The organism is Roseixanthobacter psychrophilus, assembly GCF_043195195.1.
Classification (GTDB): Bacteria; Pseudomonadota; Alphaproteobacteria; order Rhizobiales; family Xanthobacteraceae; genus NCEH01.
In genome coordinates, this window is sequence record NZ_JBAFWT010000016.1 from 1 (window position 1) to 55,593 (window position 55,593).

Consider the following 55,593-nt stretch of genomic DNA (forward strand, 5'->3'; position numbering starts at 1 on the left):
TATTGTCAAGCGCGTTCAAATGCGATTCCCCTGAGATCAGCCCGGATCGAGGGGGGCCGTTCCGTTGGGGCGGCCGTCGGAATCGCGGGTGATGGTCTCCACCCGCGCCTCGGCTTCCTTCAGCAGCGCATCGCAGCGCGCTTTGAGGGCTTCGCCGCGTTCATAGATGGCGATGCTCTCCTCCAGAGGCACGTCGCCGCGCTCCAGGCGCTGGACGATGCTCTCCAATTCGGCGAGCGCGGCCTCGAAGGACAAGGTGGCGACGGCAGGGCCGGCGCTGGCGCCTTTCGCCTGCGGGGCAGTCTTCGGGGCGTCGGCCATTAGCTTTCCTTTCGGGTGCGCAGTTGCGAACCGGCATGCGCCCGCACGCCGATTCCCGCATCATGGCGCACACCATAGCCGAGCCGGACGCCGGGCTTAAGCCTCTGCGAGGATACGCGGGGTGGCCTGTGGGCTTCGCCTTTGCTAGAAGCCGCGCGAACACTTCAGCCCTATCTGGACCGCGGCGGACGAATTCCATGCCCCCCAAGGCGCAAAGCCGATTTCCCGAGCGTGAGTCCCGCGCCCTGGACGATGCCCTTCTCGCCCGCTACGAGGCCGCCGGCTTCGTGCGCATCGACACGCCCATTCTGCAGCCGGCGGACGTGTTCCTTGATCTTTCGGGCGAATCCATCCGTCGCCAGCTGTATCTCACAACCGACGTGGACGGGCAGGAGCTTTGCCTGCGGCCGGACCTCACCATCCCGGTAGCCCGGCAGGTGCTGCTCTCCGGCGCGCCGCTCCCGACCTTCGTGAGTTATCTCGGCCCGGTGTTCCGGTTTCGCGGCGAAAGCAGCGGCGAGTTCCGCCATGCCGGAGTGGAGTCCTTCGGGCGGACCGATGTGGAGGCGGCGGACGCGGAAATTCTCGCTCTCGGCCTTGAGACCTGCGCGATCTACAACATGCCGGCCCCGGCGATCCGCCTTGGCGATGTCGCCCTGTTTGCGGCTTTGCTTGAAGCCCTGCCCCTGCCCCCGGCATGGCGGCGACGGCTGTTGAAGGATTTCGGCCAGAGCGGCCTGGATGCCGACCTCACCCGCCTCAATGCCGACCGCCCGGCCAATGGCGCGAGCCATGCCGGCGTCCTGAACGCGCTCACCGGCTCCGACCCGGAGGGCGCGCGCGCCCTCATCACCGACCTGCTCTCGATCGCCGGCATTACGACGGTGGGCGGGCGCAGCGTGTCGGAAATCGCCGAGCGGTTTCTCGAACAAGCCGCGCTCGATGCCGGCAACGGCCTTTCGGCCGAGACCGCGATCATCCTCGGCCGTTATCTCGACATCACCGGCGACCCGGACAGCGCCTCGGCCCGCCTGCGCGCGCTGGCGCGTGACGCCGGCATCGACCTGACCGCCGCGCTCGATGCCTTCGACCGGCGCGCCGGCTTCATCGCCGCCCACGGCATCGCGCTGACGGACATTCAATTCTCGGCGGCGTTCGGCCGGCCGCTGGATTATTACAGCGGCATGGTGTTCGAGTTGCACGATCCGCTCAAGCGCGTGGACGGCCCGCTGGTCGCCGGCGGGCGCTATGATCGCCTGCTGGAGCGCCTCGGTGGCGGGGCGGTGGTGCCTGCTGTCGGCCTTGCCGCGTGGGTGGAGCGCCTCGCCCATGTGGATCAGGCCGAAATGGCCAAAGCCGATGTGGAGGCGGGGCGATGAGCGACACGTTGATTCTCGCCGTTCCCTCCAAGGGACGCCTCCAGGAGAACGTGCAGGCTTTCTTCGCGCGCGCCGGCATGCCGCTGTTGCAGGCGCGCGGCGCCCGCGAGTATCGCGGCGCCATCGGCGGCGTCGAGAATGTGGAAGTGGCCTATCTCTCGGCCTCCGAGATCGCCGCCGCGCTTGCCTCCGGGACTGCCCATGTGGGCGTCACGGGCGAGGATCTGGTGCGCGAGAACATCTCCCACGCCGATACCCGCGTCGCGCTGCTGGAGAAGCTCGGCTTCGGCCATGCCAATGTAGTGGTCGCGGTACCGCAGGCCTGGATCGATGTGCGCACCATGGAAGACCTGGACGATGTGGCCAGCCATTTCCACAGCCGCACCGGACGGCGCATCCGCGTCGCGACCAAATATGTGAACCTCACCCGGGGGTTCTTCGCCAAACACGGCATCGTCGATTACCGCATCGTCGAAAGCGCGGGCGCGACCGAAGGGACCCCTGCAGCGGGAAGCGCGGAGCTGATCGTCGACATCACCACCACCGGCGCCACCTTGTCGGCCAATGCGCTGAAGGTGGTGGACGACGGCGTGATGCTGCGCTCGGAGGCCAATCTGGTGGCCTCGCTCACGGCCCCCTGGACCGCCGGGACACGCGCCGTCGCCCGCGCCATCTTCGACCGCATGGCAGCGGAAAAGCGCGCGCGCACCATGCGCGAGGTACGCACCCGCTTCAGTTCGTGCGATGCGGACCTGGTGGCGCAGGCGGTGGAGAAATTTCGGTGCGTTGCGCCGTTCGGCGGTCCCACCTCGTCTGGCATGCTCACGCTGCACTGCCCGCCCGACACCCTGCACGGCCTTGCCACTTTCCTGCGGGAACAAGGGGCCAGTATGGTGACGGTGGGGGCGATGGAATATGTCTTCGCCTCCGACAATCCACTCTACGAGGCATTGGAGGCGCGGCTCGCCGCAAGCTGAGACGCCACCATTGCACTTTTGCGCAGATGGCTGCTGAAACGTCGTGAAAGCCGCCCTATAAGCCGAGCTGGGCGCATCCGCGTCCCGATCCTGTTCTGGAGCTCAGCCTCATGACACGTCCCGCCAAGCGCATCGCGGTGACCGGCGCCGCCGGCCAGATCTGCTATTCCCTGCTATTCCGCCTGGCCCATGGCGATGTGTTCGGCGCCGACCAGCCGGTGGTGCTGCAGTTGCTCGACCTGCCGCAGGCCCAGGCGGCCGTGGGCGGCGTGGTGATGGAACTGGAAGACTGCGCCTTCCCGCTACTCGCCGGCGTTACCATCACCGATGATCCCAAGGTCGCCTTCCGCGACGTGGATGCCGCCATTCTGGTGGGCTCGCGCCCGCGCTCGAAGGGCATGGAGCGGCGCGACCTGCTGCTGGCCAATGGCGAAATCTTCAAGGTGCAGGGCCGCGCCCTGAACGAAGCGGCCAGCCGCGACGCCCGCGTGCTGGTGGTCGGCAACCCCGCCAATACCAATGCCGCGATCCTCGCCCAGAACGCGCCGGACTTCCCGCGCGAGAACATCAACGCGATGCTCCGCCTGGATCACAACCGCGCCCTCTCCCAGCTAGCCGCCAAGGCCGGCGTCGAAGTGGCCAGCATCCAGAAGATGGCCGTGTGGGGCAATCATTCCCCCACCATGTTCGCCGATTGGCGCTTCGCCACCTCCGGCGGCAAGAGCCTGCCCGAGCTGATCAACGACGAAGCCTGGTATCGCGACACGTTCATCCCCACCGTCGCCAAGCGCGGCACGGCGATCATCGAAGCGCGCGGCGCTTCCTCCGCCGCGTCCGCCGCGAATGCCGCCATCGACCACATGCACGACTGGTTCCAGGGCTCGAACGGCGATTGGGTGTCCATGGGCCTGCCGTCCGACGGCAGCTACGGCATTCCCGAAGGCGTCTATGCGGGCGTTCCGGCGATCTGCGCCAACGGCGGTTATGAGCGCGTCACCGGCCTGCCGATCGACGATTTCGCCCGCACCATGATCGACCGCACGGTCGCCGAGCTGACCGAGGAACTGGACGCACTGAAGTCCTGAACCCACTGAAAGCCTGAACGCAAAAAATGGCGCGGCCGGCGGGGAGCCCCCGCCGGCCGCGCCAGCTTCAATCAGCTCATGTCCACCGACGTCATGTTGGAAATCCGCCGCGCCCGCACCTGGGCGAACGCGCGGCGCACCGCTTCCCCGCGCTCCATGCGCTTGGCCATGGCATTGAAGGCGAGCCGCGCTGGCTCCTCGATGCGGGAATAGGTCAGCGCCGAGAGCGCCAGCACCACCGCCAGCACGCCCGCCAGCGCCGCGTGGCTCTGCCACACGCCGCCGAGGTCGTAGAGCGTCTTGGCGTGCCCCTCAACCATGACCTCGCGCTCCAGGGCGACGCCGGCCGCGCCCGCGAGGCTCCAGGCCAGGAACGCCGCCGCCATCAGCACCAATTGGTGGCTCATGTAGATGGAATAGGACCAGCGCCCGAGCGCCGCGAACGGCCGGGCGCGCAGCAAGCGCGAGATCGCCCCCTGTTCGCGCGCGAACACCAGCACCGCCGCGGCGAAGGCAAGCGGCGCCGCGAGGCTGAGCGCGCGCACCGCATCCGGCCCGTGGCTGGAGCGAATCACGAACGCCGCCACGATCGCGACGATGCCCGCTTCGCATAGGGTCGCCAGCGGCAGGCGCCGGTGGCCCCACATCTCGTGCAGGCGATAGGCGATGACGCCGGTGAAGAAGCCGGCCACGCAGCGGAACAGGCCGAAATCGGCGGTCGAATTCATGTAGCTCGGGGCGACGATGGCCAGGAGTGCGATGCTCGCGAGCACCAAAGCGGCGGCGGCGAGGCTGAGGCGCCGCAGCGCCAGCACGCAGACCGCGCCGAACAGCAGATAGGTGTAGAATTCCGCGCCGATGCTCCAGCTCGGGGCGTTCCAGGCCATGCCGTGCAGATCCACCGCGTTCAGCAGCAGCACATAGATGGGAATGGCGATGGCGGAATATTCGCTCGGCCCGAGCGTGAAGGCGAAGCGCTCGGGGTGGGGCAGCAGGTTCACCAGGGCGATGAAGGCGATGAACAGCGCGAGCATGGCCGCATGCAGCGGCCACAGCCGGCCGAACCTGCGCACCACGAAGGCGCGCCAGGATGGCGCATCCCCCAGGCGGTCACGATAGGCATGGCACACCACAAAGCCGCTGAGGACAAAGAAAAAGTCCACGAATAAAAATGCGTTGGTGACTATCGGCGCTCCCATGAGCGGCGAACGAAACACAAAACAGAAATGAAACAGAACCACCAGCAGCGCGCAGATCCCACGCCAAGCATCCAGGGCTTTGAAGCGAACCATGAAACATACCTCCGCTGCAGAAAAGCCGGAGGCAGGCTTAAGGTTCCCATTGGGAGAAGCCTTGTCTGAAATGCGGATACTTCATGATCATGTGTTCTTGAATATTTCTACCTTGGCCGTTGCAAAGGACGGAACCCTCGCTGTTTCGGCCATGCGCGCCCGCCCCTTCCCCCGCTCATTGCGACGGCCTAGTCTTCCCGCGCGCCCCAGGCGCTCAGACTTGCTTGTCCCGGAGTGATCGATGCGTGAAGCCGAGCCCCAACCCGTGCGCCTGGCCGATTACCGCCCGCCCGAATGGCTGGTGGATACCGTCGATCTCGATATTTCGCTTCATCCGACCGCGACGCGCGTGGTCTCCCGCCTCGCCCTGCGTCGAAATCCCATGGGCACAGCGGGCGCGCCGATCACCTTGGACGGCGATGGGCTCACGCTGGTACGGGTCGCACTCAACGGCATACCTCTGGCAGGCGGCGGCTATGAGGCGACGCCCGAAGCGCTGGTGATTCCCGCCCCGACCGAGGATCGCCTGACCCTGGAAGTCGAGACCCTGGTGGACCCGACCGCGAACACTCAGCTCATGGGGCTGTTCCGTACTAGCGCCAATTACTGCACCCAGTGCGAGCCCGAGGGCTTCCGCCGCATCACCTATTTCCCGGACCGTTCGGATGTTCTCGCGGTTTATACCACCCGCGTCGAGGCCGATCGGAACGAGGCTCCGATCCTGCTCGGCAACGGCAATCTGGAGAAGAGCGGCCCGATCGCCGGCACCAACCGCCATTATGCCGTCTGGCACGATCCCTGGCCCAAGCCGAGCTATCTGTTTGCCCTGGTGGGGGGGAAGCTCGACAAGGTGCCGAGCCACTTCGTCACCGCCTCCGGCCGCCCGGTGGAACTCGGCATTTATGTGGAGCCCGGCAAGGCCGACCGTGCCGCCTATGCCATGGACGCTCTGAAGCGCTCCATGCGCTGGGATGAGACCGCCTTCGGCCGCGAATACGATCTCGACGTGTTCAACATCGTCGCGGTGTCCGATTTCAACATGGGCGCAATGGAGAACAAGGGGCTCAACGTCTTCAACGACAAATACGTGCTGGCAACGCCGGAAACCGCGACCGACGCCGACTATGCGAATATCGAGGCGATTATTGCCCACGAATATTTCCACAATTGGAGCGGCAACCGCATCACCTGCCGCGATTGGTTCCAGCTTTGTCTGAAAGAGGGCCTCACCGTCTTCCGCGACCAGGAATTCTCCTCCGACCAGCGCTCGCGCCCGGTGAAGCGCATCGCCGACGTGCGCCTCCTCAAGGCCCAGCAATTCACCGAGGACGCCGGTCCCCTCTCCCACCCGGTGCGGCCGCAGGTCTATCGCGAGATCAACAATTTCTACACGGCGACCGTCTATGAAAAGGGCGCCGAAGTGGTGCGGATGCTGAAAACCCTGCTGGGCGAGGAGGGATTCCGCACCGGCATGGACCTCTATTTCTCACGGCACGACGGCCATGCCGCGACCATTGAGGATTTCCTGAAATGCTTCGCGGACGCGACCGGCCGCGACCTCGATCATTTCGCTCTCTGGTATTCCCAGGCCGGTACGCCCAAATTGGACGTTGCAGCGACTTATGATGCGCAGGCCGGCACGTTCCGCCTGGATGTCACGCAGTCCACGCCCGCAACGCCCGGCCAGGCGGAGAAGCAGCCGCTGGTCATTCCCCTCGCGCTCGGTCTGGTGGGGCCGAACGGCAGCGACATGCCGCTGGTTCTGGACGACGGCACCTGCGTCGACGATGGCGTGCTGGAAGTGACGGCGCCGAAGCAGAGCTTCGTCTTCACCGGGATCGGGGCGCGTCCGGTGGCGTCGCTCAACCGGGGCTTCTCGGCGCCGGTGAACCTGTCATCCGACCTTACAAGCGACGACCTGGTGTTTCTCGCCGCGCACGACAGCGACCCGTTCAACCGCTTCGACGCCATTCAGGGCTTGGCTTTCTCGCTGCTGAAGGAAGGCGCCCGCACCGGCATCTTGCCGGACCCCACGGCCCTGGTGGAAGCCGCACGCCTGCTGCTGAGCGATGCCGCGCTCGATCCGGCCTTCAAGGCGCAGGCCCTGGCTTTGCCGGGTGAGGGGGAAGTGGCCCGCGAGTTGGCGCGGAACGTCAATCCCGATGCGGTCTTCGCCGCCCGCAAGACGCTGCGCAAAGCGTTCGCGGGGGGGCTCGCAGACCTGTTCGCCGAAGCCTATGCCACCCTCGCGACGCCAGGCCCCTATTCGCCCGATGCCGCCTCCGCCGGTCGGCGCGCGCTGCGCAACCTCAGCCTCGATTACCTCACCCTTCCCGGTACGCCGGAGGCGCTCGCGCGCGCCGTCACCCAGTTCAAGCGGGCCGACAATATGACCGACCGGTTCGCCGCGCTCGCCGTGCTCTCCCAGCACGACACACCGGACCGGACGACGGCGCTGGATGATTTCTTCCGCCGATTCGAGAACGACCCGCTGGTGATCGACAAATGGCTGAGCCTCCAGGCGATGATCCCCGAGCCCGGCACGCTGGAGCGGGTGAAGCGCCTGTCGCTTCTGCCGCTGTTCTCCATGAGCAACCCGAACCGCGTGCGCGCGCTCATCGGCGCCTTCGTCACCGGCAATGCCACCCAGTTCAACCGCGCCGATGGGGCAGGCTACGACTTCCTGGTGGAGGTGGTCCTCGGCCTCGATCAGACCAATCCGCAGGTGGCCTCGCGCATGCTCTCGGCGTTCAAGACATGGCGGCAACTGGAAGAGGGCCGCGCGGCCCTCGCCGAGCGGGCGCTGCGGCGGGTGGCCGAGATGCCCGGCTTGTCGGAAGACGTGGCTGACATCGCCACGCGCTCCCTATCCTGAGGCGCATTACAGGCAAATCGGGATAATAAGCTTCGCGAATAGCATATTATCCCGATCGGCGCAGGAGCCGGCGGGACGAGCCGGAGCCCGTCCGCCTCTCGGAGATCGGGCAACAGTCTCTCCCGGTCGGAGGTAAGCGCCGCCATCAGACTCAAGCTTGGCCGATAGGGCGGCGACTGCAGGCGATGAAGGCCTGTGGAATCGCGAATAAATGCGCTCTTGACTCTTCCTGACTCTAGACAACACCCCCTCGATTCGAGTCCAATCGACCCCGATTCGGAGAGATGCGGCACGTCCCTCCAAGTCTTGTGAGGACGATAGGTCGAAGGGCGTGGCCGCCCTAAGACCGGACACCGGAGGAGGGGCCGGCGATGGCACGCGCCAACGCTGAGAGCGTCGGTGTGCGCGGTCATGCCATAGGTGGATTGGCAAAATCCGTTGCACGACCTGCCTACCAACGGCTTCTCGAAGCCGAGCCTTTTCTGCGCCGGATCGTTCCGGCACTGATCATCACCTTCCTGATCGTCATCGGCATCGGCGCCGTTGTGCAAGTGCACAGCCACCGTCAAGCCGTGATCGACAATGCCAAGGATGATCTCAGTCTACTCGCGCTCGCAACCGCCGAAGGGCTGAGCCAGCGCCTGGGGGGCAATCTATCGCGGGTTGGCCAGGCGCTGCAGGAGGCTTTGCCGCCCCGCGCAACGCTTGGCGGGCGCCGCATCTACGTGACCGATCCCCAGGGCCGCATTCTGGCCTCGGCGCCGCAGGGCCTTCCCCCCGCGACCATGCTCGCCGACGTGATCGACCCCTCCCAGCCGCTGACGGTCTTCGCCGAACGCGCTGGGGTTCTGGAAATCCCGCTCGGCAGTGACACCGCGCTCGCTACCGTGCGCAACCTCAATCCGCCACTCGGGCAGATCATCTTCATGCAGCCCATGGCGCGCGTGCTGACGAGTTGGTCGGACAGCACCACGCTGACGGTCACGCTGTTCACCACCACCGGCGCGGTCCTGCTGATCCTCGGCTTTTCGTTCCACTGGCAGGCCAGCCGGGCACGCGAGGCGGACCACATCTACGACACCGTGCGCATGCGCATCGACACCGCGCTCAATCGCGGCCGGTGCGGCATGTGGGATTGGGACATGGCGCGCGGCCGCATGTACTGGTCGGACACCATGTTCGAGATCCTCGGCCTGGAACGCCGGGACGAATTGCTTTCGTTCGGCGACATCTCCAAGCTGGTGCATCCCGACGACGTGAACCTCTACGAACTGGCACAGGACCTCGCCGACCGCCCCGGGGCATCGGTGGACCGGGTATTCCGCATGCGCACCGCGCGCGGCGATTTCGTATGGCTGCGCATGCGCGCCGAAGTGGTTCAGCAGGTCGGCGAGGACGGACCTCACCTGATCGGCATCGCCATGGATGTCACCGAGGCGCAGCGCATGGCGGAACGCACCGTCACCGCCGACACCCGTCTGCGCGACGCCATCGAGAGCATCTCGGAAGCCTTCGTGCTCTGGGATCGCGACAATCGTCTCGTGCTCTGCAATTCCAAGTTCCAGACCTTGCACGAACTGCCCGACGAGGCGGTCGCGTCCGGCACTTCGTTCGACACCATCGCCACGGTCGGGCGCCATCCCGTCACCCGCACGCCGCTGAAGCCCGAAGACAAGCCGGAGGAAGGCTCCCGCGCCTTCGAGGCGCAGCTTTCCAACGGACGCTGGCTCAAGATCGCCGAGCGCCGCACCAAGGACGGCGGCTACGTTTCGGTGGGCACCGACATCACCCCGCTCAAGCGCCATGAGGAACGCCTCATGGACAATGAGAAGCGCCTGATGGCCCTGGTGGCGGACCTGCGCAAATCCCAGCAGACCCTGGAGCATCAGGCTCAACAACTGGCCGAACTGGCGGAAAAATATTCGGAAGAGAAGAACCGCGCCGAGGATGCCAACCGCGCCAAGAGCGAGTTCATGGCCAATATGAGTCACGAACTGCGCACGCCGCTCAACGCGATCATCGGCTTTTCCGAGATTATGGAAAGCGGCATGTTCGGCCCGCTCGGCTCGGAGAAGTACGCGGAATATTGCGGCGACATCAAAGGATCGGGCACCTATCTGCTGGACGTCATCAACGACATCCTCGACATGTCGAAGATCGAGGCCGGCCGCATGCAGCTTGAACTGGAGGATGTGCGTCTCGACGAAATCGTCACCGACGCCCTGCGCGTCATGGCGCTCAAGGGCGAGGAGAAGCATATCTCCGTCACCGCCGAGGCCGGCGAGGGCCTTGCGGTGCGCGCGGACAAGCGGGCTCTGAAGCAGATCCTGCTGAACCTGCTCTCCAATGCGGTGAAGTTCACGCCGGACGGCGGACGCATCGCCATCAAGGCGCGGGTGAACGGCGGGGCTGCCGTGATCGCCATCGAGGACAGCGGCATCGGCATCGCCAAGCATGCGCTGGCCAAGCTTGGGCGGCCGTTCGAGCAGGTGGAAAGCCAGTTCACGAAGACCCACAAGGGCTCGGGGCTGGGCCTCGCCATCGCCAAGTCGCTGACCGAGTTGCACGGCGGCGGCATGCGCATCCGCTCCCAGGAAGGCGTTGGAACCACCGTGATCATCCGCCTGCCGCTGGATGGCGGCGCGGCCAATTCCAACGAAACCCCGCGTCTGACCTCGGTGATCTGAGGCATAGAGCGTTTGCGAGCGAAGTGGAAACCGGTTCGCGTGAAGAAAACGCGCCGACACAATGAGAGAGAGTGCTTCCCCGATTCCATGAATCGCGGAAGCGCTCTATCGGGCGCTAACCCACCGCCTGTTCGAGCACCCGCGTGAAGATTTCCCGCACGCGATCCTGGGTTTCCCGCAAATGCGCATCGAGGGTGGCGAAGTCGGGCATCTCGCCCGCCCGCGCCAGAAGCGCCTTGAGAGCCGGGCTCGCGGCGGCCGGGAGGAAATGGGTGTCCAGCGCGAGCCGCAGCACCTGCGTCAGGTCCTGATACAGCCGGCACGCATTGGCGAGAAGCTGGATCTCCTCCGCCGGAAGAAGGTGCAGATCGCCCGCCACCGCGATGATGCGCGCGGTCGCCGTATCGACGATCTGCGGATGCCGGGCGGCATGAACCAGCACCAGATATTGCGCCAGGAATTCCAGATCCACCTGTCCGCCGAGCGCGTGCTTGAGGTTCCAGCGATCCTCTTCGCCCTTCTCGGCGGCGATGGCGTGACGCATATCCAGGATGTCGCCAGCGATCCGGCGGGGGTCACGCGGGCGCGCCAGCACGTCGCGGATCACCTGCTCCACGTTCGCCTGAAACGCGGGGCTGGCCGAGATGACGCGGGCGCGCGTGAGCGCCATGTGTTCCCAGGTCCAGGCTTCCTCGCGCTGGTAGTTCTCGAACGAGCGCAGCCGCGTCGCCACCGGCCCCGAGCGGCCCGAGGGGCGCAGCCGTAGGTCCACGTCGTAGAGCTTTCCGGCATTGGTGAGGCTGGTGAGCGCGGTAATGAGCCGTTGGGTGAAGCGCGCAAAATATTGCGCGCCGTGCAGCGGCCGCGCACCGTCCGAGGACGGGTTCGCCTCAGGGTCGAAATCATAGAGCACGATGAGGTCGAGGTCGGAGCCGGCGGTCATTTCCCGGCCGCCCAGCTTGCCCATGGAGAGCACGGCGGTCTCGGCTCCTGCGATGGTGCCGTGCGCCTCCTGAAAGCGCCGCCACACCCGTCGATGCAGGGCGCGGATGATCACCTCCGCCAGCCGCGCATAGGCCTCGCCCGCGCGCGCCGCCGGCAGCGTCCCCGAGGCGATGCGCACGCCGATCAGAACGTGCTGCTCCTGGCGGAACCGCCGGGCGCGGTCGAGCTGCTCCTCGTCGCTCTCTGCCGTATCGAGCAGATTTTCCAGATGCTGTTCCAGGTTCGCCTGGTCCGGCAGCTTGTTGAAGAAGGCAGGGTCCAGAAGCGCATCGAGCAATGAGGGCCGGCGCGCCAGCGTCTCGCCAAGCCGCGGGGCGACGGTGAGGATGGTCGCCAGCAGGCGCACCAGATCGGCATGGCGCTGCAGGGCATGCAGCAGATGGCCGCCGGAGAGTTCGGCGAAGAAATTGTCTGCGGCGATCAGCGCCCCGTCGGGATCGCCCCCGCGCGAGAGCTGCTCCAGTAGCAAGGGCGTAATGCCGGCGAGTTGCCCCCGCGCGGCATCGGTGCGCAGCACGCGATGGCTGCCATTCATCCAGCCGCGCACCACCGCGCTTGCCGCAACCGGGTCGTGAAAACCGAGGCGGGAGAGCACCGCCAGGGTCTGGCGGTCGTCATGGTCGACCGGAAACAGCAATTGCCCGTCGAGCACGGCCGGCGGCGGGGCGTCCTCGAACAATTGGGCATAATGGTGCTGCACCTTGGTCAGCCGCTCCACCAGCGCGGCGGCGAACGCGTCGCGGTCGTCGTAGCCCATGAAGCGGGCAAAGCGCGCCAGTTCGTCGGTGTGCTCGGGCAAGGTGTGGGTCTGCGCGTCCGCGACCATCTGGATGCGGTGCTCGACCCGGCGCAGGAAGACATAGGCTTCCGCCAGATCGTCGCGGACCGGGCCGGCAATCCAGAAATCGCGCACCAGCGCATCGAGCGCGTCCAGCGTGCGGGAGGATCGCAGGTTTGGATCGCGCCCGCCGGCGATGAGCTGCTGGGTCTGGACGAAGAACTCGACCTCGCGGATGCCGCCGCGGCCGAGCTTCACATTGTGGCCTTCCACGGCCACCACATCGTGTCCCCGGAAGGCATGGATTTCACGCTTCATGGCGTGCACGTCGGCAATCGCCCGATAGTCGAGCACGCGGCGCCAGACGAACGGCGAAAGCTCTGCCAGGAACTCTGTGCCGACCGCGAGGTCTCCGGCGACGGGACGAGCCTTGATATAGGCCGCCCGCTCCCAGGTCGCGCCCTCGCGCTCGTAATAGGCAAGCGCCGCCGCTGTGGAGAGCGCGACCTGCGTCGAGCCGGGATCGGGCCGCAGCCGCAGGTCGACGCGCAGCACATAGCCGTCGCCGGTGCGCTCCTGCATCATGCGGACCAGAGCGCGGGTGATCTTCACGAAGAAGGGGGAGGGTTCGACGCCTTCCGCCAGCGGCGCGACATCGCGGTCATAGACCACGACCAGATCCACATCGGAGGAATAATTCAGCTCGCGCGCGCCGTGCTTGCCCATGGCGATCACGGCGAGGCCGCAGCCGGCGGCCGGGTTGGTGGGATCGGGCGGCAGCAGCTTGCCGGCGCGGGCCGCCTCGGCCAATTGGAAATCCAGCGCGGCGCCGAGCGCGGTGTCGGCGATTTCGGTCAGGGCGCGCGTCACCTGCGCGAGATTCAATGCGCCGCCGATGTCGGCGAGAGCGATGGTGAGGGCCCCCTCGGCCCGCATGCGCCGCAGCGCGGTCATGGCCTGCGCCTCGTCGGCGGCCGTGGCGACGGCCCGCCGGCAAGCCTGCGTGAGGGCGGCGATATGAGCGGCGGGGTCGGCCTCCAGCGCCCGCAGCAGGCGCTGCGGCTCGGCCCGGATCAGGTCGTGCAGGAAGGGCGAAGCCTCGGCGACGCCAAGCAGGACCGGGAGCGTCCGAGGATACGTCTCCAAGAGCGCATCAAGCCGCGTGCGCTGCGCCGCATTCAGGCCCTCCAGGGCGAACCCGAGCTTGACCTTTGCCGTCTTAGCATCGGAAAGGACAGGACCTTCCCACATCAAGGCGGCAAGCGAGGCGGCAGCAATCGGGGGCGAAGTGATGGGAGCGGACATTTGCCTCACTTAAAGGCATGAGGCCGTGCCTAAGCGCAAGCCCCTAAGGCGCTTTCGCAGGCAGACGCAAGGTCGCGCGCAGTCCAGGTGCGTTGTCGGAAAAGGTGAGGCTGCCGCCGTGCAGGCGCGCCACCGCGGCAACCAGGGACAGGCCGAGCCCGGACCCCGGCCGCGACCGGCTGGCGTCCAACCGCACGAACCGCTCCACCACGCGGTCGCGATCCTGCGCTGGAATGCCCGGGCCACGGTCCCCGACCTCCAGGACCGCGTCATCGTTCTCCCGGCGCAGGGACACTCGAATTTCGCCGCGCGAACCGTCGGTCGACGCGCCGTACTTGATGGCGTTATCCACCAGATTGGCCAGCGCTTGCGCGAGCAATTCCCGCATGCCGTGCACCGTCACCGGCACCGCCTCGACCGTCAGGTCCATGCCCTGCTCGTCGGCGAGCGGCTCATAGAGTTCGGCGACGTTTTCGGCGATGGCGGCAAGGTCGAGGTCGACCATATTATCCCGCGCCTGCCCCGCCTCCGCACGCGTGATCATCAGCAGCGCATCGAAGGTGCGCATGAGCGCGTCGCTCTCCTCGATGGTGGTTTCCAGGGCCGCGCGCCATTCCTCTTCCGAATGGGCCCCTCGCAGGGCCTCCTCGGCGCGGTTGCGCAGCCGCGTGAGGGGCGTCTTGAGGTCGTGCGCGATATTGTCCGAAACCTCCTTGAGGCCCACCATGAGCGCTTCGATACGGTCCAGCATGGTGTTGAGGCTCTGGGCGAGGCGATCAAATTCATCGCCGGTCCCGTCCACCATCAGGCGACCCGAGAGGTCCCCGGCCATGATGGTCTCGGAGGTGGCGCTCATGGATTCGATGCGCTTGAGCACGCGCCGCGTCACGAAGATGCCCCCAGCAACGCCGAGCACCAGAATCAGCACCAGGGCGCCCTGGGCCGGCCGCACCACCAATTGACGCAGCGTATCGCGTTCCTCGATGTCGCGGCCGACCAGGAGGCGATAGCCGCCGGGCAGTTGGAACACCTGGACGAAGGCCAGGAACTCCTTCGCCCCCGGCTCGTCGGACCGCCGGTAGGGGGTGATGCGCGTCCCGGCCTTGTCGAGCAGCCCGATGGGCAGGTCCGACACGTTGGAGGCCATCACTTCGCCGGCGAAATTGGTCAGCAGATAGATCGACGAACCGGGCCGGCGAGTGCGCCGGTCGATGGCGATGACCAGGCGCTGAATACCGCCAAGGCGATATTGCTCGGCGAGGAAGCGCACCTCGCCTTCCACATTCTCGGCCACCTGGCTCTCGATGAGCGCGCGTGTGTGCCAGGCCACATAGGTGATCATGAAAACGGCGAAAAGCGCGAACACCACGAGATACACGGCCAGCAGCTTGAACGCCGTGGTGCGCACGAGCTGGAGCAGGTCGCGGTGCATTTTCATCGCTTCAGGCCAGACGAATTGGGCGGCGACGGCGCTGCGCCATCAGCGCAGGCCGACGCGGATCATGTAGCCGGCGCCGCGCACCGTGTGCAGCAGCGGGACGTCGAAGCCCTTGTCGATTTTCGAGCGCAGCCGCGAGACATGGACGTCGATCACGTTGGTCTGCGGATCGAAATGGTAGTCCCACACGTTTTCCAGCAGCATGGTGCGGGTCACAACCTGGCCGGCATGGCGCATGAGATATTCCAGCAGGCGGAATTCGCGCGGCTGGAGCGGAATATCCTTGCCGCCCCGACTGACGCGGTGGGCGAGGCGGTCCAGCTCCAGATCACCGACCCGGTAGATGGTTTCCGCCGCCTGCGGGGCGCCGCGCCGCGAGAGCGCCTCGACCCGGGCGAGCAATTCCGTGAAGGCATAGGGTTTGGGGAGATAATCGTCGCCGCCCGCTCGCAGGCCCGCCACCCGGTCGTCCACCTGCCCGAGCGCCGAGAGGATCAGCGCCGGGGTGGTATCGCCGCGCCGGCGCAGGTCGGCGACGATGGAGAGGCCGTCCTTGAGCGGCAGCATGCGGTCCACCACCAGCACGTCGTATTTGCCGTCGAGGGCAAGGGCGAGGCCCCCCTCCCCGTCGCCGGCATGGTCCACCACATGGCCCGCCTCGCGGAAGGCCTTGCGCAGATAATCCGCCGCGTCGCGGTCGTCCTCGATGAGGAGCAGGCGCATGGAGAAGGTCGGGCCTTGTTCGAGATTCGTGTCCATCTCATCCTAGCGCCGAAAACGAGCCGGGGAACGGCCTGAAAGAGCCGCACGGAATACAGGCGGGAAAAGCGTGATGCGGGAAGCCCTTCAGCTTCCCGCATCTGGTGGACCGGCAACGGGACACGCCCGCCACCCTTGTCCCTTTCAAGCATGGCACTGGCCGGGCTGGCGGGCGCCGGCCGTGGGGATCAGCCCTTGGCCTTGGCGTCGATGGCGATGGCGACGAAGCGCACGCCCTGCTCGCCCTTCACCCGCATCAGCACCGCCTTGCGGTTTTCCGCCTTGGCAGCGGCGAGCCCGTCGCGCACATCCTTGGGGTTGGAGACGGTCTTGCCGCCCACATCCAGGATCACGTCGCCGGAGCGGATGCCGCGCTGGGCGGCCGGGCCATTCGGCTCCACGTCGGTGACCACCACGCCCTCGCCGCCCGCGCCCTTGACGGACTTGGCCGGAGCAAGCTGGAGGCCGAGGCGCGGCACACCGGCGCCGGGGGCCTCGTCGCTCTCGCCCGGACCCTGGAGGCTCGCCTGCTGCTCGTTGGGAAGCTGCTCCAGCGTCACGGCGACATTCATCGGCTTGTTGTCGCGGATCACCGTCAGATCGACGTTGGCGCCCGGCTTCATCATGCCGATCTTGCGGGTGAGGTCGCGGGCATCCTTGACGGTGTCGCCATTGACCTTGGCCACGACGTCACCGCTCTTCAGGCCGGCCTTGGCGCCGGGGGTGCCGGGCTGGACCTGGGCCACAAGGGCGCCTTCGGCCGTGCTCAGGCCAAGGCCGGAGGCGAGGTCGTCGGTCACCGGCTGGATCTGCACGCCGATATAGCCGCGCGCCACCTTGCCGCTGTCGCGCAGCTGGTTCACCACCGCCTTCACGGTTTCGGACGGGATGGCGAAGGCGATGCCGACATTGCCGCCCGACGGCGACACGATGGCGGTGTTCATGCCGATGACTTCGCCGTTGAGGCTGAAGGTCGGGCCGCCGGAATTGCCGCGATTGATCGGCGCGTCGATCTGGATGAAATCGTCATAGGGACCCGAGCCGATATCGCGGCCGCGGGCCGAGACGATGCCGGCGGTTACCGTGCCGCCGAGGCCGAACGGATTGCCGACCGCGATCACCCAATCGCCGACGCGGGGCGCGCCATCGGCGAGCTTCACCCACGGCAGGTCGTTCTTGCCATCGATCTTGAGCAGCGCGACGTCGGTGCGCGGATCGGCACCGATCACCTTGGCTGTGTATTCCTTGCCGTCCGTGGTGGTGACGTCGACTTCGCTCGCGCCGTCCACCACATGGTTGTTGGTCACCACATAGCCGTCGGCGGAAATGATGAAGCCGGAACCCTGGCCGACCACGCGCCGCTCACCCTTATCGCCGCGATCCGCGCGGGGGCGCTGGGGCATCTGGCCCTGGGGACCGCCCTCAAGGCCAAACCGCTTGAGGAAGCGCTCGATCTGCGGCGGCACGTCGTTGCCGAACGGGCCTTCGTCGCCCATGGCCATTTCCTGGGCGGTGACGTCCTTCTTGACCTTCACGGAAACCACCGCGGGCGAAACCTTCTCGACCGTGTCGGCGAAGGAGAACGTGCCGGCGGGCTGGCTGGTGGTGATCTGCGCACTCGCCGGCATGGAATAGGGCGGGACGAACTGGCTGACGACAATGCCGGTCACGGCCAGGCCGAACACCCCGCCGAGCAGGGCGGTGCGGCGGCGACGGATCAGGGTGGACTTGCGGGGGAAGCCGGTCATGGGGCGTTCGTCTCTCTTCTGTCTGCCCCCCGTGGGGCAAGGTCGAGATCGAACATAGGGGGCCGAAACTTACAGCCGGCTGGCGGCTGGGTTACCGATCCGTAAGGCGCGTCACGCCTGCGTGAGGTTCGTTAAGACGGATCAGGCGAAGCCGGCGCCCCCCACGCCTCGACATCGGCGGGCGCGCGCGCCCTGCTTGTCCTGCACAAGGCCGTGGAGCAGCTCAGCTTTCCGCCGCGGGGGATGTCGGCCGCTGCGCGAGAATCTTGCGCACCCGCTCTTCCTCGTCCGGGCTCAACGGCACGAGCTCCGGCGCCGCGCGGCGGCGGCGCTGGACGGCCAGATAGGCGGCAAGCCCCCCCGCCCCGAGGACCAGGAACGGCGCGCCCCAGAGCAGGGCGTTGCGCCAGGAGAAGACCGGCCGCATCAGCACGAACTCGCCGTAGCGCGCTACCAGGAAATCAAGCACCTGGCGGTCGCTGTCGCCGGCCTTCAGCCGGTCGCGCACCAGGATCCGCAGATCCTTGGCGAGCGGGGCGTCGCTGTCGTCGATGGACTGGTTCTGGCAGACCATGCAGCGCAATTCCTTGGAGAGATCGCGCGCCCGCGCCTCCAGGACCGGATCGCTGAGCACCTCGTCCGGCTGCACGGCGAACGCCGGAGCCGAGGCGAAAGCCAGCAGGAGACATGCGAAGAGCGCGCGCAGCATGCCGTTACTCCGCCGCAGCCGGCAACGCGCCGCGCCGGGCGCGCGCGGGCTTGGGCGCACCCACCCGCAGCCGCCGGTCGGCGAGCGAGAGCAGACCGCCGAACGCCATCACGATCGCGCCGAGCCAGATCAGCGTCACGAACGGCTTCCAGGTGGCCCGCATGGACAGGGCGCCGTCCGGGTGCTCCTCACCAATGGAGACATAGAGCTGGCTGAAGCCAAAGGTACGGATGCCCGATTCCGTGGTGGCCATCTGCCGGGCCGCGAACTGGCGCTTGCCGGCTTCCACCGTGCCCTGGGAGATGCCGCCGTCGCGGATTTCGAACACCGCGACACGGGAGGTGAAATTGGGTCCGGCGCGATTTTCGACGCGCGCGAGGGTGAGGTCGCGGGTGCCGATGGTCACCGTTTCGCCGACCCGGACCGAGGCGATCTTCTCCAGGCTCCAGGCGCTCTCGCAGACGATGCCCAACAGGCAGATGCCCACCCCGAGATGGGCGACGGCTGTGCCGAAGGTGGAGCGCGGCAGGCCGGCCAGGCGCCGCACCGCCAGCCGGGCGGAGACGCGACCGAGGCCCGCGCGTTCGGCGATGTCGGTCAAGGCCCCGGCGATGATGAACACCGCAAGGCCGATGGCGACAGGCGCGAGGATCGGCCCGCGCTCCTCGCTGATAGCCGCCGTTGCCGCCGCCGTTACCACGGCCGCCACCACGGCGAAGCCCGCCGCCAGCATGAGCCGTTGGGCGACGCCCAGCAGGTCGCCGCGTTTCCAGGCCAGCAGCGGACCGAATGGCATGGCGAACACCAAGGGCAGCATCAGCCCACCGAAGGTGAGGTTGAAGAAAGGAGGCCCCACGGTGATCTTCGCCCCCGTCAGCGCCTCCAGCGCCAAGGGGTAGAGCGTACCGACGAACACCGAGGCGGTGGCGGCGGTGAGGAACAGATTGTTGAACACCAGCGCGCCCTCGCGCGAGACCGGCGCGAACAGGCCGCCCTGGCGCAGTTCCCCGGCCCGCAGCGCGAATAAGGCAAGGCTGCCGCCGATGAAGATCACCAATATGGCGAGGATGAACACGCCGCGCAGCGGATCGGTGGCGAAGGCATGCACCGAGGTCAGCACGCCCGAACGCACCAGGAAGGTGCCGATCAGCGACAGCGAAAAGGCAAGGATGGCCAGCAGGATGGTCCATACCTTCAAGGCATCGCGCTTTTCCATCACCACGGCGGAATGCAGCAAAGCGGTGGCGGCGAGCCAGGGCATGAGGGAGGCGTTCTCGACCGGATCCCAGAACCACCAGCCGCCCCAGCCCAGCTCGTAATAAGCCCAGTAGGAGCCCATGGCGATGCCGAGCGTGAGGAAGATCCAGGCCGCCAGCGTCCAGGGCCGCACCCAGCGCGCCCAGGCGGCGTCGATCCGCCCCTCGATCAGCGCGGCGATGGCGAAGGCGAAGGCGATGGAGAGCCCGACATAGCCGAGATAGAGCAGCGGCGGATGGATCGCGAGGCCGGGGTCCTGCAGCACCGGGTTCAGATCGCGCCCTTCGCCCGGCGGCGAGAGGATGCGCAGGAACGGGTTGGAAGCGAGCAGGATGAACAGCAGGAAAGCGGTGGCGATGGACGCCTGAACGGCGAGTACGTTTGCCTTCAGCCGATCCGGAAGGTTGCCGCCGAATAGCGCCACCAGCGCCCCGAACACCGCCAGCACCAGCGCCCAGAGCAGCATGGAGCCCTCATGATTGCCCCAGGTGCTGGTGATTTTATAGACCAGCGGCATCTGCGAATGGGAATTCTCGACCACGTTGGCGACCGAGAAATCGGACGTCACATAGAGCGCCACGAGGCAGGCGAAGGCGCCGCCCACGAACACCAGCATCACCAGCGCCACCGGCACCGCCACGCCCATGAGCACCGGATCGCCCTTGGCGGCGCCCCAGGCGGGCACCACCATCTGCACCAGCGCCAGGGCGAGGGCGAGAATGAGCGCGTATTGGCCGACTTCCGCGATCATTGCACGGTGCTCCGCACGGGGGCCGGCGCGGGCGGGCCACCGGGCTCGCCCTCCTTCCAATGCCCCTGCTTCTTCAAGGCGTCCGCGACTTCGCGCGGCATATAGCGTTCGTCGTGCTTGGCGAGCACCGTATCGGCCTTGAAGGAGCCATCGCTCTGAACGATGCCTTCGGCGACCACGCCCTGCCCCTCGCGGAACAGGTCCGGCAGGATGCCGCTGTAGTTCACCAGAACCTGGGCGTTGCCGTCGGTGACGGTAAAGCGCACAGCCGTGCCCTGCTTGTCGACGCTGCCGGCTTCCACAAGGCCGCCCAGGCGCAGGCGCGCGCCCGGCGCCACCTTGTGCTCGGCGATTTCGCTTGGCGAGCGGAAAAACACGATGGTGTCGTTGAGCGCGGTGAGGATCAGCCCGGCGGCAAGCGCCAGCACGCCCAAGGCGGACCCAATCAGAACGAGGCGGCGGCCTTTACGCGTCACGGCGATGTGCTCCCGGAGCCGGCGGCCTGCCGCCGCTCTCGCATGTGTCGGCTAGCATGGGCAGGAACGCGCACATTCTCAATCGCGCGCCTCCGGCCCGATCTTCAATTCCTTGGCAGCGGCGGCAATCCGCGCCTGTGCGGCATCATCGCCGGCAAACGCCGTGCGCGCCGCCGCAAGTGCGGCCTGCGCCTTCTCGCGCTCGCCCAGCACCATACGCGCCCGGGCAAGCCGCAGCCAGCCGTCCAGATCCTTGGGATCGGCGTCGAGGCGCTGCTGCAGGCGATCGACCATGCCCTCAATCATCTGCGCGCGGCCCGCGGCATCGAGCTGCGCTGCGGCCTCGACATCCTGCGCGTTCGGGCCGGGGGGCACGGCTGCGGCACCGGACGCCGGATCCCGGCGCAGCACGGAGACCGGCGGCACGGCGGATGGAGGCGGGGGAACCGGCGCGCCGATCCGCTCCAGGGCGGTCCGCAGCAGGCCGATCCAGGGCGCGTTGGGCGGCGATTCCTGCAACAGCTTGGTCCAGATGGACGCGGCCTCGTCCTTCCGCCCGTCCTGCTCGGCGGCCAAGCCCAGAAAATAGAGGGCGCGGGGCGAGGACGGATCGAGCGCGAGCGCGGCCTGAAAGGCGGCGGCGGCATCTTTCGTGACGACGCCGTTGGCCTGCATCACAAGCGCCTCGCCCAGCGATGCGCGCCGCTCGGAGGTGTCGCCGAGATATTGGATCGCGTGGGCATAGGCGCGCACCGCATCGTCCACCCGGCCGAGCCGCAGATAGACCGGCGCAAGAATTTCATAGCCCTGCCCGTCCCTTGGATTGGCGGCGAGGTGGTCCTCCACCTTGCGAACCAATATGGCGACGTCGGTGCGGTCGGGCGGGGCCGCAAGACGTGCGGCGAGCGGCGCGCCGGGAAGCTCGGGGGTGCCGAGCGTGGCATAGAGCACGATCGCCGCAAGCGGAACGCCGACCAGCGCGATGCAGGCGGCAACGCGTCGACGGATGCGGGCGCGCGGCAATGCCCGATCCTCGGCCGCCCCCGGCTCCGCGCCCTCGATCGCGCCCGGCGCTGAATCCGCAACCGCCAGCATGCGCCGCGACAGTTCGATGCGCGCCGCTTCCGCCTGGTCGAGCGGCAGCCGGCCGGCTGCCTGATCGCGCTCCAGCTCGGCGAGCTGATCACGGTAAACTGCAAGGTCGGCGGCGTTTTCATCCCTGAGCGCCCGACGCCGGCCGAGCGGCCACAGTACGGCCATCACCGCCAGGGCGGTCATGAGGGCAAATGCGACGAACAAAGACGCGGGCATCATCGTGCCGCGTTAGCTGAGTACGGCGCCAATGCAAAGGCTGCTTTCCGTCGCGGCGTCGCCGCGCCGCAGGCCACAACATCCCCATATTCAGCCGGCAGACGTCGCCGCACAGGCCCGCTTCTGGTAAGGGAAGGGCGTTGCTTATTCCTGCCCGCAGGGGCCGCATGGAGGGAAACACCATGGGACTGTTCGATTCGCTCGGCGCGCTCGGCCAAGGGGGTGGCGGCTTGTTCGGCGGCCTGCTGAATTCCGTCCTCAGCGGCGGCCTCGGCCAGAATCTGCCGGCGATGCTCAATTCGGCACTGGCCGGCACGCCCTACGGCAATCTCGACGGATTGCTGGAGCAGCTTAAGTCGGCCGGCCTTGGCGAGCAGGTCACCTCCTGGCTCTCCAACGGCGAGAATTTGCCGATCAGCGCCGCCGACCTGACCAATGCGCTCGACATGCCGATCCTTGCGGAAATGGCCGGTCGCCTCGGCCTGCCGGCGGACATGCTGCCCAACCTCATGGCGCAATATCTGCCCAGCCTGATCGACAAGCTGAGCCCGAATGGCGCGCTGGAGACGCCGCCGCCGGTCTGAGACGCTACGAGGCAACGGACGCCCACGCGCCGCCTTCGCGGGAGATGCAGGCGATGCCCCGCGCCGCCTGCGGCTTGCCCTGAACATAAATGGTATGGGAATAGTCGCGGCACTTGAGATAGCCGGGCCGTGAATAGGCCGGGCCGGCGATGACCGTGCCATAGGCGCCGCTGTCGCCGCGCCAGCCCACCGGCGAGCCCGGCCCACCATTGTCGAGGGCATTCATCTCGGCGGCATGGGCGCGCTGCCGGTCCTGCTCGTCCAACCCGCGCCCCAGCGGCCCGGCGACCAGCCCGCCCGCTCCGCTGGCATCGCCTGAGCTTCCATCCAGCGACGGCAGCGCGAGCGCGGTCGCCGCCGGACCGCCCGTTCCGCCGCTGCTGGCACAAGCAGACAGAAACAGAGCTGCACCCAGGACGGCACTCAGCTTGGCGACCGCCATCCTCATTCGCACGCCCATGAAATCCTCGCCTCCGCGCAACCCGACGCCGCGACCGCGGCAGGCAGGACAGCCCATGCCAACGATTTAGGCAAAAGGGAGATTTTGGCAAGCGAGGCGGTGCCGCACCCCGGCGCTGCACCGCCGAGGGCCCGGTCGGTTTTCGGCGCCCGAAGCGCGGAGGTCGATGTCCACCGCGCCGACATTACAGCGCCGGCAGGATCAGTTCCACCCGCAGCCCGCCGATCGGCGCGGTGCCAAGCTCCAGCCGCCCGCCGTAGAGCGCCGCCAATTCCTGCACGATGGACAGCCCGAGGCCCGAGCCCGGCTTGGATTCGTCGAGCCGTCGGCCGCGCCGGCCGACCTCCGCGCGTTTTGCCGGCGTCAGGCCGGGACCATCGTCGTCGATCGCGAAATGCACATAGGCGCGGTCGCCGGGCACGGACGGCGGCACCAGGAACATCTCCACCTCCACCCGGCTCATGGCCCATTTGCAGGCATTGTCCACGAGATTTCCGAGCATCTCCTCCACATCCTGCCGTTCGCCCCTGAACCGCGCATCGTCCGCGAGCCGCAGGTCGATGGACAGGTCCTTCGCGCGGTGGGTCTTTTCCATGGTGCGGGCGAGCGAGACCAGGATCGGCCGCAGATCGCAGGTGGTGGTCGGCAGGGAGACCCGGGCCGCCATGCGGGCGCGCTGGAGATGATGGGAAATCTGGTCGTTCATCATGCCGGCCTGGTCGCGCACCCGGGCGGCCAGCGGATCGTCGCGGTTGCTGGCCTCGTTCATCAGCACCGACAGCGGCGTCTTCAGGGCGTGGGCAAGGTTGCCCACGTGGGTGCGCGCACGCTCCACCACTTCCTTGTTCGCGTCGATCAGCGCATTCACCTCCCGCACCAGGGGGGCAACCTCCTCGGGGTAGCTGCCCTCCAGGCGCTCGGTGGCGCCCGAGCGCACCGCCGCCAGCGCCCTGGACAGGCGCGCGAGGGGCCGCAGGCCGAAGCGCACCTGGAAGGCCACGATCAGCAGGAAGGCAAGGCCGAGAATGCCGAACGTCCCGAACAGCGCCATGTTGAAGCGCGCGCTCTCCTCGTCGATCTCGGCCGCGTCGCCGGCCACGGAAACGATAAAGCGCCCCTCTTCTCCAAGGTCAAACACCCGCTCGACCACCCGCAGGCGCTGCCCCTCGGGACCCGGCAGATAGCCCTCCTGGAGGCCCTCGCGCGTGACCGCTGGGTCGGTCCCGTGGAGCGAGGGGAGCACGGCCTCCACCAAGGAACGCGATGTGAGCAGGCGCTGCCCGCCCCGGTCCACCCGCGCCACCTGCCAGTACCAGCCCGAAAGCGGGAACAGGAACAGCGGATCGCCCAGCACCTGGGGCGCTGGAGTGCCGTCCTTTGCGGAGGTGGGGCCGCTGGCGATCTCCGCCACGATGGTCTTGAGATAGATGTCCAGCCGCCGGTCGAACGCCCGCTCCGTGCTGCCGCGATAGAGCGAGGACAGCACGAAGCCGACGATCAGCAGCACCGCCGCCGTCACCACCACGGCCGACAGGAACAGGCGGAAGGCGAGCGATCCGCCCGTGCGCCCCAGGATCATGGTTCCGGATGGATTATCCACCGCGTGCCGCGCCCCGCCTCATTGCGGTGCGTCGGGCGCCGCGAGCAAATAGCCGAGCCCGCGCACGGTCTGGATGAGATCGCAGTCGATCTTTTTGCGCAGGCGCCCGACGAACACCTCGATGGTATTGGAATCGCGGTCAAAATCCTGGTCGTAAAGATGCTCGACCAGCTCCGCGCGGGAGACCACGCGTCCTGCGTGATGCATCAGATAGGACAGCAACCGGTATTCATGGCTGGTCAGCTTGACCGCATGGCCCGAAACCGTCACCCGGCCCGAGCGGGTATCGAGGCGGACAGGCCCGCACACCAGCTCGCTGCTGGCGTGTCCCGTGGAGCGCCGCAGCAGGGCGCGGATGCGGGCCAGCACCTCCTCCATGTGGAACGGCTTGGCCACATAATCGTCGGCGCCGGCATCGAAGCCCTGCACCTTGTCACTCCATCGGTCGCGCGCCGTGAGAATCAGCACCGGCATGGTGCGCTGGCCGCGCCGCCAGGCTTCCAGCACCGAGATTCCATCGAGCTTGGGCAGGCCGATGTCCAGCACCACCGCATCATAGGGCTGGGTCTCACCGAGATGCAGGCCTTCCTCGCCGTCGAAGGCGGTATCCACCGCATAGCCGGCTCCGCCCAGGGCCGTCGCCAACTGGCGATTGAGGTCGAGATCGTCTTCGATAACCAGCAGCCGCACGCCACAACCCTTCTTCCACCCCCGCTGCACCATGCCAGAGCCCGCAGGCATTGTCAGTCATACGGTCACAAAACGTCAGTGCCAGCCGCACAGCGCCTTGCCGGCGGCATTATGGGCCTTTGCCTGCCGGATCGTCGCGTCCGTGTCGGCCTGCGACCAAGTGATCGGCGCGGCGGCGGCGCAGAACACCCTAGTCTCGCCGCCACCCGTCGTCGTCGCGCAGCCGCTCAGCAACGCCGTCGCGCCGCAAAGCAGCAGCCCGCGCGTCGCGCGCCCGCTCGATTGCCGTCTGTGCATCGCGTTCTCCCTTGGCTTCACGAGCCGCCCAGCCCTGTTGGGCGCCGCGGCGCCCGATGAGGATGGCGGCGGCGGCGAGCCCCACCGTCACCGCCGCCCGCAGCCCCGCGAGGCGCGCCACCGCCAGCACCGCCACGAGGGCGGGAATGGCCAGCACCCACCAGGGTAATTGGTAGGCGATCCAATCCAATAGCCCGCTCATGGCCGCCCGCCCGGCCCGCTCGCCGCACTGAGATCGAGCGCTACCGCCTGGCGGGAGCGCGCGCGCTCCGCCCACCATACGGCGCCGATGCCGGCGCAGGTGAGCACCAGACCGGCAAGGGTGAGGACGGTGAACACGAAGGAGAGGGTCGCCGAGCCGCTCGCCAACGGCGCCACCTGGCGCGCCGCCTCGGCCACCGCCGAAGCCATGAGCCCGCCCGCCGCCGCGCCGGCGCCGGCCTGCGCCCCGGGCAGCGCCGCCGCGCTCGATGCCGGGGCCTTGGCGCCGGCCGGTGCCGCATGGGCGGGAAGCACCGGCATTTGCGCCAGGGGATCGGCTTGCGTGCCGTGCGCCCAGGCCCGTCCGGCCCGGCGCACGTCGGCGACCCGGCGCGTCCAGCCGGTGCCGAACACCTTGAACGTTCCAAGGCTGCGCAACATGGCAAGCCGGCGGTCGCAGATGCGATCCACCAGGGCGGCGCGATCCGCGCATGCCGCGGCTGCCGTCAGGGTCACCGCGCCGACGGCGCCGTCCGCCGGCACACCAAGCGCCCGTTGCAGCCATTTCAGCGATTGGGCCGGCCCGGAATTCACCGCGCCGTCGAACACCACATAATCGATGCCGGCGGGCAGTTCGTCGGCGCGCACCGCGTCCCAATACTGGCGCCGGTAGATCGTGATCAGTTCATGCTGTTCGATCAGGCGCACCGGACGCGGCGACGCGCCGCCGGACGCGCGATAGGCGTCGTACACGCGCTGGATGATGCCCTTCATGGTGGGGCCGCCGGGATCGGCGGGATGGTCGCTATAGCCGCCCTCATGGACGAGCACGCGCGCCAAGGCGGCATCGAAGCTTGAGGCTACCATGCAAATTTCCTCGTGTGTCTGAGCGTTGGGTTCTGCCGTCCGGCCTTGCGGGCAGGCGGCGGCACGAAAAATCGGCGCCGATCTCACAGCTTCCCCACCTCTCCCTCACGGGGAGAGGTGGGCCGCGCAGCGGGCGAGTGAGGGGGTGCCGGCATCGGGAAATCGCTCTCGGCCCCCTCACCCCAACCCTCTCCCCCACGGGGAGAGGTCGACCGCGCAGCGGGCGGGTGAGGGGGGCGTCGAGAATCCGTTTCTTGCCCCTCTCCCCGGCGGAAGCGGGGAACGTGTGGGGACACGTGGCGGCAGTTTTAGTCGGGCGGCGAAGAGGCAAGCGGCGACCATTCCGCTTCCAGCACGATGCGCGTCGCGCACGCCGCCAGGAGCGTCCGGTGCATGACGTGCGCCGGATCCTCAAGCACGTTCGTCGGCAGGGCGAAGGTGACACCATCGGCCAGGGCGATCGGAACCAGTGCGGCCCCTGGCGCCGTGGGACCGCGCACCTGATCGGCGATGTCGCGGGGGAAGACGATATGCAGGGCGCTCATGTCGAGGCTCCAACGCCGATGAGATACGTCCGCAGGGCGCCATGGAGCGCGATATGCTCCGCCGCCGTGAGAGAGGCCCCAGCGAACGCGGCACTGATCTGGCCGGGGTAATAGGACAATGCGCGGAGCAACCAGAGCGCCGTCGACATGCTGCTTGAGGGGAATGCGTCGGAGGCGGCGACATTGCCGTTGCGATACATCTGCCGTGCGGTCGCGCCGGACCTGTTGCCCGCCGTCAATCCGATCGAGGACGGGGCCGCGCCAACCAAGGTGCCGCCATCATGCACCCGGATGTTGGCCTGATCGGCAGGCGAGCGCGGAGAGACAACGGTCGTGGAGTCCCCTTGCCCCAGGGCGCGGGCGCTGGATGGAGTCTCGCTCGAAACCCACACACCGTAGGCCGCCGAATTGAGGCTCGTCCGAGCAAAATCCAGGCTGGGATCGGCATTGGTGTCGAGATAACTTGTCGTGCCGTTGCCGGTGAAGCCACGGTCCATGGTGAAAGCCGGCGAATTCACCGCCGTCAGGTCGAAGCGATACAGCGTCTGCACCTGCGCGGCGGCCGCGCCCGACGTCGGGATGAAATTTCCCGGCACATCCATCCGCACGAGTTGGGGCGCGGCGACCCGCAAGGTGAAATCCACCGCCGTTCCACTTGCGCCGAACGTCATGCGTAGGCGCGGGGCGATCTGGGCGGCGGTGGCGCTCGCAACCATGGTGAGCTGTTGCCGTGCCAGGGTCACGGTGAGCCCGCCGAAAATGTTGGGGCCGCTGGCATTGTCCACCGTCGTGGTACCGTCTGCGGCAACCGTCAGCAGGTTGACCGCGCCTTGCGTGGTGCCGAAACTCCCCGCCGTGAGGGCAAAAGAGACGCCGTGCGTATAGCGGCCGCCACCGACCGCTGGCGTTGCCGATGTCGGAGCCCATGAAAACGCGATCACCACCCCTGACTGTGCGAGCGTGCCGGCAAGCCGCATATCCACATAGGGCAGGCCGCCCATGGTCCCGACACCGACGATGGAGCGGGTGAGGCCGGAGGAACCCATGGAGGTGTTCCAGCCGGTCGGGGCCGTGTTCGCCGCCACATCCGCCCCCTGCATGGTGCTGTTTGGGATGAGGTTGGTGACCGTCCCCGTCCACGGGACGAGATTGAGCCGCGCCGCCTGGGCGTCATGGGCGGCGAGGATATAGAAAGCATCGAGCTTGGTCCAAATGCCTGCTGCCAGCAGGGTCTGGACCAACCCATCCAGTTGCGCCTTTCGGGCAGCGGCCGGCGGAACGCTCATGCGCGCCAGCAGCGCGGCGGTCTCCACGGCGAGCGGGCGGCCGCGCTGGCGATACAGCGCGGCACTGGGGAGGGAGGAGCCGATGCGCATCAGCGGTCCGCCAGCCCATAGACCACGACGCCGGCCGTGGTGCCGGTGCTCCACACGCGGCGGATCTGAACCGGCGGCAGCGGCTGGAGGCCGCTCAGGGCGCGCAACTCCACGGTGTCGGCATCGCTCGCCGCGCCCACCGCCGTGACGCGCACCGTGGCGAGGCCGCCCGCGACATCTGGCGGCACATAGAGCCACAGGCTCTTGGCATAGGGATCGAGATCGGCGGTGTCGGAAGGCGCCAGCACCCGCAGCACGCGGGCCGGCGAGGAGGCGGAGGCGGCAAGGCCGCGCACGGGATCGCGGGCGGAATCATAGGGCATGGTCGCTTGCTTTCGTTGGGAGGAAGGATCAGGCCGAAGGGCCGGGACACGTCAGCAGGTGCAGGGCCAAGCGCACGCTGCCGCCGGTGAAGGCGCCGCCATTGGCGCTGATGCGCAGGGCGGTCGGGGCATAGAAGGCGGTCGGCCCGATCACCCCGCCATTGGTGGAACCGGCGGCGATGCCGAGGGAGCCGCCGAATTTCGCCCGCTCGGCGGCAAGGCCCACGTCGTAGGATGTGGCGCCGGTGATGGCGGCCAGCGTGCGGCTGGTGACGCCGAGCACGATGGCACGGTCGGGAATGACCATGTTCGTATCGACGCTCGCCCCGAGGAGGCTGCACTCTTCTTCCAGCACCCGCGCCTGGATCGCCGCGCCGTGCGGGCTGACCGCGAGCACGCTGCCGGCGCCAGCCAGGGGCGCGTGCCACAGGCTGCCGCCGAACATCAAAAGCGCGCCCTGATCGGCCACATAGGCCAGGAACCCGGCGCGGCAGGGCAGATAATCCCAGGCGCTGGCATCATAGCTGGCGATGGTGCCGGGCTTGTCGCTCCAGATGCCGGTGGCGCCCGCCGGCACGAACCAGCATTGCCCGTCGGAGGGGGCACCCGGCGGGGCGGTTTCGCTGACGCTCTGGAGCACCAATTGAACCAGCGCATCGAGCGCCCGCAGGGCGGCATTATGGGTGACATGCTTCTGCGCCTGCGCCGCCGCGATATAAGGCAGCGCAAGGCGCACGGACAGGTCGGAGGACATGGGATCTCCTTGGGGTGGGAAAGGGCGAAGGGGAGCGGCGACACCCGTGGCGAGACCGGGGACAAGGCGAAAGCCCCCTCCCCGCCCCTCCCCCGCACACGGAGAGGTCGCCACGTCCGCGCCACCAGATCCCCTCTCCCCGACGGGGAGAGGGTTGCGGTGAGGGGCTGGGCCCGGCGCCAAGCGTCCGGACGCGGGACGTCAACGGCTCACACGGCAAGCGTCGCCTGGGCGAACGCCCCGGCGCCGAGGACCGCCGAAAGCTGGGCGACGCGGAAGGTCAGCGCGGTTTGCGGCGCGCCGAAATCCGCAAGTTCTTCACTGGCGCCATAGGTGAAGGCAGGGGCGCCGACCTCCACCGCGCGGACGACAGCCGCACCCGAGAGGATCTCCAGCCGATAGGCCTCCACCGCCTCGCCGAGCGGCACGTCCACGGCCTCCCAGCCGTCGCCGTCGCTGCGCGTGCGGCGGACCCAGGCGAGCGCGATATGATCCCCGACCCGCCGCGCCGACAGATGCACCGGCGCATAAGGCTTCAGCGCCGCCCCGCCCACCTGCCCCGTCACCTCGGTCACGAAGGCGTCGCCATGGTCCCGGTCGGCCCGCCCGACGCGATAGACATAGGTTCGGCCATAGGCGGAAACCCCGCTGGCCACCGTCGCAACATTGCCATCCAACAGCACGAAACGGGTGCCGGAGGGCCAAGGCGCGGCGCCCGAGGCCTCGGTGCCCGCCTGCCCGCGCAACAGGCCGGAGAGGGCGAACAGGCTGCTTTCCAGCAGTTCCGCCTGGGTGAATTGCAAGATCTCCGGCGCCCGCCCCTCGGCCAGCAGGGCCAGGGCGTTGGCCCCCTCCAGCACCTGCCCTTCGCTTGCGCCGAGCAGCAGCCCGCCATCGAGCCGCACCCGCAGTACGGTCGAGCGATCGAAGCGCCAGCACGGACCGGGGGGGAGATCGTCCAGCGTCTCGCCCGCCGTGCAGGGCGCGCTGAAGGCAGCAATCGCCTCGAAGCTCGCCCCGTCGGTGGAGCGCCACACCGCAAGCGTCCCCGGCCAGGGCGCGGCGGATGCGGCGAGCCATTGCAGCGACACCGGATCGGCCGCCGTCACCCATGGCAGATCGAGCACCTGCACGGCCGGCGGCCCATAGGCCTGCGGCAGGCTCACGCTGCCGCTGGCCGCGCTTTGCAGGGGCGTGTCGAACACCTCCGGCTCGATCGAGCGGGCGGTGACGGTGCGCGCTTCCGCATCCTCGATGCGGGTGATTTCCAGAAGCCAGGTGCGCGCGCCGCCGACGATCTCCACCACATCGCCGGGCGCGAGCGCGATGCGCGACGGCGGCAAGGTGAAGGTGGCGCTCTCGCGCCCGGCCCACAGATCCTGCAGCCAGATGTCGGCGGCGCGCACCATCACGGCGTCGGAGGCGACGACGGCAATCTCGGTCTGCGCCACATGGCGGCTGGCGCCCACCAGCCGGCGCGAGCTGACGCTGGCGGTGCGATAATCGGACCCCGCATCGATGAAGCTGAGACCCACCTCAAGGGGCAGTTCGCTTTCCTGGGCGCGCACCAGGGAGAGGGTCGCGCCCTCCTCCCCCGGCACCAGATCGCCGACATCGATGCGCGCCGCCACCGCCCCGCCGCGCGGGCGAAAGGCAAGCGTGCCGCCCTCTTCGCGCGCCTCGAAGCCGAAAGCCCGCGCCAGCGGCTCCAAGGCGCTGCGCGCCGACATGGGCCGGTCGACGATGAAGCCGCTCACCACGCCGAGCACGCCCGTTGCGGAGACCGCCTCCACCCCATGGTCGGCGCAGACTTCCGCGATGACGGAGGCGAGCGGCGCGGCGCCGAGGCGGCCGGTGAGCCAGTGGCCGGTCTCCCAATTGACGCCATCCGCCCACACGTCGCGGGCCAGCGGGAATTGCGGATAGGGCCGCGCATCCCAGGTCCACAGGAACAGGCCGCCCTCCTCCACCATGCGCCCGCCATAGGCCGGGGCGGGGGGATTGTCGGCCGCGCTTGCGCCGGCGGCAGGATCGAAGGCGCCGAGCACGGCTTCCAGCGTGCGGCGCTGCATGAGGTCGTCGCGCGCGCCGTTGGAGAAGGGCGGCAAGCCGCCCTCCACCGACTTCGCATCGGGAAAGCTGCTCGGGCGATTGGCGCCCTTGTCCACGGCGGGACAGCCGATTTCGGTCAGGCGGAACGGCTTCGAGCCCGGCACCCATTCGGTCGATGCCGCGGCGCGAACGCCGCCGGGGCGTTCATGATGGGCATTGGCCCAGAACGACCAGAGGTCCTTCTGGCGATAGATCCAGGGCTCGCCATAGGCGCCGTCGGTGATGGGCGTGCGCGCCTGCGCGGCGCGGGCGGCGGCATCGGCATAATACCAGTCGAACGCTTCGCCGCGCCTGACATTGGCGGCGAGATAGGCCAGATCATAGGGCCCGTCGGCCAGCGCCGCGTCGAGATGGGCGCGGCCGTCGCGCCAGTCCGCCAGCGGGGGATAATAATCGATGCCCACGAAGTCCACGTCGGGCGAGGCCCACAGCGTATCCAGGGGAAAGCGCACCTCGCCGCCCTCGAAGGTCTGCGCGCCGTATTCGGTCCAGTCGGCGCCGTAGGAGACCTTGGTGTCGGCCCCGAGCATGGCCTTCACGTCCTGCGCCAGGGTGCGCAGCGCGCGCGCCGCCGGAGAGCCCCCCGCCGCCCCGCGCACGCGGGTCAGCGCGGCCAATTCCGAGCCGATGAGAAAGCTCTCCACGCCCCCCGCCATCTGCGCCAGAAAGGCATAATGCAGCACCATGCGGCGCAGGCTCCATTCGGCCGGGCCGCCATAGAGCACGCCGCCGAAATAATTGGAGAAATGGGACGGCTGCGCCTGCCCGAACAGGGCCGTGACCTGCGCCCCCGCGTCCGAGGTGCCATCGGGCGAGCCGGGCCGCCCGGGCGCGGGATCGCAGGTGATGCGCCCGCGCCAGGGATAGGCCGGCTGGGACGCATCCCCGGTCCATGGATCGGGCCGCCCGTTGCCGGGCGCGATGTCCATCATGACGAACGGGTTCAGCGTCACCTTCAGCCCGCGCGCGGTCAGCGCCTGGATCGCCGCGATCACGCTGGCGTCGGCGGGTGTGCCGCCATAGGCCGGGCGGCCGTCATGGCCGCTGACGATGGGGGCGAGCAGGCGCGGCATCCAGCCCACCGTCCAGGCGTAGGGAATGGTGTCCTTCACCGCGCGCTCCACCTTGGGACGCACGGTACAGACGCCGGCCCGCAGATCGTCGCCGAACCAGGTGACGACGAGGGACACCCGTTCAAGGTTCGGGCACGCCGCCTGGAGCTGGTCCAGCGACGCCTCGAAATCGCTCTCGGCGCCGGTCACGTGGCGGTTCTCCGCGCCATAGGCGCCGCGCCCGAGCACCCGCTGCACCTGCTGCGGCGCATAGCCGAATTCGGTGGCGCCGGGGATCAGGGTAATCGCCTTCACCAGCGGTTCGAGACGCCCCACGGCGCGCTCCACCTCCACCGTGATCTGCGGCACCCGATTGCCGAATTTCGCCAGCGGCAGGCGCTCGAACACGAGATAGGCGAGGCCGCGATAGGCCGGCGTGTTGCCGGCGCCTTGCTTGGCCTCGATCCAGGGATCGGGCGGCTGATCGGCTGAGCCGCGATAGGTGCGCAGCGTCAGGCCGGAGGTGTCGAGCGGCTTGCCGTCGGCCCAGATTCGGCCGATGCGGGTCACCTCCCCCTCGCACAGGCCGAGGGCGAAATTGGCGAAGTAGGAATAGGAAATGGTGGTGGTGGTCACCTTCTGGCTGCGGCTGGATTTGCCGCCGCTCGACTGCGCCTGCGAGGAGACGACCTCCTCCAGGCTGGTCGCCCAGATCACCTGTCCGGCGAGCCGCACGCGGCCATAGATGCGCGGCACCGGCGCGCCGGCGCTGGAGGTCATCACATCGAGGTCGGAGAGGCGCGCGCCCTGCACCACATTGGAGCGGCTGCCGCCCAGCAGCGCGCCGTCCACCATCGATCCGCCGAGGGCGCCCAGCGCCCGCCCGGCGACCGCGCCGAGCGGCCCGAAAAACGCCCCGCCCACAAGCGAGCCGGCCGCGCCGAGAAGCAGCGTCGCCATTGAAGATCTCCGATTGCTAAAGGGGTGGTGAGAAGGGGCGCGGAAAGGGGGATGCTCCGACCCCATCGCATGCCTCACCTCTCCCCCACGGGGAGAGGTCGACCCCTCTGCGGGCGGGTGAGGGGGGCGGGCTTCCGAATGCTTTTGCCCCCTCACCCCAACCCTCTCCCCGTCGGGGAGAGGGGGCAGGCCGGTGCTTACGGCGAAGATGTCTCCTCCGTCATCCCATAGTCCCCCTCTCCCCGACGGGGAGAGGGTTGGGGTGAGGGGGAAAAGCTGCACCTCCTGCAAACGCATCGCGCCCGCAGAAAGAGCTTGCCCAGCAATGGCAAAATCGGAGCGCAGAGCCGGGATCGGGCACAAAACCTGATACGTCAGAATTGCTTTTGCCGGCCCCCTCACCTCAGCCCTCTCCCCGGCGGGGAGAGGGGGCGGGCCGGCGCGGGCGGCGAAGATGTCCCTTCCCGCGATCCCAATAAGCCCCCTCTCCCGCGTGCTGGACAGGAGGCACAGTAAACAGCCGCGAGAACCAGCCTTCGCTCGTCAATCCACCTCTGGAAACGCGAACGCATCGGCCAGATGCCGGCGCCACCAAAGCGTGAGATGCCCTTCGCAGACGGCGACGCCGTCATAGGCGTGGATCATGAATCCCGGGGCGGAAAGAATGGCCGCGTGCTTTGCCGGAAGATGCGCCCGGAAGCGAAACAGGAGCACATCGCCCGGCCGCGCTTCGGCGAGCGGAACGCGCTGCAGATGGCGCGCGGCGGTGAGCGCCAAAGTCTCGCGGCGGGACGCCTCCGCCCAGTCCGGCGCATAGGGCGCGAGCGGCTCCGGCTCTGCACCGTAGAGCGCGCGCCACACGCCGCGCACGAGGCCGAGGCAATCGGCCCCCGCGCCCCGCACCGAGGCGCGGTGGAGATAGGGCGTGCCGAGCCAAGTTCGCGCCTCTTCCACTACCCGCGCGCGCAGTTCCGTGGGCGCGCTCACGCGAGGGCTCCGCCGTCATATCCGCCCTCGCCTGGCACCGCGATGGTGACGACGAAATCATTGCCCGGCATGTGCGGGCAGCCGCGGAAATTCACCGCATTGGCGAAGCGGTCGCGGCAGGTGGAGAGACGCTTGTCGCAACCCGCCGTGAGGCGCACGCCATCGCCCGGCGCGACCGCTTCCGGCGGCCGCTGCCAGAGCTGGAACAGCGGGCGCTCGCCCTGCGCCTCATGCAGCTTCACCTCGGTGGAGAAGCCGGCATTCGCACCCGAAATGAAGCTGAGCCGCCCGCCCAGGAACGCCTGCGAGGCGATGCCGCCAAGGCCGGCAAGGCGCACCCGGAGCGTGCCCTCCACGGCGGCCACATTGGCCGTGCGGACATGCGGCGCCAAGGTCAGGTCCACGCCGCATCTGGCATCGCCAAGATCGGCGTCGCACAGGGCCGAAAACAGCCGCCCGCGCGTCTGGTTGAGGGCATCCGAAAGGGCCCGGATTTCGGCGGTGAAGGAGGCCCCTTCGCGGCGCACTTCGCCGAGCGTTCCGCGCCGGAGCAGAAGGTGGTTTTCCGGCGCGCTCCAGTCGATCAGCAGATGGTCGATGCGCGCCCCGTCGAACCGGCCGGCGGCGAGATCCGCCTCGCTCAGCGTGTCGGCGGACAGCGCCCCGGAGACCTCCGCGCCCGTGACGCCGAGACCTTGTGCTGCAACGCTTTCGCTTCCCGCGACGGCGGACGCCGCGAGAAAGGTGAGACCGTCCACGACAAGATCGCGATCATGGTCCGAAAAGCCCTGGACGATGCCGTCGCGGCGGGTGATGCGCCAGCCGTGGCACAGCGTAGTGGCGCCCGTATCGAGGGCCGCCTGAAGGGGATCTGGCACCTGGCGCATGGCGGCTCCTGTCAGCGGATTTCGATCACCGGAATGCGTGGGATTTCCCCGGCCGCGAAAGCGGTGAGATTGATTTCGAGAAAGTCGGTGTCGAAGCGCACCGGCACGTCGAACAAGAAGCCGGCGCTGACCCGCGCGCCAACCGGGGGAACATGCCCCGGCAGGAAGGTCACGAGGCCAGTTGCGGGATCGCAGCCGAAGGCGATGCCCTCGGCCTGTTCGACGCCGCCGACGGCCACGCGCACGGTGCCGGAAACCGGCTTGGCGATGGCGCGCGCATAAGGCGCGTGGAGCACGCCATAGGTCTTGGTCAGCGCAAAGGCGAAGCGGGTGCCGTCGCCCGTGCCGAGCGTCTGATCGAGAGGCGAGATGGCGCTGCCCGGAGCGGCGGAAAAATGGTCCAGGCGATCGCGCCAGCGAAACCCGTAAAGACGTCCGCGCCGCTCCTCGAAGAAGGCCAGGACATCGTGCAGGACGGCGAGGGTTTTCACCCCGTATCCGGCATCGAATCGACGCCGCGAATCAGCACGCCGGGCATTGCGTTCCTCGCGTCCGGAGGCGGTGGTGACCACCTCCGTGAGCCGCTCGGGACCGCCCGAAGCGCCCAATGCGACGTCCAGCGGAAACAAAACCTCATGAAAGGATGCCATATTGTTTCAAAACCTCCCAATTCTCAGGTGTTTTCAGTATCCAGCGGCTTGACATAGATTAGTGAGAAGCTTTGACTTCCACCTCCTCATTGAGGATGGAGCCGAAGCATGGCCACGAAGACCGCAAAGAAGCCCGCCGCCGCCCCGGCGAAAGCGCCGGAACCCGCCGCAGCGAAGCCAGCGGCAGCACCCAAGACCGCTGCCGCAAAACCGGCCGCGAAGAAGACCGCCGCGGCTCCCAAGCCGGAGGTGAAGGCCCCCGCCGCGAAGGCGCCCGCAGCAAAGGCACCTGCGGCGAAGAAGCCGGCGGCCAAGGCCCCCGCCGCGAAGGCCGCAGCCCCCGCGCCCGTCGAGACCAAATCGGCGCCCGCAAAGGCTCCCGCGAAGACGGCTTCGGCAAAGTCTGCGCCGGCAAAGACGGCACCGGCCAAACCTGCCGTCGCGAAGGCGACCGCTGCAAAGCCTGCTGCCGCCAAGGCTTCGGCCACAAAGGCACCCGCCACGAAGGCGCCCGCTGCAAAGGCGCCGGCAAAGGCGAAAGCCGCTCCGGCCGCGAAGGTCGAGGCACCTGCTGCCAAGGCGTCCGCTGCAAAGCCCGCCGCCGCCAAGAAGGCCGCCGCACCGAAAGCCGCCGCACCGAAGGCGGCTGCAAAGCCAGCGACAAAGGCCGCCGCCCCGAAAGCCGTCGCGCCCAAGCCGGCCGCCGTGAAGGCGGAAGCCGCACCGGCCCCCGCACCGAAGGCCGCCGCCGCCAAGAGCGTGGCGAGCAAGGTCGCCGCCATCAAGGCTGCCGCGGACAAGTCCGCCGCCGCGAAGAAGGCCGCCGAGCCCAAGGCGGCTGCAAAGCCGGCCGCAAAGCCGGCGACCAAGGCCAAGGCCGCGCCGAAGAAGTCCTGAGCCGCCGGCGCCGCCGCTCCGGCAGCGCCCTGCGCATCTCGGACCGAAGCGCGTTCCACGAATGAGGTGTCCGGCCATCCTGTCCGGGCGCTGCAGCCCACTCCCCGGCGCGCCGCGCATCGGCGCGGCGCCAGCCGACATCCCAGCCCGGCTTACTGACGCAGTGTCTGCTTCACGCGGTGTCTGCTTCATGCGGCACCGGGCGAAGGATGTTCGCGGGGCATCTCATCGAGCGCGACCTTGCCATGACGGCACAGCCGGGCGAGGGGTGGTCGTGCCCGCATGAGCCTGCACCGGTATCAAGCCCGGCGCATTCGATCCGCGCGCCACACGCTCGACGCCCCCGGGCAATCGCATCCCGCGAGCGCCTGCGGCTTCATGCGTCACCGGGCCTTCGGGCGAAGCTACGCCCGCCGTCTCCGCGCCCGCCGTCTCGGCGGCCCTCCGCCATGGCCCCCCGCCCTCCCCGCGATGTTCGGCGCCGCTGCATCCCATGCCATGGACGCGCCACGATCTGCCGCTCTAAACAGGGCACAGGAACGTCGTCGCGACGGGGATCGAAGGGGGACGCCATGAAATCTGGTCGAGCTTTTGCCGCCCGGCGCGGCGCGGGGCTGCAGACCGCACTCTGGCTCGCCGTGCTGCTCGGGTCCGCGAGCGCGGCCGCGGCCGCGGAAGCAACGCCGGGCAAAACCGGCGGCAATCCCTGCGCCCAGTTCGGCGCCGGGTTCCAGCGCGCGCCGGGGTCCGACACCTGCATCAAGGTGGGCGGCGCCGTGCGCGTGGACGGAGGCACCGGCACGACGGCGGGCAATGCGCCCAATGCCGGCAGCAGCAGCACGTCCACCACCGGCAATCCGGGACCGGCCATCGATCCCTGGAAGCCGGCCAATTAGCACCCGCCCGGCCTCTCACGCACCGCGCTGGCCGCGCGTCACCGCGCGCGCCACGAGGCCGGAGAGATAGGCATCCGAGCGGCGAAAGCTGCTCATGTCTGGCGTGCTGACATTCACCGTCACGGAGGCGCGCCCGCCGCCGTCCTGCGTGCGCACGCCGAGCGCGCCATCGGCGCCGCGCGCCAAAGGCAGGATCGCCTCGGCGCCGCGCTCGCCCATCAGGCCTGCCCCCGCGCCGAGCGGAAAATAGGTCGGCGCGGCCACAACGCCACCCTTGGCGAAGGGCTGCACGGCGCCGTTCGCGATCACCCCGCCATCGGCGAAGGCCTTGCCCTCCAGAATGCTGGAGAACAGGCTCGCCACGCCCTGCTCCGCGGGTTTCAGCGCGAGGTTCAGCGCCAGGCTGGAGAGCCGCGTGCCGATGCTCTCCACCACGTCGCCCACGTCCTTGCCCTTCACGGCAATGCCGGTGAAGGCATCGCCAAGGGTGGAGGCAAAGCCGCGCGCGAGACGCTCGCTGTCGGCGAGGGCGTCGCGGAACGGGCGGGTGTCGGCATCGACCTTGACCGAAATGCCATCGACCGGGGTCATGAAAGCTCCTGCTCAAAGGGTATCGGGAAAGCGCTGCATCAGCGCCGCCAGCGCCGCCCGGTCGAGCCCGTCGCGCGGCGGCGGCGCGAAGGCCGAGAGGGCGGCGGCAAGCTCGCGCGGGGTCATGCGCCAGAAGTGTTCGGGGGGCAGCCGCAGCAGCCCGAGGCCGACCCGCATGGCCTCTTCCCAGGGGAAGGGCCGCGCCGGTCCCCTCAGGGCGTCTGCGGCGGCTGAGGGCGGGCCGCGTCGGCGCCCGCGAAGGTGGCCGCCAGCAGCCGCGCGACGATGCGGGCATAGCCGAGCGCGCCGTCTTCCGCCCGCATGGCGGCAACTTCGGCGTCGCTCACTTTTTCGCCCGCGCCGCGCAGGCCGGCGGCGATGATCCGCACCGCATCGCGCGCGGTCAGGCGGCCAGTCTCGAACCGCTCGGCCAGCGCCACGAGGTCGCCCGCGCCGAACGCCTGCTCCAGCTCCGCGAGCGCGCCGAGCGTCAGCACCAAAGTGCGCGGCCGGCCATCAAGATCGGCGGATATTTCGCCGCGATGGGCGTTGGTCATGGGGACCTCCTGAAGGGATTTTCGTTCGCAACGGGAGCACCGCTTCCCCCTCCCCCACCCCGGTTCCCCTCTCCCGCGTGCGGGGGAGGATTAGGGAGGGGAAGAGCTGCGGGAGAGTTGGGGAAGGTGGAAGGAGAAGACAAAGCTCCTCACAGCGCGGCGAAGCTGATCTCCCCCGCGCTCTCCAAAGTCAGGTCGAAGGTCACTTCCCGGTCATGCTCGGCGCCCACCTCCAGCGCGGTCACCTGGAACGGCCCGGAGACGGTGCCGAAATCCGGGATCAACACCTGGCAATCGCGCAGCGCTCCATCGAAGAAGGCGGTGCGCACCAGGGCATCGGAGGCGGCATCCTTGAACACGCCGCTGCCGGCGACGCTGGCCCGCTTCACCCCCGCCCCGGCGAGCAATTCGCGCCAGCGGCCGGCGGAGTCCGAATGGGTGACATCGACGCTCTGGGCGTTGAAGGCGAGCGTGCGGGAGCGCAGGCCCGCGACGGTCACATAGCCGGTGCCGTCATGCATCTTCAGCAGCAGGTCCTTGCCCTTCTGCGCGGCCATTTTGATCTCCTCAAGCAGGTTCGGTGACGGCGCGAAAGCGCACCAGAGCGTGGAAGGTTCGCCCATCCTCGTCGCGCCGCACCTCGGCGGTGGTGGCGCGCAAATTGGCGAGGCGATGGCCGGCAAGGGCGAGCGGGGCGTCGTGCAGGGCGGTCTGCACGGCGGCGGCGAGCGCGAAGGCTTCCGCCCGTCCGCTCTGGCGCGACCAGGCGTGCAAGGTCAGGCTCTGCTCGGTGCCGTCCTCGGTGGCGGTGGACCAATCCGCCACCACTGCCTCGCCGAGGGTGAGGAAGGGAAAGGCGGCATCGGCGGGCGGCACATCATAGATCCGCGCCGCGCCCAGGAGCGCCAGCACGGGCCCATCGGCGGCAAGCCGCGCGCGGATCGCGATCCGCAGGGCCAGCGCCGGGCTGGTGAGGGGAATATCACTCATGAGCGGCCCCGCCGCAGCTCGGCCAGAACCGGCGCGAGCCAGGGTTCGGCGGGCTTCGCCAGCGTGCCGGTCTCGCGCGCCACGGCGGCGGGATCATCCGTGCCGACGAGCCGCGAGGCCCCCTGCGCGCGGATATCGGCGGGCCGGCCGAGGGCGGGGGCAAGGCGGGCGGCAAGATCGCGCGCGGCGTCCTCCACCGCCTGTTCGGCGAGGCGCGGCGCGAAGCTGGATTCCAGCCGGCGCGCGAGCCCGTCGAGGCCGGAAACGGGATTGCTCATGTCTGCTCCTCCCGGCACAGGCAGCGTGTGAAGCGGCGGCGCCCGTCGGGATCGCTCAGCGCCTCCACGGCGAAGATGCGGGCGCCGAGCGTCAGCCGGTCGCCGCGCGAAATGGTGTTGGGCGCGCGCACCGTGATGCGGTGAACGAGCAGCGCCATGCGCCGCTCGGCGCTCAGGGCCGGATCGCCGGCCGGGGTCTCGATGCGGCCCCAGATCTGGTCAACGGCGAGATAGGTGATGCTCTCCCCGCCCGCGCCATCGGGCAAGTTCACCGCCGTCTCGTGCACCAGGCGGTGGCGCAGGTCGCCCGCCCCGCTCACAGCCGCACCGCGCGATAGGGCCGCAGCAGCGCGAACAGGCTTTCCGGCAGGCGCGATTGATCGCCCGGCGCATCGCGATTTTCATGGAGAAAAGCGGTGAGCTGGCGCACCGCCTGCAGCAGGTCCGCCGGCACCTGCGCGGCGCTGGCGCCATAGCCCATCTCCAGCTCCAGCAGGATGCCGCCGACCCGCCGCAGCGGCGCCGGCGCGCGCGCGGGGTCCATCGCAATCAGCGGCGGCAGGCGCGCGCCGCCGAGGGTGAACAGGTCAAGCGGGACATCCTGCGTGCTGCCGTCCGGCGCCACCAGATGGGCGGCCCGCACGGCGCGCACCGGCGCCAGCGGCACGGGAATGAGGCCGCTCGGCGGCCAGGCGTCGCGCGTCAGCCGCCAGGTCTGGAGCATCAGGATGCGGCGGGTCTCGCTCTCCACCCATTGCCGCGCGGCGGTGATGAGCGCGGCCACCACCGCGTCCTCGGCATCGCCGTCGATGCGCAGGAAGGCCTTGGCCTCGCTCAGGGTCAGGGGCTCGGCCGATGGGCCGTCGATGCGTTCGAGCATGAAGATCTCCGCTGGAAGAAAGGCGACGCCGCGCGCGCCGCATTGACGAACGGCCCGTGGGGCCTGCAAAACCGTGCGATGATCTCGCCCGCCGCCGATGCCCCCGCGCCACGCCCCGCCCTTCGCCCCTTCCCCCGGCCGCCCGGCCGGGCGCTCCGGTTCGCGGGGCTGTTGCTGGCGGGGCTGACGGGCCTTGCGGTCGGGCCGGCGCGGGCGATCGTCGGCGGCGAGGCGGCGGCGCCCGACATCGCCGCCCATGTGGTGCTGATCGTCTCGACGCGGGGCGCCTCATGCACCGGCAGCGTGGTGGCGCGCGATCTCGTGCTCACCGCCGCCCATTGCGTGCATCCGGCCGGCGATTATGCGGTGGCGCTGGTGAGCGAGAGCCAGCCACGGCTGGTGCCGGCGCTGCGCATCGTGGTTCATCCCGCCTTCAACGCCGAGCAGTTCCGCACCCGCCGGCCGACGCCGGACCTCGCGCTGATGAAGCTCGCCGAGCCACTGCCCGCGCGCTTCACCCCGGTGCGCATCGCCACCGGCGGATTGCCGGCCCGCGGATCGTTTTTTCTGCTCGCCGGGTTCGGAGTCAGCGCGGAGGGGACGGAAAAGACCGCCGGCAAGCTGCGCACGGTCCTGCTCGCCTCCATCGGCACCACGGGTGGCATCATGGCGCGGCTGTCGCCGCAGAGCGGGCTTGCGGGCGGCTGTGTCGGCGACAGTGGCGGCCCCGCGTTCCAGAACGGCGAGGTGGCCGGCGTCATCGGCTGGGCCACCGGGCCCAACGGCGCGCGCGGCTGCGGCGGCGTCACGGGCGTGACCCTGGTGGGCCTGCACCGCGACTGGATCCTCTCCACCGCCCGCGCCCTCGGCAGTCCGGTCGGGGATTGAGATGGGCCGCGCCCGCACATGGCTCCTGGAGCGGTTGCGAGCAGCGCGGAAACCGGTTCGCGTGAAAAAAGTTCGACGACACAATGAGGTCGAGCGTTTTTCCGATTCCGTGAAACGGGGAAGCGCTCTGGCGGCAAGGACGGTATTATTCGCCTGTCTCCTGGCCGGCCCGCTCGCGGATCGCGCAGCGGCGGCAGGCGAGACGGTGGACCAGGCGCTCTGCCGCCTGATCGAGGACGCGGCGCGCGCGGAGGCGCTGCCGGCGCCGTTCCTCACCCGCCTGATCTGGCGCGAAAGTTCGTTCCGCAGCCATGTGGTGAGTTCCAAGGGCGCGCAGGGCATCGCCCAGTTCATGCCCGGCACCGCCGCCGAGCGCGGCCTGAAGAATCCGTTCGATCCCGAGGCCGCGCTGCCGGCGGCGGCGCGGTTGCTGGCCGACCTGCACCGCCGGTTCGGCAATCTCGGCCTCGCCGCCGCGGCCTATAATGCGGGTCCCGCCCGCGTCGATGCCTTCCTCGCCGGCCGCTCCGGGCTGCCGTCGGAAACGCGGCTGTACGTGCGCCTCATCACCGGCCGCACCGCCGAGGACTGGGCCGCGCAGAAGCCGGGGGAGGCTCCGGCGGCGCAGGGCTTTCCCGAGGAGGGCACGACCTGCCTTGCGGTGGTCGCATCCCTGCGGGCGGGGGCGCCCGCTTTGGCATCGGTGAACGAGAGCCCGGATTTCGCGCCGTGGGGCGTCCAGGTGGCGGGCGCCTTTTCCAAGAGCGTCGCGCTCGCCGCCTATGGCCGCGCCGCGACGCGTTTTGCCGGCGTGATTGCCGACAAGGCGCCCATGGTCATCGGCACCCGCGTGCCGGGACGCGGGCGCGGCGCCTTCTACCGCGTGCGCCTTCCGGCCCAGACGCGGGCCGATGCCAACGCGCTCTGCGCCAGCCTGCGCAAGGCGGGCGGCGCCTGCATCGTGCTGGCGAACTGACGGCAGAGCCCTGGGCGCCGCGCCACCTCCGAGCTTCGCGTCCCGGACCAGCGACGGCAAAGCCGGAGCGCAGAGCCGGGACCCAGCGCAAAAACTCCTGCGCAGCAGTCGAATGCGCCGGTCTCCCCCCTCACCCCGACCCTCTCCCCGGCGGGGAGAGGGGGAACATTGGCGCTGGCGGCGGAGGGCGGTTCTCAGATGGTTTTCCCCACCAGAATCTGCCGGCCCCCTCTCCCCTCCAGAACCGGCCGGCCCCCTCTCCCCGACGGGGAGAGGGTTGGGTGAGGGGGCGGCAAAGAAACCGCAAGCCGCCCTCTCCCCGCCCCCTCAGCTCACACCGAATTTCAGCAGCTTCGCCGCGTCGAAATCCTGGATGCCGCCGCCCACCCGCTTGGTGGTGTAGAACAGCACGTAGGGCTTGGCGGAATAAGGATCGCGCAGCACCCGCACGCCGGCCCGGTCGACCACCAGATAGAAGCGGCGGAAATCGCCGTAGGCGATGGCGAAGGCATCGGCGGCGATGTCCGGCATGTCCTCGCTCTCCGTCACCGGGAAGCCCAGGAGGCTCGCGCTCTGCCCCGCCACGGCGGGCGGGGCCCAGAGATAAGCGCCGCCCTCGTCCTTCAGCTTGCGCACCGCCGCCTGGGTGCGCCGGTTCAGGACGAAGCCGGCATTCTGCCGATAGCCGCCCTTCAGCGCATAGACCAGGTCCACCAACGGATCGGACGGGTTGGTGGCCGGAAACGCGCCGGAAACGCCGGTCGCCACATAGCCCACCTTGTCCCAGCTCCAGGCGCTCTCGGCGACCTTGGCATAGGCGAGGAAACCCTTCGGCTTGGCGATGCCGTCGCCGTTGACGAAGGCCGCCCCCTCCTGGTCGGCGAAGGCGCTGTCCACCTCGGCGGCGATCCACTCCTCCAGATTCATCTGGGCATCGTCCAGCAGCGCCTGGGTGGCCGCCGGCATGGCGTAAAGCTCCATGGCGGGAAAGGCGAGTTCCGCCAGCACCGGGCTGTCGGTCTGCGGACGGGCGGCGGTCTCGGCGGCCCAGCCGCTGGCCGGCCCGGTCTTCATGAACGGCTTCTTATAGGTGCCCGCACCGATGGTGCGCACGCTGGCGAGCGCGCGGATCGGCGAGAGCTGGGCGAGGCGACGGCCGATCTCGGTCTCGGTTTCCGCCGGCACCAGATAGCCGCCGTCGGCGCCGCTGCCGACCGAGAGCGCCTTGCCCTCCAGCGCCTTCAGGCCACCGCTTTCGCCGGTGCGGACATAGCTCGAAAAGGCATCGCCATGCTCCCGCGCCGCGCCCGAGCGCTGCTCCGGGGCGCCGCCGAGGGCGGGACGGCGGCTCTTGGTGACATGGGCGTCGAGGCGCGCCTTCTGGCTGTCGAGGGCGGCGTCGATCCGCGCCAGCTTCTCCTGCGTCAGCGGATCGGCGGCGCGCCGCTCGATCTCGCCGAGGCGCTGCTCGTTGGCGGCCTTATAGGTCTCGAAGGCCACCATCAGGTCGTAATGGGAGTCGGTGGCCTCGGGGGTGGTCACCTTGGTCTCGGGAGCGCTCAGGGAATGGGTCATGGCGTGTCCTATGGGGAGAGGGAAAGTCAGGCGGGCAGCCGTCCGGCGATCGGGCGGGCGCGCATGGCGTCGGGGCCGGGCGCCGCGATCACGCGGGCGTCGGGCTGCATGGGGAAGGTGACGATGGAAATCTCCCACAAATCGATGCGGGAGATGCGGCGCACGCGGGTGCGCGGATCGGTGCGGGCGGCGGCGGCCTTGAAGCCGATGGACAGGCCGTCGAGCGCGCCGAGGCGGATCAGGCTCGCCACCTCGCGCGCCCGCTCCACATCGCCGGCGAGGCGGCCGCGCACATAGAGCCCGCGCGCATCCTCGACGATGTGGGTCCACACGCCGATGGGCGCAGCGGGGTCGTGCTGGTAGAGCATGCGTACCGCCCCCGGCCCGCGCAGGGCGAGACCGGCGGCGAAGGCGCCGCGCTCGATGATGTCGCGGCCGAGGTCGATCACCTCGAAGCGACAGGCATAGCCGGCGATGTCGGTTCCCGCTTGCGCGGTGCCGGGTGGGGAAAGCGCGAGGCACGCCATTCCTAGGCGCCCTTCGGATCGGCGCCGCGCGGCTTGCGGCGCTTGGTGCGCTCCAGCTTCTCCAGCGTCGCGACGAAATCGCGGAACACCCCGCCGGGCGCGGGGATGGGGGCTGCGGGGGCGGGACTTGAGCGATGAAAGGCGGGGCCGAACGCGCGGATGCGCGGCGCCGCCGCCTTGCGGGCGGGAGCACGCATGGAAGATCTCCGGTTGGGGATGAAGGGAAGGCGCGGTGCGGTGATCGAACGCCCGCGTCCCAGCCAAGCGGAACGCCGCAGGCGGGGAGCGCGAGCCGGGACCCAGCGCAAAAAGCCGCCGCAGGCGCTTCAATCCAAATGCGCGCGGCGCGTTCGGCTGCTGCGCAGGAATATTGCGCTGGGTCCCGGCTCGGCGCTCCGGCGATGCCGTCGCTGGGCCGGGACACGAGGCGAGGGGCAACGGGACAACCGCATCGCCGGCGGCTTCGGCGTGGCGCACGCGTCGCTCGAACGCTCCGGCATCCCGGCCAAGTGCAACGCCACAGGCGTGGAGCGCGAGCCGGGACCCAGCGCAAAAAGCCGCCGCAGGCGCTTCGATCCTAAATGCGCGCGGCGCGTTCGGCTGCTGCGCAGGAATTTAGCGCTGGGTCCCGGCTCGCGCTCCGGCCATGCCGTCGCTGGGCCGGGACACGGAGCGCTCTCATTCGCCCCCGTGCCGGGCGTTGAAGCGGGCGAGTTCGCGCACGAAGGCGTCGAGCCGCTCGGTTGCCTTGGCGTGGGCGGCCAGCGCGCGGAACGCCACCGCCGAGGCGCTCGCCGCCCAGGCCAGCAAGGCGAGATGGGCAAGATCGCCCCGCTCGGCGAAAATGCGGATCAGCGCATCCATCGCTAAGCCTCGGCCCCGGGCGCGCGGATGCCGTAGCCCACGGCGGCGCGCTTCTCGGCATCGGTGAGGAAATCCGCCGCCCCCACCCGCGCCCACAGGTCCGAGCGTTCGGAGGAGAGCGCCTCCACCTGGTCGAGATCGGGCGTGAGGACAAGGCCCGCGCCATGGGCCGGCGCCAGCCAGGCGGAGAGCGCGGCGGCCAGGCGCTTGACCAGCGGCAGCACGGTCAGCCGCCACAAGGCGCGATGGGCCTCGGCATAATTGGCATAGGTATTGTCGCCGGGAATGCCCAGCAGCATGGGCGGCACGCCGAGCGCCAAGGCGATGTCGCGCGCGGCGCCGTTGCGGGCGGCCTCGAAATCCATGTCCTTGGGGCTCATGGCGAGCGGCTTCCAATCGAGCCCGCCTTCCAGCAGCAGCGGACGCCCGGCATTGGCCGCGCCCTGGAAGCTCGCCTCCAATTCGCCCTTCAGCCGCTCGAACTGCTCGTCGGTGAGCGATCCCGCCCCGCCATAGATCAGCGCGCCGGAGGGGCGCGCGGCATTGTCCAACAGCGCCTTGTTCCAGGCGCCCGAGGCGTTGTGCAGATCGACCGCCTGCGCCGCCGCCTCCAGCGGGGCGAACCCATAATGATCGTCCAGCGGATTGAAGAAGGTCAGATGCAGGATCGGCGGCACGCCGGTTTCCCCACCGTCCTGGGGAATGCGCAGCGTGCGCCCGTCGAGCGTGTAGTCGTAGGCCTCGGGCCAGCCTTCCGGGCCGGGCACCACGCGCATGCGATCCGGGCGCAGCACGTGCAGCTCGCGCACCGCCCCGTCCACCGCCACGGCTTCCAGATAGGCATTGCCCGCCACCAGCAGATGGCCGCACAGCGCCTCCATCAGGTCGGTTCCCTGAAGGCGCGGATTGGGGCGGGCGATGAGATCCAGCAGGGGATGGCGATCGAGTTCGCGCGCGCCGTCCATCAGCAGCAGCGGCACGCTGGCGGCGGCCTCGCTCACCATGCGCACGGCACGATAGGCGATGGCATTGCGCGCGAACCCCTCGCGCGCCAGCGAGCCATAGTCGCGCGGCGTCCAGCGCGCCCGCCCCTGGCTGAACACCGCCACCAGGGCGGCGGTGCGGCTCGCTTTTGCCTCGGCGGGGCCTGCTTTTGCCTGGGCGGAACGCGGACGGAAGGGGGAAAAAAGCGATGCGAGCATGAACGGCTCCTTGAACAGGGCGGGACGGCCGGCGCGGAACGCTGCGGCCGAAAGGGCGTTGAGAGGCGAGGCGCGCTTGCCCGGCGCGATGGAACCGGGGCATGTGGCGCGCGACCCTTTGGCAGGCAGGAGCACAGCGCGATGAGCACCACGGTGACCGCCCTCTTCGACAGTCCGGACGCTGCCGCGGCGGCGGCCCGCGCGCTGGAACTCGCGGGCATTCCCCGCGCGGACATCTCGATCGTGACCCGGCCGCCGGGCGAGGACGAGGAGCATGCCAGCGCCGTGTTGCACGACGCCGGCGCGGGCGCGGGCATCGGCGCGGGGCTCGGCGGCGCCGGTGGACTTCTTGCGGGACTGGGCATGATCGCCATTCCCGGCATCGGGCCGGTGCTGGCGGGCGGCTGGCTCATGTCAACGGCGGCCGGCGCGCTGGCCGGTGCGGCGGTCGGCGGCGCGGCGGGCGGCATCATCGGCGCGCTGATGGATGGCGGTGTTTCCGAAACCGACGCCCATCTGTGCGCCGAGGGCGTGCGGCGCGGCGGCACTTTGGTGGTGGCGAAAGTGGACAATCTGCGGCTTGACGCCGCCCGCACCATCTTGAGCGCTCCGCCGGCCATCGACCCCGCCGCCCGCGCCGACGCCTACCGCCGCGAGGGCTGGTCTCGCTTCGATCCCGAGGCGCCGCCCTTCACCGGCAGGCCGAACCGGGACCGGCCGGACCGGCCGGACCGGCTGGCTTAGGTCGCGCGCGCCTCACACAGCGCCGCGCGCTCTTTCCCCCTCACCCCGACCCTCTCCCCGGCGGGGAGAGGGGGACCGTGGGCGTTGGGGGAAAGAGGGGTCTTAAAGAATAGCCTCCCCGCAAACACCGTCCTCCCCCTCTCCCCGCCGGGGAGAGGGCTGGGGTGAGGGGGCAAACGCCCCACAACACCCCACAACACCCCCGCTACAATCCCCGCACCCGGGGCGGCGGGCGCTTTTGTACCAGGGCCAGAGCCGTGACCGCCCACACCAGCGCATCCAGCCGGTCCGGCGAACGGCCGTTGGAGAGGCCGTCCAGGGAAAAATCGCACATCTCGTCCTCCAGCGCCGAAAACGCCCCGGCGTGGCGCACGCGGCCCTGCTCGTAGAGCGCGGCGACCGGCTCGGCGCGCAGGAATTTTCCGCGCGTGGCCCGCACCTGCTCCACCGGAACGGAAGGGTCCACCTCGGCCAGAACCGCACTCACCATCTCGCCGCCCTGGTTCACCTCGGCGACGATCCGGTCCGCCTCGAAGCGGCGGAACAGCGCCACCGCGCGGGCCGCCCACAGCGCCGGACGCAGGCCGCTCTCGCTCGCGTCCGCCAGTACATGGACGATGCCGGCGGCATCGATCCCGGCGCAGACCAGGCCGCAGGCATCCGCCCCGGCGCGCGAGGAGGCCGGCGGATCCACGCCCACGACGATGCGCGCCAAAGGCGGCGCCTCTTCCTCCCGAGCCGCCTCCAAGACCGGGCGCGACCAGAGGGCGTCGGGCCGGTCCTCGATCAGTTCGCCGTCCAATTCCTGCCGGCCGAGGCGCGTGCCGCCATAGCGGGCCAGCACCGCATCGAGAAAGCCGGGGGCGAGATGCAGCGCGTTCTGCGCCGTGCGGGCGCGGCTGATGGCGGTTGAAGGGTCCGCCAGCAGACGCCGCAGCAGCGCGGAGGGGCGCGGCGTGGTGGTGATCATCTGGCGCGGCCGCTCGCCCAGCCGCAGGCCGAATTGCAGCATGTCGAAGGTGGCATCCGCCCGCCGCCACTTGGCCAGCTCGTCCAGCCAGGCGGCCTCGAATTGCGGGCCGCGCAGGCTTTCGGGATCCTCGGCGGAAAAGCCCTGGGCCACCGCGCCATTGCTCCAGACGAGCCGGCGCCGGGTGGGCTCCCAGATCGGCCGCTCGCCATCGGCATGGACGCAGAGAAGGCCGGAGACCCCCTCCACCATCACCTCGCGCACATCCGCCATGGTTTCCGCCACAAGGGCGATGCGGCCCACGGGGCGCGCGGCAAAGGGCGGGCGGCCGAGCGCGAGGCCGCGCACCCATTCCGCCCCGGCGCGGGTCTTGCCGGCGCCGCGCCCGCCCAGCACCAGCCAGCTGGCCCAGGGGCCGCCGCCCTGTGCGGCAGCGGGGGGCAATTGATCGGGCCGCGCCCACATTTCCCAATCGGCGAGCAACAGGCGCGCCTCTGCTTCATCGAGTTCAGCCAGCAGGCGCGTCGCCGTTCCCGCCCGGGCGCAGGCGATCAATGCGGCGCGCAAGCTCGCGGCGGAACGTGTCGAGGTCTCTTCCACGCGCGCCCTCCTCCTGCTGCGCGGCCGAGCCGCCCTTTTGCCCGCCGGCCTTGGCCGCCGCCGTATCGATATTTTCCAGGGTGCCGAGTTCGCGCACCACCCGCGCCAGAACGGCGAGCGCCTTGGCATCCTTCTCGCTGTCGCGGGCGGCCCCCGGCGGGGCGGGCGTCTGCGCCGCATCCAGCGCCTCGACGCGGGCGTCGATCTCATCCATCTGCCGTTCGGCGGCATGCCACAGGCGCGCCAGCATCGCCCGGCGGCGGGTCTGGTTGGGCGAGCGGGTGGGGTGGGAAAGATAGCGGCGCGGGGCCGGGGCGCGATGCACCGTGCCGTCTTTCTCGACGATGCGGTCGGCCCAGAAATAGACGGCGGAGAGGCACAGGCCGGTTTCGGCGGCAATCTGGCGGATCGGCGTGCCGGCCTCATAGAGGGCGCGCGCCAGACCCGCCGTGGGGGGCGGGATGCGGGGCATGGGGATCTCGCGCTGAAGAGAAAATCAAATGTCCGTCGCGCCCGCCCGGCGGCGCCGGGGGTTTGGGGCGGGGCTTTTGGGCTAGGCCGGGCTTGGGGCCTTAAGACCCCCTGAAGCCGAAAGGCCGTGCCGGCCGTCAGGCGCAACTCTCGAACATGAACTGATCTTAGTCCTACAGCGCACCGCTGTCAAGGACTAATTTCCTAACACACAGTCCTGCCCCCGCCCCACCTTGCAGCCGGCCAGGCTTCGTGGCATGTAATTGATACATTATATCTCTTAACAAGGAGCGGCCATGACCGCGACCGATGCGCGCCTTCCCGTCACCGTGCTGTCCGGCTTTCTCGGCGCCGGAAAGACCACCTTGCTCAATCACATCCTTGCCAATCGCGAGGGCCGGCGGGTGGCGGTGATCGTCAACGACATGTCGGAAGTGAACATCGATGCCGAACTGGTGCGCCAGGGCGGCGCCAATCTCTCGCGCACCGACGAAACCCTGGTGGAAATGACCAATGGCTGCATCTGCTGCACCCTGCGCGGCGACCTGCTGGCCGAGGTGAAGCGCCTCGCCGCCGACGGGCGCTATGACGCTTTGGTGATCGAGAGCACCGGCATCGCCGAGCCCTTGCCGGTGGCCGCCACCTTCGAATTCCGCGACGAGGAGGGCTTCTCTTTGTCCGACCTCGCCCGGCTCGACACCATGGTGACCGTGGTGGATGCCGCCAATCTGCTGAAGGATTACGGCTCCAACGATTTCCTGCGCGATCGCGGCGAGGTGGCCGGCGAAGACGATGCCCGCACCCTGGTCGACCTGCTGGTGGACCAGATCGAGTTCGCCGACACCATCGTGCTCAACAAGATCTCGGCGACGCCGGCGGACCAGATCGCCGCCGCCCGCGCCGTCATCAAGGGCCTGAATCCCAAGGCCAAGCTGATCGAGACCGATTTCGCCGACGTGCCGCTGGGCGAAGTCATGGGCACCGGCCGCTTCGACTTCGAGACCGCCCACGAACACCCGCTGTGGTATCGCGAACTCTATGGCTTTGCCGATCATCAGCCGGAAACCGAGGAATATGGCGTCGCAAGCTTCGTCTATCGCGCCCGCCGGCCGTTCCATCCGCAGAAATTTTCCGACTTCCTGAAGACCGTGTGGCCCGGCCTGATCCGCGCCAAGGGCCTGTTCTGGCTCGCCACCCGCGACGCCTTCGTCGGCGACATGAGCCTTGCCGGCGCCATCTGCCGCACCGAGGCCATGGGCTTTTGGTGGGCCGCCGTGCCCAAGGAGCGCTGGCCGAGCGATCCCGAATGGAGAACCGAGCTGAAGCGCCATTGGGCGCCCGGCTATGGCGACCGGCGGCAGGAGCTGGTGTTCATCGGCATGGGGCTGGACGAAGCCGCCATCCGCGCCGCCCTGGACGCGTGCCTGGTCGGCCCGACCGATCCCAAGGCGCTGGACTTCGCCAAGCTCAAGACCCTGCCCGACCCCTTCCCCAAATGGGGCCGCGCCGCCGCCTGAGCGGGACCGGCGGGCGCGGCGATGTGGCGTGCCCGCCGCCCCCCATTTTTTACCTGCGACGGTGGCATGGTCCGGGTCGGGAGTGCTAAGCCGGGGCGCGTTCACGCGTCCTGGGGCCGCACGATCATGAAGTTCGTCGAAACATTCGATTTCTGGCAGTTTTTCGACACGTTCATCAGCTTTTCCGCGGCGTTCGTCTTCGGCCTGCTGATCGGCGCGGAACGCCAGTATCGCCAGCGCACCGCCGGCCTGCGCACCAACGTTCTGGTCGCCATCGGCGCCGCCGCCTTCGTCGATCTGGCCCAAAGGATCGCCGGAACCGCCGAGGCGGTGCGGGTGATTTCCTATGTGGTCTCGGGCATTGGCTTTTTGGGCGCCGGCGTGATCATGAAGGAAGGCATGAACGTGCGCGGCCTCAACACCGCCGCCACCTTGTGGTGCTCGGCCGCGGTGGGCGCGTGCGCCGGCACCGACATGCTCGCGGAAGCCGCCCTGCTGACGGTTTTCGTATTGGCTGGCAATACCTTGCTGCGGCCGGTGGTCAATCTCATCAACCGCATTCCCATCAACGACAAGAGCGCGGAACAGACCTACGAAGTGCTCCTCATCACCACCAATGCCGCCCTGGACGATGTGCGCGACCTGCTGGTGGAGCGCCTGGAAGCGGCCCAATATCCGGTCGGCGATGTGGAGGTGACCGAGCGCAGCAACGACAAGGTGGAGATCCTCGCCACGCTGGTGAGTACAGCGGTGGACGCAACCGAAATCGATGCCGTGATCGCAGAGCTTGAGGCGGTGCCCGGCGTCCTGCATGCCACGTGGAGCAGCAGCACGCAGGATTGAACCCGGCGCACGCGGCGCCGGGAACCTTTAACTCTGGCTTAGGCTGCGTTCTTGACCTTCAGCCCGTCCTCGAACGACATTTCCTTGTAATCCGAGAGCGAATTATACTTCAATCCCACGTCGGCCAGCGCATCCAGCTTGGCGGATGTATCGAACTTCTTGAGCTTTATTTTGTCGACATAGAAGGTGTCGATCAGCTCGTTATAAACGCTGGTCTCGTCGATATAGATGGCGAAGATTTTCACATCCCCGAACGAGATGTGGAAGCGATTGCCCTGGGGGAGATCGGCGATATAGATGAAATACTTTCCGTCCGCATCGAAGGCGGAGCCGAAGGTCTCCATCAGCTTGGGCAGGCTGGCATATTCCCGGATCGACCCAGCCAGAAATCCAATCGCCGGCTTGCCGCTCTCGGACACCGCGAACACTTCCTTGATCACCGTCTCCGGCCCATCGAAGGAGATATCGCCGCGATAGCCGAACCGGCCTGCGACATGGGTATCGGCACTCAGGATCGGCTTCAACAGCCGCCCCTCGCTGTCGAGCTTGGCAAAAGGCGTATCGGAAACGGCGGTCATAGGGGTCGTCCTTCGGTGTGATCGACGGGGCTCGTCGAGGCGTGGCCGTCGTTCGCATCGGCGGATCAGTGCCGGGGCGACCCGCGACGTCGGGAGAAAACGCGCCGGTCGCGGGGCGCAAGGTAAGGTCGGAACAGGGCGCCGCAGGGCGCCTTAGTCGCTGGTAATCATCACCTCGGGAAACGTGTCGGGATCCTCGATGTCGAGCCCGTCCTCCTCGGCCAGCTCGATGCCGACCAGGCACACGTCGCCATCGTCGATCACGAGCTCAACCGGCTTCAGCGCCTTGCCCTGGCAGGGGCCGATGAAGCAATGCCCGGTATCGAGGTCGAACTGCGCGCGGTGCTTGCCGCAGGTGAGGAAGTTGCCATCCTCGTCGAGGAATTCGCCGGGAATGGTATCGAGCCGCGATCCCTGGTGCGGACAGGCATTCTCAAACCCGAAGAAAGTGTTGGACTTGCGGGTGACGAGGATCGGCCAGGCCTTGCTGGCGCCGTTCTCGTCCAGCCGCGCAAGCACGAAGCCGCGCGCGCCGCCGTCATCGATCTCATAGGTGGAGCAGATGGCGAAAAGCTCGTTCATGGACCATGCCTTTCCAAGCGCTGCGGGTCGTCGGAGTGTGGGAAAGCGGACATTGTGCGGCCCCGGCGCACGACATCTGCCGCCTGCGATTGTCGCGCCCACGCCTAGCGGCGGGCCAGCGAGCGCAGAAACCCTTGGTATTCCTCGGTCAATTCCATATCGACCGCGGGCGCGGCCTTCAGAAGCAAATTGGCGATGAAGGCCTGATCGTTGCGCGGCTCCTCCAGAGCCTCGCGCAGCACCGGCAGATTGTCCTCGATATGGTGCAGGAAGGCCGCTTCCTTCTCGGCGATCACGCCCCAGCGGCTGCGCGTCCATTTCGCCAGCGGGTACAGCACTTCCTGGATGAAATTCGACTGCCGCGCCTTCTCGAAGAAGCGCAGGCCGGTATTCCAGTCCTCCCGCGCCCGCATGGGCGGCGGCGGCCTGTCGCCTTCCAGCCATTTGCGCCCGGCTTGCCCAACAAAATCTTCCAGCAAGATGGGGTTTTCATTGTGCGCGCGGAAATAATTGACCGCGAGCGATCCGGGGAAGTCGTTGCCCATGCTGTCCTTCAAGGCGGCTTCGACCTTGTCCACGGCCGCGATGTCGCCTTTCAGGGCCGCGGTCATGCAGAAGGCGAACAGCGCATCATTCCCGACATTCTGGACGCCGGGATTTTTGAGCGCCTCCGGCGGCAGCTTCGGCGTGATCCCGTCGGCGGGCACCTCGGCGGCGCCGGAACGCTGGGCGGTAATGAAGGCGGTGATCTCCAGCCAGCCCATGAAGCTTGCGACAAAAGCGTCGGGATCCACATGCACGACCGCCAGATTGATCGGCTGCTTGCGCTTCTGCAGTTCGACCATGTCGGTCATGACGGTCCTCCACGCTCGACACTGATGGCGCCTTTGCGCCATTTCCCGGGGCTCGAAGGGGGTCGATGCAAGGGGTGTGCCGCGACAATCGGCAGCGGTACGGAGCGGCGGTTCATGCGCCGACGGCCATCACGAGGCCGCGATGCGCCTCACATTACATAAAAATCATGCGCGCGACGGTGCGGTGCGGCGCGGCACTGGCTATAGAGTCCAAAACCCCGACCGGATTGAGCCTTGATGAACCCGACCCGCGACGCCGCCCACGCCCATATGACCCCCACGGCGGCCGCTCCCGACGACCTTCACCTGCTGTTCGAGCGCCTCGGCGCCTACATGAACACCTGCATTCTCGGCCAGCCCGCGTTCGTGGAGCTTCTGTTGGTGGCGGTGCTGGCGGACGGTCACCTTCTGGTGGAAGGCGCGCCGGGCCTTGCCAAGACCAAGGCCATCAAGGCCTTGGCAAGGGCGATCGACTGCGACGACCAGCGCATCCAGTTCACGCCGGACCTTTTGCCCTCCGACCTCACGGGCACCGACATCTACCGGCCAGAGGATGGCAGCTTCCGTTTCCAGCCCGGCCCGGTGTTCCACAATTTCATCCTGGCCGACGAGATCAACCGCGCCCCGGCCAAGGTCCAGGCGGCGCTGCTGGAGGCGATGGGCGAGCGGCAGGTGACGGTGGGCGGCAAGACCTATGTGCTGCCGAAGCTGTTCCTGGTCATGGCGACGCAGAACCCCATCGAGCAGGAAGGCACCTATCCCCTGCCCGAGGCGCAGCTCGACCGCTTCCTGCTGCATGTGAAGCTGGATTATCC

Annotated in this window: 55 protein-coding genes (1 of these 55 only partly in view); 13 read left to right on the forward strand and 42 right to left on the reverse strand. The window is 68.8% G+C overall.

Annotation, left to right across the window (positions count from 1 at the left end):
• Positions 1-36: 36 nt before the first annotated feature.
• Positions 37-321, reverse strand: coding sequence for an exodeoxyribonuclease VII small subunit (locus tag V5F77_RS15080; RefSeq protein WP_429006179.1), 285 nt, complete (start codon positions 319-321; stop codon positions 37-39).
• A gap of 197 nt (positions 322-518) precedes the next feature.
• Here V5F77_RS15080 and V5F77_RS15085 point away from each other — a divergent pair, with 197 nt between their 5' ends.
• The 3 genes from V5F77_RS15085 to V5F77_RS15095 all read left to right on the forward strand — a co-directional run bounded on the left by V5F77_RS15085 (position 519) and on the right by V5F77_RS15095 (position 3,762).
• Positions 519-1,700 (forward strand): ATP phosphoribosyltransferase regulatory subunit, encoded by a 1,182-nt coding sequence (locus V5F77_RS15085; protein WP_429006180.1) that lies wholly within the window; start codon positions 519-521, stop codon positions 1,698-1,700.
• Positions 1,697-2,677, forward strand: coding sequence for an ATP phosphoribosyltransferase (hisG, locus tag V5F77_RS15090; protein WP_429006181.1), 981 nt, complete (start codon positions 1,697-1,699; stop codon positions 2,675-2,677). Before V5F77_RS15085 ends, hisG begins: the two co-directional genes overlap by 4 nt.
• A gap of 110 nt (positions 2,678-2,787) precedes the next feature.
• Positions 2,788-3,762 (forward strand): malate dehydrogenase, encoded by a 975-nt coding sequence (locus V5F77_RS15095; protein ID WP_429006182.1) that lies wholly within the window; start codon positions 2,788-2,790, stop codon positions 3,760-3,762.
• A gap of 71 nt (positions 3,763-3,833) precedes the next feature.
• Here the strand turns inward: V5F77_RS15095 and V5F77_RS15100 are convergent, their stop codons facing one another.
• Entirely contained in the window at positions 3,834-5,054 is a 1,221-nt protein-coding gene (locus V5F77_RS15100; RefSeq protein ID WP_429006183.1) for an acyltransferase family protein, read from the reverse strand.
• Between the two features lie 241 nt (positions 5,055-5,295).
• On the opposite strand from V5F77_RS15100, the gene pepN reads away from it, so the two are divergent.
• Positions 5,296-7,929 carry an aminopeptidase N gene (gene pepN, locus V5F77_RS15105; RefSeq protein ID WP_429006184.1) on the forward strand — a complete coding sequence of 878 codons (2,634 nt, stop codon included), beginning with the start codon at positions 5,296-5,298 and terminating at the stop codon, positions 7,927-7,929.
• A 371-nt stretch (positions 7,930-8,300) separates the two neighbouring features.
• Positions 8,301-10,616 carry a sensor histidine kinase gene (locus V5F77_RS15110; protein WP_429006185.1) on the forward strand — a complete coding sequence of 772 codons (2,316 nt, stop codon included), beginning with the start codon at positions 8,301-8,303 and terminating at the stop codon, positions 10,614-10,616.
• A gap of 115 nt (positions 10,617-10,731) precedes the next feature.
• On the opposite strand, the gene V5F77_RS15115 is transcribed toward V5F77_RS15110, so the two are convergent.
• The 8 genes from V5F77_RS15115 to ccmI all read right to left on the reverse strand — a co-directional run bounded on the left by V5F77_RS15115 (position 10,732) and on the right by ccmI (position 22,156).
• Positions 10,732-13,704 (reverse strand): bifunctional [glutamine synthetase] adenylyltransferase/[glutamine synthetase]-adenylyl-L-tyrosine phosphorylase, encoded by a 2,973-nt coding sequence (locus tag V5F77_RS15115; RefSeq protein ID WP_429006186.1) that lies wholly within the window; start codon positions 13,702-13,704, stop codon positions 10,732-10,734.
• A gap of 43 nt (positions 13,705-13,747) precedes the next feature.
• Entirely contained in the window at positions 13,748-15,136 is a 1,389-nt protein-coding gene (locus tag V5F77_RS15120; protein ID WP_429006187.1) for an ATP-binding protein, read from the reverse strand.
• Positions 15,137-15,184: 48 nt separating this feature from the next.
• Complete coding sequence (locus V5F77_RS15125; RefSeq protein ID WP_429006188.1) at positions 15,185-15,901, reverse strand: winged helix-turn-helix domain-containing protein; 717 nt, start codon at positions 15,899-15,901, stop codon at positions 15,185-15,187.
• Positions 15,902-16,089: 188 nt separating this feature from the next.
• On the reverse strand, positions 16,090-17,649 hold the full coding sequence (locus V5F77_RS15130; protein WP_429006189.1) for a Do family serine endopeptidase: 1,560 nt from the start codon (positions 17,647-17,649) through the stop codon (positions 16,090-16,092).
• A 223-nt stretch (positions 17,650-17,872) separates the two neighbouring features.
• Entirely contained in the window at positions 17,873-18,358 is a 486-nt protein-coding gene (locus V5F77_RS15135; protein WP_429006190.1) for a cytochrome c-type biogenesis protein, read from the reverse strand.
• A gap of 4 nt (positions 18,359-18,362) precedes the next feature.
• The gene (locus V5F77_RS15140; RefSeq protein WP_429006191.1) at positions 18,363-20,366 is read right to left on the reverse strand and encodes a heme lyase CcmF/NrfE family subunit; all 2,004 of its coding nucleotides are present in this window, start codon (positions 20,364-20,366) and stop codon (positions 18,363-18,365) included.
• Positions 20,363-20,842, reverse strand: coding sequence for a cytochrome c maturation protein CcmE (gene ccmE, locus V5F77_RS15145; protein ID WP_429006192.1), 480 nt, complete (start codon positions 20,840-20,842; stop codon positions 20,363-20,365). Before ccmE ends, V5F77_RS15140 begins: the two co-directional genes overlap by 4 nt.
• A 78-nt stretch (positions 20,843-20,920) precedes the next feature.
• Positions 20,921-22,156, reverse strand: coding sequence for a c-type cytochrome biogenesis protein CcmI (ccmI, locus tag V5F77_RS15150; protein WP_429006193.1), 1,236 nt, complete (start codon positions 22,154-22,156; stop codon positions 20,921-20,923).
• A 179-nt stretch (positions 22,157-22,335) separates the two neighbouring features.
• On the opposite strand from ccmI, the gene V5F77_RS15155 reads away from it, so the two are divergent.
• Positions 22,336-22,737 carry a YidB family protein gene (locus tag V5F77_RS15155; RefSeq protein ID WP_429006194.1) on the forward strand — a complete coding sequence of 134 codons (402 nt, stop codon included), beginning with the start codon at positions 22,336-22,338 and terminating at the stop codon, positions 22,735-22,737.
• A 4-nt stretch (positions 22,738-22,741) separates the two neighbouring features.
• On the opposite strand, the gene V5F77_RS15160 is transcribed toward V5F77_RS15155, so the two are convergent.
• From V5F77_RS15160 to V5F77_RS15225, 14 genes are all read right to left on the reverse strand, one after another.
• Positions 22,742-23,197, reverse strand: coding sequence for a hypothetical protein (locus tag V5F77_RS15160; RefSeq protein WP_429006195.1), 456 nt, complete (start codon positions 23,195-23,197; stop codon positions 22,742-22,744).
• Positions 23,198-23,381: 184 nt separating this feature from the next.
• Entirely contained in the window at positions 23,382-24,776 is a 1,395-nt protein-coding gene (locus V5F77_RS15165; protein WP_429006196.1) for an ATP-binding protein, read from the reverse strand.
• 39 nt (positions 24,777-24,815) lie between these two features.
• A complete protein-coding gene (locus V5F77_RS15170) occupies positions 24,816-25,487 on the reverse strand; it encodes a response regulator transcription factor (RefSeq protein WP_429006197.1) in 672 nt (223 codons plus the stop codon).
• Positions 25,488-25,677: 190 nt separating this feature from the next.
• Positions 25,678-25,986 (reverse strand): hypothetical protein, encoded by a 309-nt coding sequence (locus V5F77_RS15175; protein ID WP_429006198.1) that lies wholly within the window; start codon positions 25,984-25,986, stop codon positions 25,678-25,680.
• Entirely contained in the window at positions 25,983-26,852 is an 870-nt protein-coding gene (locus tag V5F77_RS15180) for a glycosyl hydrolase 108 family protein (RefSeq protein WP_429006199.1), read from the reverse strand. The genes V5F77_RS15175 and V5F77_RS15180 overlap by 4 nt, the downstream gene beginning before the upstream one ends.
• 308 nt (positions 26,853-27,160) lie before the next feature.
• Complete coding sequence (locus V5F77_RS15185; protein WP_429006200.1) at positions 27,161-27,397, reverse strand: hypothetical protein; 237 nt, start codon at positions 27,395-27,397, stop codon at positions 27,161-27,163.
• Positions 27,394-28,773, reverse strand: a complete 1,380-nt coding sequence (locus tag V5F77_RS15190) for a hypothetical protein (RefSeq protein WP_429006201.1) — start codon at positions 28,771-28,773, stop codon at positions 27,394-27,396. Before V5F77_RS15190 ends, V5F77_RS15185 begins: the two co-directional genes overlap by 4 nt.
• On the reverse strand, positions 28,773-29,096 hold the full coding sequence (locus tag V5F77_RS15195; RefSeq protein WP_429006202.1) for a spike base protein, RCAP_Rcc01079 family: 324 nt from the start codon (positions 29,094-29,096) through the stop codon (positions 28,773-28,775). The genes V5F77_RS15190 and V5F77_RS15195 overlap by 1 nt, the downstream gene beginning before the upstream one ends.
• 28 nt (positions 29,097-29,124) lie before the next feature.
• Positions 29,125-29,850 carry a DUF2793 domain-containing protein gene (locus V5F77_RS15200; RefSeq protein ID WP_429006203.1) on the reverse strand — a complete coding sequence of 242 codons (726 nt, stop codon included), beginning with the start codon at positions 29,848-29,850 and terminating at the stop codon, positions 29,125-29,127.
• Positions 29,851-30,059: 209 nt separating this feature from the next.
• Positions 30,060-33,974, reverse strand: coding sequence for a baseplate multidomain protein megatron (locus V5F77_RS15205; RefSeq protein ID WP_429006204.1), 3,915 nt, complete (start codon positions 33,972-33,974; stop codon positions 30,060-30,062).
• A 543-nt stretch (positions 33,975-34,517) separates the two neighbouring features.
• On the reverse strand, positions 34,518-34,961 hold the full coding sequence (locus tag V5F77_RS15210) for an NlpC/P60 family protein (protein ID WP_429006205.1): 444 nt from the start codon (positions 34,959-34,961) through the stop codon (positions 34,518-34,520).
• Positions 34,958-35,848, reverse strand: a complete 891-nt coding sequence (locus V5F77_RS15215) for a DUF2163 domain-containing protein (RefSeq protein ID WP_429006206.1) — start codon at positions 35,846-35,848, stop codon at positions 34,958-34,960. The genes V5F77_RS15210 and V5F77_RS15215 overlap by 4 nt, the downstream gene beginning before the upstream one ends.
• Before the next feature lie 11 nt (positions 35,849-35,859).
• Positions 35,860-36,498 carry a phage distal tail protein, Rcc01695 family gene (locus V5F77_RS15220; protein WP_429006207.1) on the reverse strand — a complete coding sequence of 213 codons (639 nt, stop codon included), beginning with the start codon at positions 36,496-36,498 and terminating at the stop codon, positions 35,860-35,862.
• Positions 36,499-36,584: 86 nt separating this feature from the next.
• The gene (locus V5F77_RS15225; RefSeq protein ID WP_429006208.1) at positions 36,585-37,454 is read right to left on the reverse strand and encodes a hypothetical protein; all 870 of its coding nucleotides are present in this window, start codon (positions 37,452-37,454) and stop codon (positions 36,585-36,587) included.
• Positions 37,455-37,967: 513 nt separating this feature from the next.
• Between V5F77_RS15225 and V5F77_RS15230 the strand changes: the two genes are divergently transcribed.
• Positions 37,968-38,291, forward strand: a complete 324-nt coding sequence (locus V5F77_RS15230; RefSeq protein ID WP_429006209.1) for a porin — start codon at positions 37,968-37,970, stop codon at positions 38,289-38,291.
• Positions 38,292-38,306: 15 nt separating this feature from the next.
• Here V5F77_RS15230 and V5F77_RS15235 read toward each other — a convergent pair whose 3' ends face one another.
• The 8 genes from V5F77_RS15235 to V5F77_RS15270 form a co-directional block, all read right to left on the reverse strand.
• Positions 38,307-38,882, reverse strand: coding sequence for a phage tail tape measure protein (locus tag V5F77_RS15235; RefSeq protein ID WP_429006210.1), 576 nt, complete (start codon positions 38,880-38,882; stop codon positions 38,307-38,309).
• Positions 38,883-38,894: 12 nt separating this feature from the next.
• On the reverse strand, positions 38,895-39,098 hold the full coding sequence (locus V5F77_RS15240; protein ID WP_429006280.1) for a rcc01693 family protein: 204 nt from the start codon (positions 39,096-39,098) through the stop codon (positions 38,895-38,897).
• Positions 39,095-39,439: a gene transfer agent family protein gene (locus tag V5F77_RS15245; RefSeq protein ID WP_429006211.1), complete on the reverse strand. Its 345-nt coding sequence runs from the start codon at positions 39,437-39,439 to the stop codon at positions 39,095-39,097. Before V5F77_RS15245 ends, V5F77_RS15240 begins: the two co-directional genes overlap by 4 nt.
• Positions 39,440-39,588: 149 nt before the next feature.
• Positions 39,589-39,996, reverse strand: coding sequence for a phage major tail protein, TP901-1 family (locus tag V5F77_RS15250; protein ID WP_429006212.1), 408 nt, complete (start codon positions 39,994-39,996; stop codon positions 39,589-39,591).
• 10 nt (positions 39,997-40,006) lie between these two features.
• The gene (locus V5F77_RS15255) at positions 40,007-40,429 is read right to left on the reverse strand and encodes a DUF3168 domain-containing protein (protein WP_429006213.1); all 423 of its coding nucleotides are present in this window, start codon (positions 40,427-40,429) and stop codon (positions 40,007-40,009) included.
• Positions 40,426-40,707 carry a hypothetical protein gene (locus V5F77_RS15260; RefSeq protein ID WP_429006214.1) on the reverse strand — a complete coding sequence of 94 codons (282 nt, stop codon included), beginning with the start codon at positions 40,705-40,707 and terminating at the stop codon, positions 40,426-40,428. Before V5F77_RS15260 ends, V5F77_RS15255 begins: the two co-directional genes overlap by 4 nt.
• Positions 40,704-41,027, reverse strand: coding sequence for a phage head closure protein (locus V5F77_RS15265; RefSeq protein WP_429006215.1), 324 nt, complete (start codon positions 41,025-41,027; stop codon positions 40,704-40,706). Before V5F77_RS15265 ends, V5F77_RS15260 begins: the two co-directional genes overlap by 4 nt.
• Positions 41,024-41,587, reverse strand: a complete 564-nt coding sequence (locus V5F77_RS15270) for a head-tail connector protein (RefSeq protein WP_429006216.1) — start codon at positions 41,585-41,587, stop codon at positions 41,024-41,026. The genes V5F77_RS15265 and V5F77_RS15270 overlap by 4 nt, the downstream gene beginning before the upstream one ends.
• A 78-nt stretch (positions 41,588-41,665) precedes the next feature.
• Between V5F77_RS15270 and V5F77_RS15275 the strand changes: the two genes are divergently transcribed.
• Entirely contained in the window at positions 41,666-42,475 is an 810-nt protein-coding gene (locus V5F77_RS15275; RefSeq protein WP_429006217.1) for a S1 family peptidase, read from the forward strand.
• A gap of 127 nt (positions 42,476-42,602) precedes the next feature.
• Positions 42,603-43,451, forward strand: a complete 849-nt coding sequence (locus tag V5F77_RS15280) for a lytic transglycosylase domain-containing protein (protein ID WP_429006281.1) — start codon at positions 42,603-42,605, stop codon at positions 43,449-43,451.
• A gap of 327 nt (positions 43,452-43,778) precedes the next feature.
• Here V5F77_RS15280 and V5F77_RS15285 read toward each other — a convergent pair whose 3' ends face one another.
• The 5 genes from V5F77_RS15285 to V5F77_RS15305 all read right to left on the reverse strand — a co-directional run bounded on the left by V5F77_RS15285 (position 43,779) and on the right by V5F77_RS15305 (position 47,619).
• A complete protein-coding gene (locus tag V5F77_RS15285) occupies positions 43,779-45,026 on the reverse strand; it encodes a phage major capsid protein (RefSeq protein WP_429006218.1) in 1,248 nt (415 codons plus the stop codon).
• Positions 45,027-45,052: 26 nt separating this feature from the next.
• A complete protein-coding gene (locus V5F77_RS15290; protein WP_429006219.1) occupies positions 45,053-45,553 on the reverse strand; it encodes an HK97 family phage prohead protease in 501 nt (166 codons plus the stop codon).
• Between the two features lie 2 nt (positions 45,554-45,555).
• The gene (locus tag V5F77_RS15295) at positions 45,556-45,750 is read right to left on the reverse strand and encodes a hypothetical protein (protein ID WP_429006220.1); all 195 of its coding nucleotides are present in this window, start codon (positions 45,748-45,750) and stop codon (positions 45,556-45,558) included.
• 481 nt (positions 45,751-46,231) lie between these two features.
• The gene (locus V5F77_RS15300; RefSeq protein ID WP_429006221.1) at positions 46,232-46,417 is read right to left on the reverse strand and encodes a hypothetical protein; all 186 of its coding nucleotides are present in this window, start codon (positions 46,415-46,417) and stop codon (positions 46,232-46,234) included.
• Positions 46,418-46,419: 2 nt separating this feature from the next.
• Positions 46,420-47,619 (reverse strand): phage portal protein, encoded by a 1,200-nt coding sequence (locus V5F77_RS15305; RefSeq protein ID WP_429006222.1) that lies wholly within the window; start codon positions 47,617-47,619, stop codon positions 46,420-46,422.
• Positions 47,620-47,760: 141 nt separating this feature from the next.
• Between V5F77_RS15305 and V5F77_RS15310 the strand changes: the two genes are divergently transcribed.
• Positions 47,761-48,363: a hypothetical protein gene (locus V5F77_RS15310; RefSeq protein WP_429006223.1), complete on the forward strand. Its 603-nt coding sequence runs from the start codon at positions 47,761-47,763 to the stop codon at positions 48,361-48,363.
• Positions 48,364-48,568: 205 nt separating this feature from the next.
• Here V5F77_RS15310 and V5F77_RS15315 read toward each other — a convergent pair whose 3' ends face one another.
• Both V5F77_RS15315 and V5F77_RS15320 read right to left on the reverse strand, forming a co-directional pair.
• Entirely contained in the window at positions 48,569-49,798 is a 1,230-nt protein-coding gene (locus V5F77_RS15315; protein WP_429006282.1) for a DNA-packaging protein, read from the reverse strand.
• Between the two features lie 43 nt (positions 49,799-49,841).
• Complete coding sequence (locus V5F77_RS15320; RefSeq protein WP_429006224.1) at positions 49,842-50,405, reverse strand: hypothetical protein; 564 nt, start codon at positions 50,403-50,405, stop codon at positions 49,842-49,844.
• 295 nt (positions 50,406-50,700) lie between these two features.
• Here V5F77_RS15320 and zigA point away from each other — a divergent pair, with 295 nt between their 5' ends.
• Positions 50,701-51,921, forward strand: coding sequence for a zinc metallochaperone GTPase ZigA (gene zigA / locus V5F77_RS15325; RefSeq protein ID WP_429006225.1), 1,221 nt, complete (start codon positions 50,701-50,703; stop codon positions 51,919-51,921).
• Positions 51,922-52,047: 126 nt separating this feature from the next.
• Positions 52,048-52,764, forward strand: a complete 717-nt coding sequence (locus V5F77_RS15330) for an MgtC/SapB family protein (protein ID WP_429006226.1) — start codon at positions 52,048-52,050, stop codon at positions 52,762-52,764.
• Positions 52,765-52,802: 38 nt separating this feature from the next.
• Here the strand turns inward: V5F77_RS15330 and V5F77_RS15335 are convergent, their stop codons facing one another.
• The 3 genes from V5F77_RS15335 to V5F77_RS15345 all read right to left on the reverse strand — a co-directional run bounded on the left by V5F77_RS15335 (position 52,803) and on the right by V5F77_RS15345 (position 54,778).
• Positions 52,803-53,342, reverse strand: coding sequence for a hypothetical protein (locus tag V5F77_RS15335; RefSeq protein ID WP_429006227.1), 540 nt, complete (start codon positions 53,340-53,342; stop codon positions 52,803-52,805).
• A gap of 153 nt (positions 53,343-53,495) precedes the next feature.
• On the reverse strand, positions 53,496-53,924 hold the full coding sequence (locus V5F77_RS15340) for a Rieske (2Fe-2S) protein (RefSeq protein WP_429006228.1): 429 nt from the start codon (positions 53,922-53,924) through the stop codon (positions 53,496-53,498).
• 104 nt (positions 53,925-54,028) lie between these two features.
• A complete protein-coding gene (locus V5F77_RS15345; RefSeq protein WP_429006229.1) occupies positions 54,029-54,778 on the reverse strand; it encodes a hypothetical protein in 750 nt (249 codons plus the stop codon).
• Positions 54,779-55,048: 270 nt separating this feature from the next.
• On the opposite strand from V5F77_RS15345, the gene V5F77_RS15350 reads away from it, so the two are divergent.
• A protein-coding gene (locus V5F77_RS15350; RefSeq protein ID WP_429006283.1) for an AAA family ATPase crosses the window boundary here: on the forward strand, positions 55,049-55,593 show its 5' portion. The gene runs 439 nt beyond the window's last position; only the first 545 of its 984 coding nucleotides appear in the window; it begins with the start codon at positions 55,049-55,051; its stop codon lies off the right edge, out of view.

Bases quoted from the DNA above. Each gene is read 5' to 3' on its own strand.
- V5F77_RS15080 (WP_429006179.1), bottom strand. From the start codon at position 321: ATGGCCGACGCCCCGAAGACTGCCCCGCAGGCGAAAGGCGCCAGCGCC.
- V5F77_RS15085 (WP_429006180.1), top strand. From the start codon at position 519: ATGCCCCCCAAGGCGCAAAGCCGATTTCCCGAGCGTGAGTCCCGCGCC.
- hisG (WP_429006181.1), top strand. From the start codon at position 1,697: ATGAGCGACACGTTGATTCTCGCCGTTCCCTCCAAGGGACGCCTCCAG.
- V5F77_RS15095 (WP_429006182.1), top strand. From the start codon at position 2,788: ATGACACGTCCCGCCAAGCGCATCGCGGTGACCGGCGCCGCCGGCCAG.
- V5F77_RS15100 (WP_429006183.1), bottom strand. From the start codon at position 5,054: ATGGTTCGCTTCAAAGCCCTGGATGCTTGGCGTGGGATCTGCGCGCTG.
- pepN (WP_429006184.1), top strand. From the start codon at position 5,296: ATGCGTGAAGCCGAGCCCCAACCCGTGCGCCTGGCCGATTACCGCCCG.
- V5F77_RS15110 (WP_429006185.1), top strand. From the start codon at position 8,301: ATGGCACGCGCCAACGCTGAGAGCGTCGGTGTGCGCGGTCATGCCATA.
- V5F77_RS15115 (WP_429006186.1), bottom strand. From the start codon at position 13,704: ATGTCCGCTCCCATCACTTCGCCCCCGATTGCTGCCGCCTCGCTTGCC.
- V5F77_RS15120 (WP_429006187.1), bottom strand. From the start codon at position 15,136: ATGCACCGCGACCTGCTCCAGCTCGTGCGCACCACGGCGTTCAAGCTG.
- V5F77_RS15125 (WP_429006188.1), bottom strand. From the start codon at position 15,901: ATGGACACGAATCTCGAACAAGGCCCGACCTTCTCCATGCGCCTGCTC.
- V5F77_RS15130 (WP_429006189.1), bottom strand. From the start codon at position 17,649: ATGACCGGCTTCCCCCGCAAGTCCACCCTGATCCGTCGCCGCCGCACC.
- V5F77_RS15135 (WP_429006190.1), bottom strand. From the start codon at position 18,358: ATGCTGCGCGCGCTCTTCGCATGTCTCCTGCTGGCTTTCGCCTCGGCT.
- V5F77_RS15140 (WP_429006191.1), bottom strand. From the start codon at position 20,366: ATGATCGCGGAAGTCGGCCAATACGCGCTCATTCTCGCCCTCGCCCTG.
- ccmI (WP_429006193.1), bottom strand. From the start codon at position 22,156: ATGATGCCCGCGTCTTTGTTCGTCGCATTTGCCCTCATGACCGCCCTG.
- V5F77_RS15155 (WP_429006194.1), top strand. From the start codon at position 22,336: ATGGGACTGTTCGATTCGCTCGGCGCGCTCGGCCAAGGGGGTGGCGGC.
- V5F77_RS15160 (WP_429006195.1), bottom strand. From the start codon at position 23,197: ATGGGCGTGCGAATGAGGATGGCGGTCGCCAAGCTGAGTGCCGTCCTG.
- V5F77_RS15165 (WP_429006196.1), bottom strand. From the start codon at position 24,776: ATGATCCTGGGGCGCACGGGCGGATCGCTCGCCTTCCGCCTGTTCCTG.
- V5F77_RS15175 (WP_429006198.1), bottom strand. From the start codon at position 25,986: ATGAGCGGGCTATTGGATTGGATCGCCTACCAATTACCCTGGTGGGTG.
- V5F77_RS15180 (WP_429006199.1), bottom strand. From the start codon at position 26,852: ATGGTAGCCTCAAGCTTCGATGCCGCCTTGGCGCGCGTGCTCGTCCAT.
- V5F77_RS15185 (WP_429006200.1), bottom strand. From the start codon at position 27,397: ATGAGCGCCCTGCATATCGTCTTCCCCCGCGACATCGCCGATCAGGTG.
- V5F77_RS15190 (WP_429006201.1), bottom strand. From the start codon at position 28,773: ATGCGCATCGGCTCCTCCCTCCCCAGTGCCGCGCTGTATCGCCAGCGC.
- V5F77_RS15195 (WP_429006202.1), bottom strand. From the start codon at position 29,096: ATGCCCTATGATTCCGCCCGCGATCCCGTGCGCGGCCTTGCCGCCTCC.
- V5F77_RS15200 (WP_429006203.1), bottom strand. From the start codon at position 29,850: ATGTCCTCCGACCTGTCCGTGCGCCTTGCGCTGCCTTATATCGCGGCG.
- V5F77_RS15205 (WP_429006204.1), bottom strand. From the start codon at position 33,974: ATGGCGACGCTGCTTCTCGGCGCGGCCGGCTCGCTTGTGGGCGGGGCG.
- V5F77_RS15215 (WP_429006206.1), bottom strand. From the start codon at position 35,848: ATGCGCCAGGTGCCAGATCCCCTTCAGGCGGCCCTCGATACGGGCGCC.
- V5F77_RS15220 (WP_429006207.1), bottom strand. From the start codon at position 36,498: ATGGCATCCTTTCATGAGGTTTTGTTTCCGCTGGACGTCGCATTGGGC.
- V5F77_RS15230 (WP_429006209.1), top strand. From the start codon at position 37,968: ATGAAATCTGGTCGAGCTTTTGCCGCCCGGCGCGGCGCGGGGCTGCAG.
- V5F77_RS15235 (WP_429006210.1), bottom strand. From the start codon at position 38,882: ATGACCCCGGTCGATGGCATTTCGGTCAAGGTCGATGCCGACACCCGC.
- V5F77_RS15245 (WP_429006211.1), bottom strand. From the start codon at position 39,439: ATGACCAACGCCCATCGCGGCGAAATATCCGCCGATCTTGATGGCCGG.
- V5F77_RS15250 (WP_429006212.1), bottom strand. From the start codon at position 39,996: ATGGCCGCGCAGAAGGGCAAGGACCTGCTGCTGAAGATGCATGACGGC.
- V5F77_RS15255 (WP_429006213.1), bottom strand. From the start codon at position 40,429: ATGAGTGATATTCCCCTCACCAGCCCGGCGCTGGCCCTGCGGATCGCG.
- V5F77_RS15260 (WP_429006214.1), bottom strand. From the start codon at position 40,707: ATGAGCAATCCCGTTTCCGGCCTCGACGGGCTCGCGCGCCGGCTGGAA.
- V5F77_RS15270 (WP_429006216.1), bottom strand. From the start codon at position 41,587: ATGCTCGAACGCATCGACGGCCCATCGGCCGAGCCCCTGACCCTGAGC.
- V5F77_RS15275 (WP_429006217.1), top strand. From the start codon at position 41,666: ATGATCTCGCCCGCCGCCGATGCCCCCGCGCCACGCCCCGCCCTTCGC.
- V5F77_RS15285 (WP_429006218.1), bottom strand. From the start codon at position 45,026: ATGACCCATTCCCTGAGCGCTCCCGAGACCAAGGTGACCACCCCCGAG.
- V5F77_RS15290 (WP_429006219.1), bottom strand. From the start codon at position 45,553: ATGGCGTGCCTCGCGCTTTCCCCACCCGGCACCGCGCAAGCGGGAACC.
- V5F77_RS15295 (WP_429006220.1), bottom strand. From the start codon at position 45,750: ATGCGTGCTCCCGCCCGCAAGGCGGCGGCGCCGCGCATCCGCGCGTTC.
- V5F77_RS15300 (WP_429006221.1), bottom strand. From the start codon at position 46,417: ATGGATGCGCTGATCCGCATTTTCGCCGAGCGGGGCGATCTTGCCCAT.
- V5F77_RS15305 (WP_429006222.1), bottom strand. From the start codon at position 47,619: ATGCTCGCATCGCTTTTTTCCCCCTTCCGTCCGCGTTCCGCCCAGGCA.
- V5F77_RS15310 (WP_429006223.1), top strand. From the start codon at position 47,761: ATGAGCACCACGGTGACCGCCCTCTTCGACAGTCCGGACGCTGCCGCG.
- V5F77_RS15315 (WP_429006282.1), bottom strand. From the start codon at position 49,798: ATGTGGGCGCGGCCCGATCAATTGCCCCCCGCTGCCGCACAGGGCGGC.
- V5F77_RS15320 (WP_429006224.1), bottom strand. From the start codon at position 50,405: ATGCCCCGCATCCCGCCCCCCACGGCGGGTCTGGCGCGCGCCCTCTAT.
- zigA (WP_429006225.1), top strand. From the start codon at position 50,701: ATGACCGCGACCGATGCGCGCCTTCCCGTCACCGTGCTGTCCGGCTTT.
- V5F77_RS15330 (WP_429006226.1), top strand. From the start codon at position 52,048: ATGAAGTTCGTCGAAACATTCGATTTCTGGCAGTTTTTCGACACGTTC.
- V5F77_RS15335 (WP_429006227.1), bottom strand. From the start codon at position 53,342: ATGACCGCCGTTTCCGATACGCCTTTTGCCAAGCTCGACAGCGAGGGG.
- V5F77_RS15340 (WP_429006228.1), bottom strand. From the start codon at position 53,924: ATGAACGAGCTTTTCGCCATCTGCTCCACCTATGAGATCGATGACGGC.
- V5F77_RS15345 (WP_429006229.1), bottom strand. From the start codon at position 54,778: ATGACCGACATGGTCGAACTGCAGAAGCGCAAGCAGCCGATCAATCTG.